43 protein-coding genes (2 of these 43 cut by a window edge) are annotated in these 57,671 nt (G+C 70.2%); 26 read left to right on the top strand and 17 right to left on the bottom strand.

The window, feature by feature from the left end; all coding sequences use genetic code 11:
- Positions 1-789, top strand: partial view of a radical SAM family heme chaperone HemW gene (gene hemW, locus BGM09_RS08415; RefSeq protein ID WP_188280819.1) — the 3' portion only. 444 nt of this gene lie to the left of the window's left edge; 789 of the gene's 1,233 nt are visible here — the last part of the coding sequence; the start codon falls outside the window, past its left edge; the stop codon is at positions 787-789.
- Positions 790-819: 30 nt separating this feature from the next.
- On the opposite strand, the gene BGM09_RS08410 is transcribed toward hemW, so the two are convergent.
- Both BGM09_RS08410 and BGM09_RS08405 read right to left on the bottom strand, forming a co-directional pair.
- Positions 820-1,644 (bottom strand): DUF3097 domain-containing protein, encoded by an 825-nt coding sequence (locus BGM09_RS08410; RefSeq protein WP_188280818.1) that lies wholly within the window; start codon positions 1,642-1,644, stop codon positions 820-822.
- A 23-nt stretch (positions 1,645-1,667) separates the two neighbouring features.
- Entirely contained in the window at positions 1,668-2,420 is a 753-nt protein-coding gene (locus tag BGM09_RS08405; RefSeq protein ID WP_188280817.1) for an MBL fold metallo-hydrolase, read from the bottom strand.
- A 250-nt stretch (positions 2,421-2,670) separates the two neighbouring features.
- On the opposite strand from BGM09_RS08405, the gene hrcA reads away from it, so the two are divergent.
- From hrcA to BGM09_RS08360, 9 genes are all read left to right on the top strand, one after another.
- Positions 2,671-3,690: a heat-inducible transcriptional repressor HrcA gene (gene hrcA, locus BGM09_RS08400; protein ID WP_188280816.1), complete on the top strand. Its 1,020-nt coding sequence runs from the start codon at positions 2,671-2,673 to the stop codon at positions 3,688-3,690.
- A complete protein-coding gene (dnaJ, locus tag BGM09_RS08395; protein ID WP_188280815.1) occupies positions 3,691-4,824 on the top strand; it encodes a molecular chaperone DnaJ in 1,134 nt (377 codons plus the stop codon).
- Positions 4,825-5,037: 213 nt separating this feature from the next.
- A complete protein-coding gene (locus tag BGM09_RS08390) occupies positions 5,038-6,102 on the top strand; it encodes a nitronate monooxygenase (RefSeq protein ID WP_411158277.1) in 1,065 nt (354 codons plus the stop codon).
- Positions 6,099-6,833: a 16S rRNA (uracil(1498)-N(3))-methyltransferase gene (locus BGM09_RS08385; protein ID WP_188280813.1), complete on the top strand. Its 735-nt coding sequence runs from the start codon at positions 6,099-6,101 to the stop codon at positions 6,831-6,833. Before BGM09_RS08390 ends, BGM09_RS08385 begins: the two co-directional genes overlap by 4 nt.
- A 197-nt stretch (positions 6,834-7,030) precedes the next feature.
- On the top strand, positions 7,031-7,375 hold the full coding sequence (locus BGM09_RS08380; RefSeq protein ID WP_188280812.1) for a hypothetical protein: 345 nt from the start codon (positions 7,031-7,033) through the stop codon (positions 7,373-7,375).
- Between the two features lie 36 nt (positions 7,376-7,411).
- Positions 7,412-10,768, top strand: coding sequence for a S41 family peptidase (locus BGM09_RS08375; protein WP_317452593.1), 3,357 nt, complete (start codon positions 7,412-7,414; stop codon positions 10,766-10,768).
- Positions 10,769-11,960: 1,192 nt separating this feature from the next.
- Positions 11,961-12,317, top strand: a complete 357-nt coding sequence (locus tag BGM09_RS08370) for a histidine triad nucleotide-binding protein (RefSeq protein WP_188280811.1) — start codon at positions 11,961-11,963, stop codon at positions 12,315-12,317.
- Between the two features lie 10 nt (positions 12,318-12,327).
- Entirely contained in the window at positions 12,328-13,248 is a 921-nt protein-coding gene (locus tag BGM09_RS08365; protein ID WP_188280810.1) for a ribonuclease Z, read from the top strand.
- 31 nt (positions 13,249-13,279) lie between these two features.
- The gene (locus BGM09_RS08360; protein ID WP_188280809.1) at positions 13,280-14,290 is read left to right on the top strand and encodes an adenosine deaminase; all 1,011 of its coding nucleotides are present in this window, start codon (positions 13,280-13,282) and stop codon (positions 14,288-14,290) included.
- A gap of 15 nt (positions 14,291-14,305) precedes the next feature.
- Here BGM09_RS08360 and BGM09_RS08355 read toward each other — a convergent pair whose 3' ends face one another.
- Together BGM09_RS08355 and BGM09_RS08350 are read right to left on the bottom strand one after the other, a co-directional pair.
- On the bottom strand, positions 14,306-15,115 hold the full coding sequence (locus BGM09_RS08355; protein WP_188280808.1) for an HAD family acid phosphatase: 810 nt from the start codon (positions 15,113-15,115) through the stop codon (positions 14,306-14,308).
- A gap of 212 nt (positions 15,116-15,327) precedes the next feature.
- Positions 15,328-16,641: a 6-phospho-beta-glucosidase gene (locus BGM09_RS08350; protein WP_188280807.1), complete on the bottom strand. Its 1,314-nt coding sequence runs from the start codon at positions 16,639-16,641 to the stop codon at positions 15,328-15,330.
- 176 nt (positions 16,642-16,817) lie between these two features.
- Between BGM09_RS08350 and BGM09_RS08345 the strand changes: the two genes are divergently transcribed.
- From BGM09_RS08345 to BGM09_RS08330, 4 genes are all read left to right on the top strand, one after another.
- Positions 16,818-17,948, top strand: a complete 1,131-nt coding sequence (locus BGM09_RS08345; protein ID WP_188280806.1) for a PfkB family carbohydrate kinase — start codon at positions 16,818-16,820, stop codon at positions 17,946-17,948.
- 248 nt (positions 17,949-18,196) lie between these two features.
- Positions 18,197-19,240, top strand: a complete 1,044-nt coding sequence (locus BGM09_RS08340; RefSeq protein WP_188280805.1) for a PhoH family protein — start codon at positions 18,197-18,199, stop codon at positions 19,238-19,240.
- A gap of 13 nt (positions 19,241-19,253) precedes the next feature.
- On the top strand, positions 19,254-19,748 hold the full coding sequence (gene ybeY / locus BGM09_RS08335) for an rRNA maturation RNase YbeY (RefSeq protein WP_188280837.1): 495 nt from the start codon (positions 19,254-19,256) through the stop codon (positions 19,746-19,748).
- A gap of 19 nt (positions 19,749-19,767) precedes the next feature.
- Positions 19,768-21,060 (top strand): hemolysin family protein, encoded by a 1,293-nt coding sequence (locus tag BGM09_RS08330; RefSeq protein WP_188280804.1) that lies wholly within the window; start codon positions 19,768-19,770, stop codon positions 21,058-21,060.
- A 15-nt stretch (positions 21,061-21,075) separates the two neighbouring features.
- On the opposite strand, the gene BGM09_RS08325 is transcribed toward BGM09_RS08330, so the two are convergent.
- Positions 21,076-21,972 (bottom strand): LysR family transcriptional regulator, encoded by an 897-nt coding sequence (locus BGM09_RS08325; protein ID WP_188280803.1) that lies wholly within the window; start codon positions 21,970-21,972, stop codon positions 21,076-21,078.
- Positions 21,973-22,079: 107 nt separating this feature from the next.
- Between BGM09_RS08325 and BGM09_RS08320 the strand changes: the two genes are divergently transcribed.
- Positions 22,080-22,433, top strand: coding sequence for a YybH family protein (locus BGM09_RS08320; protein ID WP_188280802.1), 354 nt, complete (start codon positions 22,080-22,082; stop codon positions 22,431-22,433).
- A 6-nt stretch (positions 22,434-22,439) separates the two neighbouring features.
- Here BGM09_RS08320 and BGM09_RS08315 read toward each other — a convergent pair whose 3' ends face one another.
- Positions 22,440-22,634, bottom strand: coding sequence for a hypothetical protein (locus BGM09_RS08315; protein WP_188280801.1), 195 nt, complete (start codon positions 22,632-22,634; stop codon positions 22,440-22,442).
- A gap of 141 nt (positions 22,635-22,775) precedes the next feature.
- On the opposite strand from BGM09_RS08315, the gene BGM09_RS08310 reads away from it, so the two are divergent.
- Entirely contained in the window at positions 22,776-23,126 is a 351-nt protein-coding gene (locus tag BGM09_RS08310; protein ID WP_188280800.1) for a cytidine deaminase, read from the top strand.
- A gap of 58 nt (positions 23,127-23,184) precedes the next feature.
- Here the strand turns inward: BGM09_RS08310 and BGM09_RS08305 are convergent, their stop codons facing one another.
- Both BGM09_RS08305 and BGM09_RS08300 read right to left on the bottom strand, forming a co-directional pair.
- The gene (locus tag BGM09_RS08305) at positions 23,185-23,523 is read right to left on the bottom strand and encodes a P-II family nitrogen regulator (RefSeq protein WP_188280799.1); all 339 of its coding nucleotides are present in this window, start codon (positions 23,521-23,523) and stop codon (positions 23,185-23,187) included.
- Complete coding sequence (locus BGM09_RS08300) at positions 23,520-24,845, bottom strand: ammonium transporter (protein ID WP_411158276.1); 1,326 nt, start codon at positions 24,843-24,845, stop codon at positions 23,520-23,522. Before BGM09_RS08300 ends, BGM09_RS08305 begins: the two co-directional genes overlap by 4 nt.
- A 230-nt stretch (positions 24,846-25,075) precedes the next feature.
- On the opposite strand from BGM09_RS08300, the gene era reads away from it, so the two are divergent.
- The gene (gene era, locus BGM09_RS08295; RefSeq protein WP_188280798.1) at positions 25,076-26,017 is read left to right on the top strand and encodes a GTPase Era; all 942 of its coding nucleotides are present in this window, start codon (positions 25,076-25,078) and stop codon (positions 26,015-26,017) included.
- A 381-nt stretch (positions 26,018-26,398) separates the two neighbouring features.
- Here era and BGM09_RS08290 read toward each other — a convergent pair whose 3' ends face one another.
- The gene (locus BGM09_RS08290; RefSeq protein WP_188280797.1) at positions 26,399-27,442 is read right to left on the bottom strand and encodes an Lrp/AsnC family transcriptional regulator; all 1,044 of its coding nucleotides are present in this window, start codon (positions 27,440-27,442) and stop codon (positions 26,399-26,401) included.
- 187 nt (positions 27,443-27,629) lie between these two features.
- Here BGM09_RS08290 and BGM09_RS08285 point away from each other — a divergent pair, with 187 nt between their 5' ends.
- Positions 27,630-29,108: an MFS transporter gene (locus tag BGM09_RS08285; RefSeq protein ID WP_188280796.1), complete on the top strand. Its 1,479-nt coding sequence runs from the start codon at positions 27,630-27,632 to the stop codon at positions 29,106-29,108.
- Between the two features lie 300 nt (positions 29,109-29,408).
- Positions 29,409-30,227, top strand: a complete 819-nt coding sequence (locus BGM09_RS08280; RefSeq protein ID WP_223186497.1) for a transglycosylase SLT domain-containing protein — start codon at positions 29,409-29,411, stop codon at positions 30,225-30,227.
- Between the two features lie 508 nt (positions 30,228-30,735).
- Here BGM09_RS08280 and BGM09_RS08275 read toward each other — a convergent pair.
- Entirely contained in the window at positions 30,736-32,526 is a 1,791-nt protein-coding gene (locus BGM09_RS08275; protein ID WP_188280795.1) for a DNA/RNA helicase domain-containing protein, read from the bottom strand.
- A gap of 367 nt (positions 32,527-32,893) precedes the next feature.
- On the opposite strand from BGM09_RS08275, the gene pglW reads away from it, so the two are divergent.
- Positions 32,894-37,363, top strand: coding sequence for a BREX system serine/threonine kinase PglW (pglW, locus tag BGM09_RS08270; protein ID WP_188280794.1), 4,470 nt, complete (start codon positions 32,894-32,896; stop codon positions 37,361-37,363).
- A gap of 419 nt (positions 37,364-37,782) precedes the next feature.
- Here pglW and BGM09_RS08265 read toward each other — a convergent pair whose 3' ends face one another.
- Entirely contained in the window at positions 37,783-38,904 is a 1,122-nt protein-coding gene (locus BGM09_RS08265; protein ID WP_317452592.1) for an XRE family transcriptional regulator, read from the bottom strand.
- Between the two features lie 163 nt (positions 38,905-39,067).
- Here BGM09_RS08265 and pglX point away from each other — a divergent pair, with 163 nt between their 5' ends.
- On the top strand, positions 39,068-42,790 hold the full coding sequence (gene pglX, locus BGM09_RS08260; protein ID WP_188280834.1) for a BREX-2 system adenine-specific DNA-methyltransferase PglX: 3,723 nt from the start codon (positions 39,068-39,070) through the stop codon (positions 42,788-42,790).
- 47 nt (positions 42,791-42,837) lie between these two features.
- On the opposite strand, the gene BGM09_RS08255 is transcribed toward pglX, so the two are convergent.
- Together BGM09_RS08255 and BGM09_RS08250 are read right to left on the bottom strand one after the other, a co-directional pair.
- Positions 42,838-43,047: a DUF397 domain-containing protein gene (locus BGM09_RS08255; RefSeq protein ID WP_188280793.1), complete on the bottom strand. Its 210-nt coding sequence runs from the start codon at positions 43,045-43,047 to the stop codon at positions 42,838-42,840.
- Positions 43,044-43,898, bottom strand: a complete 855-nt coding sequence (locus BGM09_RS08250) for a helix-turn-helix domain-containing protein (protein WP_223186496.1) — start codon at positions 43,896-43,898, stop codon at positions 43,044-43,046. The genes BGM09_RS08255 and BGM09_RS08250 overlap by 4 nt, the downstream gene beginning before the upstream one ends.
- Before the next feature lie 209 nt (positions 43,899-44,107).
- On the opposite strand from BGM09_RS08250, the gene BGM09_RS08245 reads away from it, so the two are divergent.
- The gene (locus BGM09_RS08245; RefSeq protein ID WP_411158275.1) at positions 44,108-44,503 is read left to right on the top strand and encodes an ATP-binding protein; all 396 of its coding nucleotides are present in this window, start codon (positions 44,108-44,110) and stop codon (positions 44,501-44,503) included.
- Positions 44,504-44,535: 32 nt separating this feature from the next.
- On the opposite strand, the gene BGM09_RS08240 is transcribed toward BGM09_RS08245, so the two are convergent.
- Both BGM09_RS08240 and BGM09_RS08235 read right to left on the bottom strand, forming a co-directional pair.
- Positions 44,536-45,831 carry a 7-cyano-7-deazaguanine synthase gene (locus tag BGM09_RS08240; protein WP_188280792.1) on the bottom strand — a complete coding sequence of 432 codons (1,296 nt, stop codon included), beginning with the start codon at positions 45,829-45,831 and terminating at the stop codon, positions 44,536-44,538.
- Positions 45,828-46,667, bottom strand: a complete 840-nt coding sequence (locus tag BGM09_RS08235) for a hypothetical protein (protein WP_188280791.1) — start codon at positions 46,665-46,667, stop codon at positions 45,828-45,830. The genes BGM09_RS08240 and BGM09_RS08235 overlap by 4 nt, the downstream gene beginning before the upstream one ends.
- 116 nt (positions 46,668-46,783) lie before the next feature.
- On the opposite strand from BGM09_RS08235, the gene BGM09_RS08230 reads away from it, so the two are divergent.
- The 4 genes from BGM09_RS08230 to BGM09_RS08215 are packed head-to-tail and all read left to right on the top strand — an operon-like array spanning position 46,784 to position 56,950.
- A complete protein-coding gene (locus BGM09_RS08230; protein WP_223186495.1) occupies positions 46,784-50,758 on the top strand; it encodes a PglY protein in 3,975 nt (1,324 codons plus the stop codon).
- A complete protein-coding gene (gene pglZ / locus BGM09_RS08225; RefSeq protein WP_188280790.1) occupies positions 50,758-53,493 on the top strand; it encodes a BREX-2 system phosphatase PglZ in 2,736 nt (911 codons plus the stop codon). The genes BGM09_RS08230 and pglZ overlap by 1 nt, the downstream gene beginning before the upstream one ends.
- A complete protein-coding gene (gene brxD / locus BGM09_RS08220; protein ID WP_188280789.1) occupies positions 53,490-54,821 on the top strand; it encodes a BREX system ATP-binding protein BrxD in 1,332 nt (443 codons plus the stop codon). The genes pglZ and brxD overlap by 4 nt, the downstream gene beginning before the upstream one ends.
- Positions 54,818-56,950: a DEAD/DEAH box helicase gene (locus BGM09_RS08215; RefSeq protein WP_188280788.1), complete on the top strand. Its 2,133-nt coding sequence runs from the start codon at positions 54,818-54,820 to the stop codon at positions 56,948-56,950. Before brxD ends, BGM09_RS08215 begins: the two co-directional genes overlap by 4 nt.
- A gap of 14 nt (positions 56,951-56,964) precedes the next feature.
- Here BGM09_RS08215 and BGM09_RS08210 read toward each other — a convergent pair whose 3' ends face one another.
- Complete coding sequence (locus tag BGM09_RS08210; protein WP_188280830.1) at positions 56,965-57,228, bottom strand: protealysin inhibitor emfourin; 264 nt, start codon at positions 57,226-57,228, stop codon at positions 56,965-56,967.
- An 8-nt stretch (positions 57,229-57,236) separates the two neighbouring features.
- Positions 57,237-57,671: the final stretch of a M4 family metallopeptidase gene (locus BGM09_RS08205; protein WP_188280787.1), read on the bottom strand. The gene runs 684 nt beyond the window's last position; only the last 435 of its 1,119 coding nucleotides appear in the window; its start codon lies off the right edge, out of view; it ends in the stop codon at positions 57,237-57,239.

Raw genomic sequence — 57,671 nt, 5'->3', positions numbered from 1 at the left:
GGCTTCAACCGGGTGTCGTTCGGGATGCAGAGCGCGCGGCAGCACGTACTGAAGGTGCTGGACCGCACCCATACCCCCGGGCGGCCCGAGGCATGCGTCGCCGAGGCGCGCGCCGCCGGATTCGAGCACGTCAACCTCGACCTGATCTACGGCACGCCGGGGGAGTCCGACGACGACTGGCGCGCCTCCCTGGACGCCGCCGTCGCCGCGGGTCCCGACCACGTGTCCGCGTACGCGCTGATCGTCGAGGAGGGCACGGGGCTCGCCCGGCGGATCCGGCGCGGCGAGGTGCCCATGACCGACGACGACGTGCACGCCGACCGCTACCTCATCGCGGACGAGCGGCTGGCCGCCGCGGGCTTCAGCTGGTACGAGGTTTCCAACTGGGCCACCACCCCCGCCGGGCGCTGCACCCACAACGAGCTGTACTGGACCGGCGCCGACTGGTGGGGCGCGGGGCCCGGCGCCCACAGCCACGTCGGCGGGGTGCGCTGGTGGAACGTCAAGCACCCCGGCGCCTACGCGCAGGCCCTCGGCGAAGGACGCTCACCCGGCGCGGGACGGGAGATCCTCACCGCGCAGGACCGCCGCGTCGAGCGCGTCCTGCTGGAACTGCGCCTCGCCGACGGCTGCCCCCTCGACCTCCTCGCCGAGGAGGGCGCCCGCGCCGCCGCCCGCGCGGTAACGGACGGCCTCCTGGAGGCCGGTCCTTACGCGGACGGCCGCGCCGTCCTCACCCTGCGCGGCCGGCTGCTGGCCGACGCCGTCGTACGGGACCTGGTGGACTAGAGACTCCTTATACGGCGCCGTCACGAAGTTTTACGGCGCTGTCACGAAGTCGATCAGCTCCTCGACCCTGCCCAGCAATTCCGGCTGGAGGTCCTTGTACGTGTGGACCGACGCCAGGATCCGCTGCCACGCCTCACCCGTGGTCATGTTCCAGCCGAGGCTGCGGCAGATCCCGGTCTTCCAGTCCTCGCCGCGCGGGACGCGCGGCCACTCCCGGATGCCGACGGAGGCCGGCTTCACGGCCTCCCACACGTCGATATAGGGGTGGCCGACGATCAGGACGTTCGCCCCGGTGACCGCCGCCGCGATACGGGACTCCTTGGAGCCCGGCACCAGGTGGTCGACCAGGACGCCCAGGCGGGCGTCGGGACCCGGTGAGAAGGAGTCGACGATGGCCGGGAGGTCGTCCACCCCCTCCAGGTACTCGACCACGACGCCCTCGACGCGCAGGTCGTGCCCCCAGACCCGCTCGACCAGTTCCGCGTCGTGCTTGCCCTCCACGTAGATCCGCCCCGCCCGCGCCACCCGCGCCTTGGCGTCGGTGACCGCGATCGAGCCGGAGGCGGACAGCAGCGGGCCGCGCGGGCCCGGCGCCTGCGGGCGCACCAGGGTGACCTGCTTGCCGTCGATGAGGAAGCCGCGCGGCTCCATCGGGAAGACACGATGTTTGCCGAAGCGGTCCTCCAGAGTGACCGTCAGCCCCTCGGCGGTCTTCTCCACCCGCACCACGGCCCCGCAGAAACCGGTGCCGACCTCCTCCACCACCAGATCCCGCTCGGCGGCCACCTCGGGCGCGGGCGTACTCCGCTTCCATGGCGGAGTGAGATTTGGGTCGTCGTAACTCCTGCTGCGCATGAGGGAGATCGTAGCCAGGGCGGCTACGCGACGGACCCGAAGCGGGCCGCCAGCGCGTCGCGCTGGGCCCGTACGAAGCGGGCGTCGACCACCGCGCCGTGACCGGGCACGTAGCGGGCGGTCTCGCCGCCGAGGGCGAGCAGCGCGTCCAGGGTGCCGGGCCAGCGGTCGGGCGCCGCGTCGTCGTCGGCCTGCGGCTCGCCCGACTCCTCGACCAGGTCGCCGCAGAAGACCACCGCGGGATCGCTCGGGGTGGCGCCCGGCACGACCACCACCAGGTCGTTGCGGGTGTGCCCCGGGCCGGGGTGGACCAGCAGCACCGGACGGTCGCGGCCCAGGTCCAGGGCGTACTCACCGCTGACCTGGTGGCCGGGCAGCACCAGGGCCTCGGCGGCCCGCGCCGCCTCCGCCGGGTCGGTGCCGAAAGCGACCGCCGACTCGCGCAGCGCCTCCCGCTCGCGCCGCAGCAGCGCGGTCAGCGACGTCTGCCCGTACACCTCGGCGCCGGGGAAGGCCGCCGTGCCGAAGACGTGGTCGAAATGGCCGTGGGTGAGCGCGACATGGGTCACGGTCCGGCCGGTCAGCGCCTCGACCTGGGCCCGCAGTTCGGCGCCCTCCCGCAGCGTGGAGCCGGTGTCGACCAGCAGCACACCGTCGTCGCCGACCACCAGTCCGATGGTCACATCCAGATGCGGCAGCCGCCGCCGCGCGACACCGGGAGCCAACTGCTCCCACCCCGTGCCCTCCGCCGGCTCCGCCGGTTCCGCAGATCTCACGTGACCGACGCTATCGCCGCCGCGCCCGCGCCGCCCGTCGTCCCCGCCGCCTCCTCCCGCGCCGCCCTGTCACCCCGGACCGCCGCCCATCCCGCCACACTTCGCCCACCCGTACGGTGCCCTTGCCTCGCCCTCGCTACCTCGCCGTACACTTGCTCCGGGGCGGCTGGCACTCGAAACGCAGGAGTGCCAGGCCAGGGCGGTTTCAAGGACCGGTAGACGGACGAGGCCATACGGCTGGAGGTGCGCGATGCTGAGCGAACGCAGGCTCGAAGTGCTGCGTGCCATCGTCCAGGACTATGTCGGGACCGAGGAGCCGGTCGGCTCCAAGGCGCTCACCGAACGGCACCGGCTGGGCGTCTCGCCCGCCACCGTACGCAACGACATGGCGGTCCTGGAGGACGAGGGGTACATCGCCCAGCCGCACACCAGCGCTGGCCGCATCCCCACCGACAAGGGCTACCGGCTCTTCGTCGACAAGCTCGCGGGCGTCAAACCGCTGTCGTCGGCCGAGCGCCGCGCGATCCAGAACTTCCTGGACGGCGCGGTCGACCTCGACGACGTGGTCGGCCGTACGGTACGGCTGCTCGCGCAGCTCACCCGGCAGGTGGCCGTCGTGCAGTACCCGTCGCTGACCCGCTCGTCGGTCCGGCACGTGGAACTGCTGCCGCTCGCGCCCGCCCGGGTGATGCTCGTGCTGATCACCGACACCGGCCGCGTCGAACAGCGGCTCATCGACTGCTCCGCGCCGATCGGCGAGACCGTGCTCGGCGACCTGCGCGCCCGGCTCAACAGCCGGGTCGTGGGCCGCCGCTTCGCTGACGTGCCCCCCCTGGTCCAGGACCTGTCGGACGGCTTCGACCCGGACGACCGCCCGGCGGTCACCGCCGTGCTCGCCACGCTCCTCGAAACGCTCGTCGAGGAGACCGAGGAGCGGATCATGCTCGGCGGCGCGGCGAATCTCACCCGGTTCAACCACGACTTCCCGCTGACGATCCGGCCGGTGCTCGAAGCCCTGGAGGAGCAGATGGTCCTCCTCAAGCTGCTCGGCGAGGCCAAGGACTCCGGCATGACGACCGTACGGATCGGTCACGAGAATTTTCACGAGGGGCTCAATTCCACTTCGGTGGTGACGGTCGGCTACGGTTCGGGCGACGAGGCAGTCGCCAAACTCGGCGTGGTCGGACCGACCCGCATGGACTACCCCGGAACGATGGGAGCGGTACGCGCAGTGGCACGTTACGTCGGACAGATCCTGGCGGAGTCGTAAGTGGCCACGGACTACTACGCCGTTCTCGGCGTGCGCCGCGACGCAGGCCCGGACGAGATCAAGAAGGCGTTCCGCCGGCTCGCCCGCGAGCTGCACCCGGACGTCAATCCTGACCCCAAGACGCAGGAGCGGTTCAAGGAGATCAACGCCGCCTACGAGGTGCTCTCCGACCCGCAGAAGAAGCAGGTCTACGACCTCGGCGGCGATCCGCTGGCCGCCGGTGGCGGAGGCGGCGCGGGCGGTTTCGGCGCGGGCTTCGGCAACTTCAGCGACATCATGGACGCCTTCTTCGGGCAGTCGCAGCAGCGCGGGCCGCGCTCGCGCACCCGGCGCGGCCAGGACGCGATGATCCGGCTGGAGATCGAGCTGGACGAGGCCGCGTTCGGCACGACCAAGGACATCCAGGTGGACACCGCCGTGACCTGCGGCACCTGCAACGGCGAGGGGGCCGCGCCCGGCACCGCCGCGCAGACCTGCGACATGTGCCGTGGCCGTGGCGAGGTCTCCCAGGTCACCCGGTCCTTCCTCGGCCAGGTCATGACGTCCAGGCCCTGCCCGCAGTGCCAGGGCTTCGGCACCGTGGTGCCCACCCCCTGCCCCGAGTGCGCGGGCGACGGCCGCGTCCGCTCCCGCCGTACGCTCACCGTCAAGATCCCCGCGGGCGTCGACAACGGCACACGTATCCAGCTCGCTGGCGAGGGCGAGGTCGGCCCCGGCGGCGGCCCCGCCGGTGACCTCTACGTCGAGATCCGTGAGGTCCCGCACGCCGTCTTCCAGCGGCGCGGCGACGACCTGCACTGCACGGTCACCATCCCGATGACGGCCGCGTCCCTCGGCACCAAGTGCCCGCTGGAGACGCTGGACGGCCTGGAGGAGATCGACATCAGGCCCGGTACGCAGTCCGGCCAGTCCATCCCGCTCCACCAGCGCGGTGTCACGCACCTGCGCGGCGGCGGGCGCGGCGACCTCGTCGTGCACGTCGAAGTCCTCACCCCCAGCAAGCTCGACGCCGAGCAGGAGAATCTGCTTCGGCAGCTCGCCGTCCTGCGCGGCGAGGAACGGCCCCTGGGGCAGTTCGCGCCGGGCCAGCAGGGCCTCTTCTCCCGTCTGAAGGACGCCTTCAACGGGCGCTAGCGCGCCCGCGCTCCTCCCGGGGGTTCCCCCTTCGGGGGGAGCCGGTCTTTTCAGGGGAGCTGGTTCTTTCAGGGGGGCTGGTTCTTTCAGGGGGGCGGGGGTTCCCCGCGCCACTGAGAAACGAGGCACTGCCTCACGTGAGGCAGACGCGGGGGCCGCGCCCTGCACGGGGTACCGCACCTCGCCGGGAGGCGGCATGGCACGATGAACGGCATGTCCGCGTTGACCGATCTCTCGTCGTTCTCGGCGTATCCGATCATTCAGGCGCCGATGGCCGGAGGCGCGTCGAATCCGCAGCTCGCCGCGGCCGTGGGGGCGGCGGGCGGCCTGGGCTTTCTGGCCGCCGGGTACAAGACGTCCGACGCGATGTACGAGGAGATCCGGCAGGTCCGGCATCTCAGCTCGCACCCGTTCGGGGTGAATCTGTTCATGCCGCAGCCCGCGACGGCGGACCCGTCCGCGGTCGCGGTGTACGCCGAGCAGCTGGCGGGGGAGTCCGCCTGGTACGGGACGCCGCTGGGCGACCCGGACAGCGGGACCGACGACGCGTACGACGCGAAGGTCGCGATCCTGCTGGAGGACCCGGTGCCGATGGTGAGCTTCACCTTCGGGTGCCCGGAGCGCCCGGTGCTCGACGCCTTCGCGAAGGCCGGTACGTACACGGTCGTGACGGTGACCTCGCCGTCCGAGGCGCTGGCCGCGCAGTGGTCGGGGGCGGACGCGGTGTGCGTCCAGGGCGTGGAGGCGGGCGGACACCAGGGCACGCACCGCGACGACCCGCAGCTCGACGGCGCGGGTTTCGGGCTGCTGTCGCTGGTGCCGCAGGTACGCGAGGCCGTGCAGCTGCCGCTGATCGCGGCGGGCGGGCTGATGCGCGGCGGGCAGGTCGCGGCGGTGCTCGCGGCGGGCGCGGACGCGGCGCAGCTCGGCACGGCGTTCCTGGTCTGCCCGGAGTCCGGGGCGAGTCCGCCGCACAAGCGGGCCGTCACCGATCCGGTCTTCGCCCGCACCGAACTGACCCGCGCCTTCTCCGGGCGGCCCGCGCGCGGGCTGCTCAACCGCTTCATCCGCGAGCACGGGCCGTACGCGCCGCCCGGCTACCCGCAGATCCACCACCTCACCTCCGGACTGCGCAAGGCCGCCGCCGCGGCGGGCGATCCGCAGGGCATGGCCCTGTGGGCCGGTCAGGGTCACCGGCTGGCCCGTGACGTCTCCGCCGGACGCCTGGTCGAACTCCTCGTCGAAGAACTCCACGCCGCCCGGGAGGCGCTCGCATGACGGCCCCCGTCTTCCTGGTCGAACCCGCCGCGCTGGACGGCTCCCCGTCCACCGTCACCCTCACCGGGCCCGAGGGGCGGCACGCGGTCTCCGTGCGCCGCCTCACGCCCGGCGAGGCGATCGTCCTCACGGACGGGGGCGGGCGCGGTGCGTACGGGGTCGTCGCCGCCGTCTCCGGCAAGGACGTGCTCGACGTCGAGGTACGGCAGACACGGGTCGAACCCGAGCCCGCCGTGCGCATCACCGTCGTCCAGGCGCTGCCCAAGGGGGACCGCGGGGAGCTGGCCGTCGAGACCATGACGGAGGCCGGGGTCGACGCCGTCGTTCCCTGGGCGGCGGCCCGCTGCGTCACCCAGTGGCGCGGGGACCGGGGCGCCAAGGCGCTGGCGAAGTGGCGGTCCACCGCGCGGGAGGCCGCCAAGCAGGCGCGGCGCCTGCGGTTTCCTTCCGTGGCTGACCTGATGACGACCCGTCAGGTCGCCGGGCTGCTGGCCGGCGCGGAATTCGCCGGGGTCCTCCATGAGGAGGGCTCGGCCGCCCTGGCCTCCGCCGTCCTGCCCGCGTCCGGGTCGGTCGTGCTCGTCGTCGGGCCAGAAGGCGGGGTCTCCGCCGAGGAGATCGCCACGCTCGCCGCCACTGCCTATCGCCTGGGCCCCACCGTCCTGCGCACCTCCACCGCCGGTGTGGCCGCCGCCTCCGTCCTCCTCGCCCGCACCGGCCGCTGGTCCTGACCTCCCCCACCCACCCGCCCTCGCGTCCTCAAGCCCCGGACGGGCCGAACAGGGTTGAGCGCCCGATGAGTTCACACGCCGAGCGGGCGGGGAGGCACCCGTAAGGGGAAGGTCCTGCCTTCGGGGGATTTACGGGAGGGCGGTCGCGGGCGGAGCTTGGGGGGATGGGACGGATGGGGACATGGGGAGCCGGGGGAATGGCCGTAACGGCCGCCCTCGTGGCGATGACGATCAGCGGATGCGACCCGGCGGACGGGCTGGGGGCCAGCGCGGTGTCGGCGACGACCGACCAGTTGGCGACGCGGGCGCTCAAGAAGGACAACATCGACGTGAGTTGGCTGTCGTGCAGCGCGACGACGGGCAAGGCCGAGGACAGGGTCGACTGCCTCGGCCGGACCGACCACGACGAGAAGATCACCGTAAAGGGCACGGTGACCAAGCAGTTGGACGACAAGTGCGTCCAGGGTCACCTGACCGCGGTGGTCGGAAAGAAGACCGTGTTCGATGTACGGGGTCTCGGAAACTGCTCGGCGCAAACATGATCGCCGTCGCTACGGGACAGCCCATAGGCTGGCGCGGTGACCGACCACGACCAGCACGTGACGCGGCAGCCGCGCCCGAGCGCGCCGCAGCCCTCGTACCTCCGACACCCGCACCCGCACGGCGACTTCCTCGCGTTCGCCGCCGAGGACGACGTGTGGGTCGCGCCGTTGGACGGCGGCCGGGCGTGGCGGGTGAGCGCCGACAACATGCCGGTCGGACGGCCCAGGGTCTCGCCCGACGGCGAGTGGGTGGCGTGGACGTCGACCAGGGACGGGGCGCCCGAGGTGCACGCCGCGCCCCTGGAGGGCGGCCAGGCAAGCCGGTTGACGTACTGGGGCAACGTACGGACGGCCGTGCGGACCTGGACGCCGGAGGGCGAACTGGTCGCGATCACGCCGTACGGCGAGGCGTCCTCGCGGCGGACCTGGGCGCGGGCGGTGCCGCTGGACGGCGGACCCGCGCGGACCCTGCCCTACGGCCCGGTCGGCGATCTCGCGTACGGCCCGGACGGCGCGGTGCTGATCCAGTCGCCGACGATGAGCAGGGAAGCCGCCCACTGGAAGCGCTACCGCGGCGGCACGGCGGGCAAGTTGTGGATCGACCGCGCGGGCGACGGCGCCTTCGAGCGGGTGCACCAGGACCTCGACGGCAACATCGAGTGCCCGATGTGGGTCGGCGGCCGTATCGCGTTCCTGTCCGACCACGAGGGCGCCGGAGCCCTCTATTCGAGCCTGCCCGACGGCACCGACCTGCGCCGGCACACCCCCGCCGACGGCATCGACGGCTTCTACGCGCGCCAGGCCGCCACCGACGGCGCCCGCGTGGCGTACACGGCCGGGGGCCGCGTCCATCTGCTGGACGACCTGGCCGACCCCGAGGCGGCGCCGCGCGAGATCGAGGTACGCCTCGGCGGCCAGCGCGCCGACCTGCGGCCGTACCCCGTACGCGCCACCCGGCACCTCGGCGACGCGCGCCCTGACCACACCGGCCGGGGCAGCGCCCTGGAGATCCGCGGCACCACGCACTGGCTGACCCACCGCGGCGGCCCGGCACGGGCGTTGGCGGCCGACCCCGGCGTCCGTACCCGGCTGCCGCGGGTGTTCGGACAGGGCGGCGCCGACGGCGAGCAGCAGGTGGTGTGGGTCACCGACGCGGACGGCGAGGACGCCCTGGAGGTCGCCCCCGCCGTCGGCCTGCCGACCGGCGCCGCGCCGCGCCGGCTCGCCGCGGGCCGCCTGGGCCGGGTGCTGCGCATGGAGGTCTCGCCGGACGGCCACCGCATCGCCGTCGCCTCGCACGACGGCCGGGTGCTGCTGGTCGAGACGCAGACCGGCGAGGTGCGCGAGGTGATCGCCGGTGACTCGGGCGACGCCTCCGGGCTCGCCTTCTCTCCCGACTCGGCCTGGCTCGCCTGGTCGCAGCCGGGCCCCGGCGAGCTGCGGCAGTTGAAGATCGCCGCCACCGCCGACCTGTCGGTGGCCGACGCGACCCCGCTGCGGTTCAACGACTTCTCGCCCGCCTTCACCGCCGACGGCCGCCACCTGGCGTTCCTGTCCGAGCGCGCCTTCGACCCGGTCTACGACGCGCACGTCTTCGACCTGTCCTTCCCCAACGCCTGCCGCCCGCACCTGATCACGCTGTGCGCGACGACGCCCTCGCCGTTCGGCCCGCAGCGCTACGGCCGCCCGTACGACGCCGACGACGCCGACGAGGACGGCCCGGCCGGCTCGTCCGGCCCGTCCAGGGAGGAGCAGGACGGCGCGGGTAAGGAGAGCGGCGGCGAGGGCAAGAAGGACGACCGGCCGCGTACGCCCGTCACCCGCGTCGACCTGGAGGGCCTGGCCGACCGGATCGTGCCCTTCCCCGTCGAGGCCGGGCAGTACTCGGGGCTGCGCGCCGCCAAGGGCGGTGTGCTGTGGCTGCGCCACCCGCTGGTCGGCGCGCTCGGCGCGGCCCTGGCCACCACGGACGCCCAGCCGCCCCACACCGTGCTGGAGCGGTACGACCTGGCGCAGCTCCGTATCGAGGAGATCGCCGACGACGCCGACGCCTTCGCGGTCACCGGCGACGGCGCCAAAGTGCTGCTCACCAACGGCTCGCGGCTGCGGATCACGCCCGCCGACAGCAAGTCCGACGCGGACGACGAGTCCGGCGGCTCCGTCACCGTCGACCTGACCCGAGTCCGGGTCACCGTCCGCCCGCAGGACGAGTGGCGGCAGATGTACGACGAGACGCACCGGCTCATGCGCGACAACTTCTGGCGCGCCGACATGGGCGGTGTCGACTGGGCGGCGGCGGGCGAGCGCTACCGGCCGCTGCTCGACCGGATCGCCACCCACGACGACCTGATCGACCTGCTGTGGGAACTGCACGGCGAACTGGGCACCTCGCACGCCTACGTCATCCCCTCCGGCGGCCACTTCGACCCGCTGCACCGGCAGGGCCTGCTCGGCGCGGACATCTCCCGTACGGAGGACGGCGGTTGGCGGATCGACCGGGTGCTGCCCGGCGAGTCCTCCGACCCGTACGCCCGCTCCCCGCTGGCCGCGCCCGGCGTCGCCGTCCGCGCGGGCGACCTCCTGCTGGCGGTGGACGGCCACCGCGTCGACCCGGTGACGGGACCGGGGCCGCTGCTGGTCGGCACCGCGGGCAAGCCGGTGGAACTGACCGTCGCGCCCGCCGCGGGCGGTCCCGTACGCCATGTCGTGGCCGTACCGCTCGCCGACGAGGACCCGCTGCGCTACCACGACTGGGTCGCCGACCGCCGCGCCCACGTCCACCGCGCGTCCGGCGGGCGGCTGGGCTATCTGCACGTGCCCGACATGGTCGGCAGCGGCTGGGCGCAGCTCCACCGCGACCTGCGCGTCGAGGTCGCCCGCGAGGGCCTGGTCGTGGACGTCCGCGAGAACCGGGGCGGCCATACGTCGCAGCTCGTCGTGGAGAAGCTGGCCCGCCGGGTCGTCGGCTGGGACCTGCCGCGCGACGCGCACCCGGTCAGCTATCCGCAGGATGCCCCGCGGGGGCCGGTCGTGGCCGTCGCCAACGAGTTCTCCGGCTCCGACGGGGACATCGTCAACGCCGCGATCCGGGCTCTCGGCATCGGCCCTGTGGTCGGTACCCGCACCTGGGGCGGTGTCATCGGCATCGACAACCGGTACCACCTGGTCGACGGGACGGCTGTCACGCAGCCGAAGTACGCCTTCTGGCTGGAGGGGTACGGGTGGGGGGTCGAGAACCATGGCGTCGATCCGGACGTCGAGGTCGTTCACGCTCCGCAGGATTCGGTTGCCGGTCGTGATCCGCAACTCGACACTGCCGTTGCCATGGCGCTTGCCGCGCTGGAGGAGGTCCCGGCCAAGAGGCCGCCGGCGCTGCCGGACGTCGCCGGCTGATCCGTCCTACGGTTCGCCGTTCTGTTGTCTTGTTTTTCCCGCCCGCCCACCCGTGCGGGTGTGTTGTTCGTCTGCGGGTGCCGCTTGTGCCTGGTCGGTGCCGGTCCGGGGTACCTCCTCGAAATGCGGCTGCCTGCTCTTTGCTGATTCGGCGCCCTTCCTGTCACCGCATTTCTGCGGGGGCACCCCGGCCCGTCCCCTCTGGGTCCGTCGGCGTCCGCCTGTCCGGTGGGGGTTGCCGGGAGGGGTGTGGGTGGGGGCCGGGCCCTGCGCCACCTGGCCGTCCAGGCGGGCGGGGGGCTTATCGGCGAGCCGCCGCGTGCTTACGTGCACCCTGGGGGCGCGCAAGGCCCGTACTTCACCCACCTGGTGGACGGTCGGGTGACGCCGGGCCTGTACCTTCACCCTCCTGGTCACGCAGGTCCCACAACACCTCACGCACCCGGTTTCGCCCACCCGGCTGGACGTCGCGTGGCGCAAGGCCCGGCCCCACCGACTCCCCTCCCCCTGAGCCCCAGCGGACCGTCAGACGCCGCCGTACCCAAACCCGCCCACCCCGGCAGGTGGACGCCGACGTATCCGAGTCCACCCACCCCGGCAGGTGGACACCGACGTACCCGAGCCCCACCCACCCCCACCGGACCGTTGGGTGCCGCCGTACCCAAACCCGCCCACCCCCTGAGCCACCCCGGCAGGTGGACGCCGCCGTACCCGAGCCCACCCACCCCAGCCCCCACCGGACAGGCGGACGCCGATGTATCCGAGCCCGCCCACCCCAGCCTCCCGCCCACCCCCACCGGCGGGCGGCCGCCGACGTACCCGAGCCCACCCACCCCCCTCCCGCCCACCCCGGCTGGACGGTCAGGTGGCGCAGGGCCCGGCCCCCACCCACCCCCCTCCCCGGCAACCCCCACCGGACAGGCGGACGCCGATGGACCCGGAGGGGACGGGGCGGGGTGCCCCCGCAGAAATACGTTGACAAGAAGGTCACTGGATACGAGGGGCCAGGTGTTACGGATTTCGAGGAGGTATCCCGGGCCGGGACCGACCAGGCACGGGCGGCACCCGCAGACGGAGAAAGCACCCGCACGGGTGGGCGGGTGGGCGGGAAACACAAGCCGCACAGCGGCGAACCGCGAGCGGCGGATAGCATGCACGCGACCCGTATCCGTACGAAAAGGGGGCCGCCACCATGGCGGGAGAGCCGCAGGCGGACTGCCTGTTCTGCAAGATCGTGGCCGGCGAAATCCCCGCGACGATCGTCCGTGAGACCGAGACCACCGTCGCCTTCCGCGACATCAGCCCGCAAGCCCCGACCCACGTCCTGGTGATCCCCCGCGTGCACTACCCGGACGGCGCCGCGCTGGCGGCGGCCGAGCCCCTGGTAGCCGCCGACCTGCTGCGCGAGGCGGGCGAGGTCGCGGCGCAGGAGAAGGTCGACACGACGGGCTACCGGATCGTCTTCAACACCGGCCCCGGCGCCGGACAGACCGTCTTCCACGCGCACGCCCACGTACTGGGCGGGCGCGACCTCCAGCGGCTGGTCTGAGGTCCGGCCTTTGTCGGTACGCGAACTGGTCGTCCTCGGCACCGCCAGCCAGGTGCCGACCCGGCACCGCAATCACAACGGCTACGTCCTGCGCTGGGACGGCGAGGCGATCCTCTTCGACCCCGGCGAGGGCACCCAGCGGCAGATGCTGCACGCGGGCGTCGCGGCGCACGACCTCACCCGGATCTGCGTCACGCACTTCCACGGCGACCACTCGCTGGGCCTGGCGGGTGTGCTCCAGCGGATCAGCCTCGACCGCGTACCGCACCCGGTCACCGCGCACTACCCGGCCGGCGGGCAGCGCTTCTTCGAGCGGCTGCGGTATGCCACCGCGTACCACGAGGCCGCGGACCTGCGCGAGGCGCCGGTCGCGGCCGACGGGGTCCTCGCCACCACCCCCGCGTTCACGCTGGAGGCGCGCAAGCTCTCCCACCCGGTCGAGTCGTACGGCTACCGGCTCGTCGAACCCGACGGCCGCCGGATGCTCCCCGGGCGGCTGGCCGAGCACGGTGTCGCGGGTCCCGACATCGCCCGGCTGCAACGCGACGGCAGCCTCGACCGTGTGACTCTCGACCGTGTCACTCTCGACCAGGTCAGCGAGGTCCGGCGCGGCCAGCGCTTCGCCTTCGTCATGGACACCCGGCTGTGCGAAGGGGTCCACGCCCTCGCCGAGGGCTGCGACCTGCTGGTCATCGAGTCGACCTTCCTGGACGAGGACGCGGGACTGGCCGCCGACTACGGTCATCTGACGGCCGGTCAGGCCGCCGCCGTGGCGCGGGAGGCGGGCGTACGGCACCTCGTCCTCACCCACTTCTCGCAGCGCTACGGCGATCCCGCCGTCTTCGAGCGGCAGGCGAGGACGGCCGGTTACCAGGGCGAGCTGACCGTCGCCCACGACCTGATCCGCGTCCCGGTCCCGCGCCGCCGCTGAGCCCGAACTCCCCTTGAAAGCGAACCCCGCCATGCCCCCCATCCCCAAGGCCGAACTGCACCTGCACATCGAGGGCACCCTGGAGCCCGAGCTGGCCTTCGCGCTCGCCGCGCGCAACCGGGTCGCGCTGCCGTACCCGACGGCCCAGGCGCTGCGGCAGGCGTACTCCTTCACCGACCTCCAGTCCTTCCTCGACCTGTACTACGCGCTGATGGCCGTCCTGCGCACCGAGGAGGACTTCGCCGAGCTGATGGGCGCGTATCTGGCGCGGGCGGCGGAGCAGGGCGTACGGCACGCGGAGGTGTTCTTCGACCCGCAGGCGCACCTCGCGCGCGGGGTGCCGATCGGGACGGTCGTGGAGGGCCTGGCCGGGGCGCTGGAGCGCGAGGGGCGGCGGCACGGGATCAGCGGCGGCCTGATCATGTGCTTCCTGCGGGACGAGTCCGAGCGGTCGGCGCTGGACACCTTCGAGGCGGCGCGCCCGTACTTCGGCTCGGGCGCCGGCCCCGCCGTCATCACCGGCGTGGGCCTGGACTCGGCGGAGGTCGGGCACCCGCCCGCGAAATTCCGCGAGGTGTACGAGCGGGCGGCGGCCGGGCTGCGCCGGGTCGCGCACGCGGGGGAGGAGGGGCCGCCCGCGTACATCGGCGAGGCCCTCGACGTGCTGGGCGTGGAGCGGATCGACCACGGCATCCGCTGTCTTGAGGACCCGGCGCTGGTGGCCAGGCTGGTCCGCGACCAAGTGCCGCTGACGGTCTGCCCGTTGTCCAACGTCCGCCTGCGCTGCGTCGGTTCACTGGCCGCCCACCCGCTGCCGCGCATGCTCGCGGAGGGCCTGCGCGTCACCGTCAACTCCGACGACCCCGCCTACTTCGGCGGCTACGCGGACGACAACTTCGCGGCGGTGCGCGCCGCCCTCGCTCTCACCGAGGAGGACGAGCGCACCCTGGCCCGTAATTCGTTCCTCGCCGCCTTCCTCGACCACGACGAGCCGCGCAGGGCGGCGTGCCTGGCCGAGGTGGAGGCGTACGCGTTCGGCTGACGCCTATTCCGCGTCCTACGGCAGGAAGTACATCGGGTTCGGCAGCTTGAAGGACTTGTCCGCGTAGCCGCCGGTCAGGTCGCTGTACTGGTCGCCGAAGTTGCCGACGATGTTGTAGCCGAGCGACTCGATGTGCTTGCGGGTACCGGACTTGTACTCGATGGTCGTGCACGTCGAGCCGCACGGCAGGTACGACGGCGGGCTGGCCGCGTTCTTCAGGTAGAGGTGCGCGGTGTCGGCGGCCGGCTTGTAGCCGACGGCGGCCAGATTCCGTACGGTGTCGGCGCGTTGGGCCTCCGGGCGGCCGGTGACCCAGAAGACCGTGATGCCCTGGTCCGCCGCCCAGTTGGTCAGCTTCTCCATGCCGAAGACGGCGTCCATGTTCTTGTTCGCGATGTACGCCGAGTTGCTGGCGGGCGTGTAGGCGAAGCCCACCTCCAGCTCGTAGTTGTACGTGTTCAGGCTCGTGTCGTCGACGTCCAGCACGATGGCGGGCTTGGCCGCGTGGCCGTTGTGGCCGCCCTTGCCGCCGTGGCCGACCTCGTGGGCCAGATACTGCTTGGCCTTGGCCTCGATGCCCGCGACCTGCTTGGCGTAGTTGCTGCTCGGCGACGCGAAGTGCTCGCCCGAGGCGTCCACGGTGTCGCCGTAGTACGCCTTGATCTCACTGACCACGTCGGTGAGGTTGGGGATCTGCTTGTCGCTGCGCGGCACGGAATCGTGGGCGCCGGCGACGCCGACTCCGTAGACCGTGGCGCCCAGCGACGCCGCGACCACGGTGACGGCCAAGGTGCGGGTGCGGGCGGAGAGTCGGACTCGGGGCATGACGGTGCTCCTTCAACGCTCGGTTGGTGCCGGTGAACCTAGACCCGTCGATCCTGGCTGGTCAAGGGAGGTCTACGCGCGTGGCGCCGAGTATGGGTACCGCGAACCTGTTTCCCGTGAGTTAACCCGCAGTTCAGAGGCCGTTGCACCGGGCGGGTCGGGACAGGCGGGCGCCGATCCGCGCCGGCCGCCGGTCAGCGCCCGGCGGCCCGTCAGCACCGGCCGTCGTCGGGGAGCGCCGCCGCCAGGATTCGCGCCGCCACCGCAGGGGAGTCCACCAGCGGGTGCAGCGCGAGCGCCCGCAGCGCGGCCCGGCGCGAACCCGTGGCCGCCGCCTCGATCGTCGCCCGCTCCACCGCCTTCAGCTCCAGCATCAGCCCCGCCTGGTGCTCGTCCGGCGCCGCCACCGGCAGCGGCCTCGCCCCGAACGCGCCGACCTCGCACGGCACTTCGACCACGGCCTCCGGGTCGAGGAACGGCACCGCCCCGCCGCCCGGCACATTGAGGATCAGCGTCGTCCGCTCGTCCCGCGCGATGGCCCGCATCAGCGCGAGCGCCACCCGGTCGTAACCGCCGCCGTCCAGATCGTGCGGGTCGCGCTCCCAACCGCCGGACGCGGAGCGGCTGTCCGCCATGTACGTCTCCTCGCGCTCCAGCCGGGTCCGCTCCCACCACTCGTGCGCCCGGCCCGGCTGTTCGTCGGCCGCGGCGAAGAACGCGCCCTGCTGCCGGTCGAGGAACTCGCCGCGCGTGGCGTCCGCGGCGCGCACCGCGGCCAGCGACTCGCGCCGGAAGTAGTAGTAGTGCAGGTACTCGTTGGGCAGCGAGCCCAGCGCCGCCAGCCACTCGGGGCCGAAGAGCCGGCCCTCCTCGAACGTGCCGAGCGCCGCCGGGTCGGCCAGCAGGCCCGGCAGCAGATCCGTCCCGTCGACCGTCAACTTCCGCAGCCAGCCGAGGTGGTTGAGGCCCACGTAGTCGTAGCCGAAGCCCGGTCCTTCCGGGTCCGCGCCCGCCGCCCGCGCCGCCCGCCGCACCAGCCCCACCGGCGAGTCGCAGATCCCGATCACCCGCGGGCCCAGCACCCGGCTCATCGCCTCGGTGACCATCCCGGCCGGATTCGTGAAGTTGATGACCCACGCGTCCGGCGCCACCGCCTTGACGCGTTCCGCCACCGCCGTCGCGACCGGCAGCGTCCGCAGCCCGTACAGCACCCCGCCCGCGCCGACCGTCTCCTGGCCCAGCACGCCCTGCGCCAGCGGCAGCCTCTCGTCCGAGACACGGCCCGCGGTGCCGCCGACGCGGATCGCCGAGAAGACGAACCGCGCTCCGCGCAGGGCGTCGTCCAGGTCCGTCGTCGCCCGTACCGGCGGGCCGCCCGGCATCGTGGCCAGTACCGCCGTGATCACCCGCAGCCGCCGCGGGTCCGTGTCGTACAGCACGACGTCACTGACCGTGGGGTCGTCGAGCAGGGCTCGGTACACGAGGGGGACGCGGAAGCCGCCGCCCCCCAGAATCGTCAGGCGCATGCGCGGTGACCTTCCGTCCTGCCCGGCTGATGTCGTCCCCCGGATCTTCCCCCGACGGGGGCTTGTCGCGCAGTTCCTCCCCCACCGGCGGCGCGGTCCTGCCGTGCGGTTCGCCGACCGACATCAGGTGGCGGTACGTGCAGCCCCGGGCGCGGACGCCGTGGCACAGTGACCGGATGGACGACATGCCCGTTCTCGACCCCCTTGGCACGCTCCGCGCGGCGGGCGACCCGGGGACCGACGTCTATCTGACCGGCACCGTGTTCCTGGACATCATCTTCACGGGACTGGACAGCGCGCCCGTACGGGGCACCGAGTCCTGGGCGCGGGGGATGGGTTCGAGCCCCGGCGGGATCGCGAACATGGCGACGGCGCTGGCGAGGCTGGGGCTGCGGACGACGTTGGCGGCGGCGTTCGGGGACGACGTGTACGGCGACTACTGCTGGGACAGCCTGTCGTCGGGCGAGGGCATCGACCTGGAGCCGTCGCGGCGGATCCCCGGCTGGCACTCGCCGGTGACGGTGTCGATGGCGTACGAGGGCGAGCGGACGATGGTCAGCCACGGGCACGAGGCGCCGCCCGCGCAGGAGTCGGTGCCCGCCTGTCCGCCGCCCGCGCGGGCGGCGGTGGCGTCGCTCGGGCACCACGGCAGGGCGGGCGACCAGGAGCGGGACCAGGAGTGGATCGGGGCCGCCGCCGCCTCGGGGACGAAGGTCTTCGCGGACGTCGGCTGGGACGAGACCGGCCGCTGGGACCCGGCGGACCTGGATGGGCTACGGCACTGCGCCGCGTTTCTGCCGAACGCCGAGGAGGCCATGCGGTACACCCGGACGGCCTGCCCGCGCGAGGCCGCCAGGTCCCTGGCCGAGCGGGTGCCGCTCGCGGTGGTGACCCTCGGCTCCGAGGGCGCCTTCGCCGTGGACTCCGGCAGCGGCGAGACGGCCGAGGTGCCCGCCCTGATCGTGGAGGCCCTGGACCCCACGGGCGCGGGCGACGTCTTCGTCGCCGGATTCGTGACCGGCACGCTCGCCGCCTGGCCGCTGGCCGACCGGCTGGCCTTCGCGTCGCTGTGCGCGGCGCTGTCCGTGCAGGAGTTCGGCGGCTCGCTGTCCGCGCCCGGCTGGGCGGAGATCGCCGCCTGGTGGCAGCAGACGAAGGCGCGGGCGCGGGCCGCCGCCGGCCCTGGCCCCTGCGACCCCGCCTCCCCGCTCGGCCGCTACGCCTTCCTCGACGCCCTGCTGCCCACCGACCCCCGGCCCTGGCCGCTGCGCCGCGCGGTCCCCACCGTCGGCTTCCGCCCCGCCTGAGCCCTGCCTGAGCTCCGCCTGAGCCCTGCCTGAGCCCTGCCTGAGCCCTGCCTGAGCCCTGCCCGAACCCCGCCTGGGCCCCGCCTGAGCCCCGGCCCGACCGGGCGCTCCCCGCGCCCCTTCCGCCGCGGGCACACCGCCAAATCCCCTCGGCGGGCGCGGCGCGGCGTCGTACGCTTGGAACCCCCAGGCCCCTCCGGGCTTGCCGATCAGCAGAAAGCGGGATGAGCAGGCCCTAGCGCCGGCCCATGACTCAGACACCGACCAAGCAGCAGCCGCAGCCGCCGCAGCAGGCGCGCGCCCACTTCGTCGTACCGGCCAAGCACCCCATGGTGACCGTCCTGGGATCGGGAGACGCTCTCCTCCGCGTGATCGAGCAGGCGTTCCCGGCCGTCGACATCCACGTCCGCGGCAACGAGATCAGCGCCGTCGGCGAAGCCCCCGAGGTGGCCCTGGTCCAGCGGCTCTTCGACGAGATGATGCTGGTGCTGCGCACCGGCCAGCCGATGACCGAGGACGGGGTGGAACGCTCCATCGCCATGCTCAGGGCCAACGGCACGGCGGTCGACCCGGACGCGGAGACGCCCGCGCAGGTCCTCACGCAGAACATCCTGTCCAGCCGCGGCCGCACGATCCGCCCCAAGACGCTCAACCAGAAGCGTTACGTGGACGCGATCGACACCCACACCATCGTCTTCGGCATCGGCCCCGCGGGCACCGGCAAGACCTACCTGGCCATGGCCAAGGCCGTCCAGGCCCTCCAGTCCAAGCAGGTCAGCCGGATCATCCTCACCCGCCCCGCGGTCGAGGCGGGCGAACGCCTCGGCTTCCTGCCCGGCACCCTCTACGAGAAGATCGACCCGTACCTGCGCCCGCTCTACGACGCCCTGCACGACATGCTCGACGCCGACTCCATCCCCCGCCTGATGGCGGCGGGCACGATCGAGGTCGCCCCCCTCGCCTACATGCGGGGTAGAACCCTGAATGACGCGTTCATCATTCTCGACGAGGCGCAGAACACCAGCGCCGAGCAGATGAAGATGTTCCTCACCCGGCTCGGCTTCGACTCGAAGATCGTCATCACCGGTGACGTGACGCAGGTCGACCTGCCGAACGGGACGAAGAGCGGGCTGCGGCAGATCCAGGACATCCTCACCGATATCGAGGACATCCACTTCTCCCGGCTGACGAGCACGGACGTGGTGCGCCATAAGCTGGTCGGACGCATCGTGGACGCCTACGAGCGCTACGACGACAGCATCGCCGGCGCGACCGGTGCCAACGGAAAGTAACCACTTCACCATCATGGCGATCGACGTCAACAACGAGTCCGGCTGGGAGATCGACGAGCGGGCGGTCCTGGACGCCGCCCGCTACGCCCTTCAGCGCATGCGAATCCACCCGCTCTCCGAACTGTCGGTGATCGTGGTGGACGCCGACGCCATGGAGCAGCTCCACATGCAGTGGATGGACCTGCCGGGGCCGACGGATGTCATGTCCTTCCCGATGGACGAGCTGCGTCCGGGGAAAGAGGACGAGGAGCCCTCGCAGGGGCTGCTCGGCGACATCGTGCTCTGCCCCGAGGTCGCCAAGAAGCAGGCGGAGGAGGCGCCGACGAAGCACTCCATGGACGAGGAGCTGCAACTGCTCACCGTCCACGGCGTCCTCCACCTGCTCGGGTACGACCACGAGGAAGCCGACGAGAAGGCCGAGATGTTCGGCCTCCAGGCGGCCATTCTGGACGGCTGGCGTGACGAGCAAGGGGCCGAGGGCCCGTCACCCGCGCCCACCACCCACTGACGCCGACGGTGACTTCCGCATGATCGTCTCCGCTGTTGTCCTGGTCGTCGTCGCCTGGCTCGCCGCCTGCGCCGAGACCGCCATCGCCCGGGTGTCCCGGTTCCGCGCCGAGGACGCGCTGCGCTCCGGCCGCAAGGGCGCCGCCAATCTGCTGGCCGTGGCCTCCGACCCGACCCGCTACCTCAATGTCGCCCTGCTGCTGCGGGTCGGCTGCGAGACGGCCGCGGCCGTCCTGATCACCGTCGTGTGCGACCGGCACTTCGACAGCACCTGGGAAGTCCTCGCCGTCGCGATCGGCGTCATGGTGCTCGTGTCGTACGTGGCCGTCGGCGTCTCGCCGCGCACCATCGGCCGCCAGCACCCGATGAACACCGCGACCGCCGCCTCGTACGTCCTGCTGCCGCTGGCCCGCGTCATGGGCCCGGTGCCGGGGCTGCTGATCCTGCTGGGCAACGCGGTGACGCCCGGCAAGGGCTTCAAGCGCGGCCCGTTCGCGAGCGAGGCCGAACTGCGCGCGATGGTGGACCTCGCCGAGTCCGAGTCGCTGATCGAGGACGATGAGCGCCGGATGGTGCACTCGGTCTTCGAGCTGGGCGACACCATCGTCCGCGAGGTGATGGTGCCGCGGCCCGAACTGGTCATGATCGAACGGTTCAAGACGATCCGTCAGGCCATGACGCTGGCGCTGCGCAGCGGCTTCTCCCGTATCCCGGTGACCGGGGAGAGCGAGGACGACGTCGTCGGCTTCGTCTACCTCAAGGACCTGGCGCGCCGGGTGCACATCAACCGCGACTCGGAGTCCGAGCCGGTCTCGACGCTGATCAGGCCCGCGTCCTTCGTGCCCGACACCAAGAACGCCGGGGACCTGCTGCGCGAGATGCAGCAGGAGCGCAACCACGTGGCCGTGGTGATCGACGAGTACGGCGGGACCGCCGGGATCGTCACCATCGAGGACATCCTGGAGGAGATCGTCGGCGAGATCACCGACGAGTACGACCGCGAGACGCCCCCGGTCGAGGAGTTGGGCGACGGCTCGTACCGCGTCACGGCCCGCCTGGACATCGGCGACCTCGGTGACCTGTACGGGGTGGAACTCGACGACGACGACGTCGAGACCGTCGGCGGGCTGCTCGCCAAGTCCCTCGGCCGGGTCCCGATCCCCGGCGCCACCACGGTGGTGCCGCTGCCCGAGGACGGGTCGGGCGACCGCGGTACGGCCGCGCTGCGGCTGACGGCCGAGGCGCCCGCGGGCCGCCGCAACCGTATCCACACCGTCCGGGTCGACCCGGTCGCGGAGGTCCCGGCCCCCTGAGGACGGGTCGGCCCCTCAGGGGCGGCTCCGCTCGGCGAGGAAGCGGCGGGCGTGGGCGAGGAACGCCTTGGCGGCGGGGGACGCGCCCGCGTGCTCCCGCCAGGCCAGCGCCAGCCGGGAGCGGACCGCGGGCCGGGTCAGCGGCAGGACGCGCAGGGCGGGACGTGCGGCGGCGAGACCGGCCGGGAGGAGCGCGACGCCGAGGCCGCGCTCCGCGAGGGCGGCGAGGACTTCCGGGTTGCCCGCCTCGAAGGCGATCCGGGGCGTGAAGCCCGCCGCCGCGCACGCGGTGTCGACGGCGGCCCGCAGTCCGGTACCGGTGGGCAGGACGATCAGGGGCCGCCCGTCGAGCGCCTTGACGGGCATGGTCCGGCGACCGGCCAGCGGGTCGCCGGGCGCGACGGCCGCCACCAGCGCGTCGTCGATGACCGTCTGCGTACCGATGCCCTCGGGCGGTTCCCCGGCGAGCCCGGCGAAGGCCAGGTCGTAGCGCCCGTCGCGCAGCCCGGCCAGCAGCCGGTCCGAGGTGTCCTCGCCGAGCGTGATCTCCACCCCCGGACACGCGTCGTGGAATCCGGCGAGCATCCCCGGCACGTCCATGTCGGCGCCCAGCGAGGTGACGGTGCCGATCGCGACCCGGCCGCGTACCAGCCCGGTCAGCTCCTGCGCCGCCAGCCGCGCCCCGGCGACGGCGTCGAGCGCGGCCCGCGCGTACGGCAGCACCGCGCGCCCGGCCTCGGTGAGCCGCACGGTACGGCCGGAGCGGTCGAACAGCGGCTGCCCCAGCTCCCGTTCGAGCTGTCTGACCTGCGCGCTGATCCCCGGCTGCGCCACGTGCAGCAGGGCCGCCGCCCGGGTGAATCCCGCCTCGTCCGCCACCGTCACGAAGTATTCGAGCTGCCGCAGTTCCATAACCAGAGATGCTAGCTCGCAGAAGATCCAGATCTTGGACTTATGGACGGAGGCCGTCGAGAATGGACAGTGGGGGAACCGAGGAGCACACGAGGGAGCGCCACACCATGACCGAGAACCGCGCTGACGCCACCCACCCGGAGGACATCGCCCGGCTGTTCGTGGAGCGGGTCAACTCCGCTGACCTGGAAGGGATTCTGGAGCTCTTCGAGCCGGACGCGGTGGTCGCCTTCCCGATCGACCGCCCGTCGCAGGGCACGGCGGCGCTGCGCGAGCTGTACGCGGGGCTGCTGGCCGCCGAGCCGGTCTTCGAGGTCGAGGAGCCGCTGCCCACCCTGATCAGCGGTGACCTCGCGCTGACCTCCACCCGCCCGAAGGACGGTACCGGCGGCCGGGTCCAGGTCGCCCGCCGCCAACCGGACGGCCGCTGGCTGCGCGTCCTGGACCGCCCGGAGAGCTGACGTCTTCTACGTACCGAAGGTGCCGATCATCGACACCAGGTTGGCACTGGCCGCCGAGATCGACGTGGCCAGGCTCGTATCCGCCAGATAGAACCCGAAGGCTCCGCAGACCAGGGCGTGTGTCGCCTTCATTGACCCCTTCCGCTTCAGGAAGAAGGCCGCGACGGCGAGCACGATGACGAAGGGCAGGTGCAGCAACATGGGGATCACCTCTAACGAGGACGGACTGCACGACCCACGCTAAGCACGGTTCGCTGTCCGCGCATCTTCGGTCACCTGGAGTGACGGAACCGGGGCGCACCTCCGCGAAGGCGCGTCCGGGGCGACGGATAGGGTCGGCGCATGAGCGATGCGACCGTGGATCCGGAAGACCAGAAACTCATCACGCTGGCCCGGTCGGCCCGCGCCCGTAACGGCGCGTCGGAAGGCGCGGCCGTCAGGGACGAGATGGGCCGGACCTACGTGGCGGGCCCGGTGGCGCTGGAGTCGCTGAATCTGAGCGCGCTCCAGACGGCGGTCGCGATGGCGGTCGCCAGCGGCGCGGCCTCCCTGGAGGCGGCCGTCGTGGTGACGGCCGAGGAGACGGCCGCCGACCGGGACCGGGCCGCCGTCAGGGACCTGGGCGGCCCGGACACCCCGGTGATCCTCGCGGCCCCGGACGGCAAGGTCCGCAGCACGGTCACGGCGGGCTGACGGGCCGGAGGGCTGCTGAAAGGGCCGGAAGCTGCTGACGGGCCGGAGGCTCCGGAGACTACAGCGCGTCGGGTCCGCGCTCCCCTGTCCTGACGCGTACGGCCGTCTCGACCGGCACCGCCCACACCTTGCCGTCACCGATCTTGCCGGTGCGGGCCGCGGCCACGAGCGTCGCGATGACGGTCTCGACGTCGGCGTCCTCGACCAGCACCTCCACGCGGGCCTTGGGGACGAGGTCGACCCGGTACTCGGCGCCGCGGTAGACCTCGGTGTGGCCGCGCTGGCGTCCGTAGCCGCTGGCCTCGGTGACGGTGAGGCCGTGCACGCCCATCTCCTGGAGTGCGGTCTTCACGTCGTCCAGTTTGAACGGCTTGATGACCGCGGTGACCAGCTTCATCCGAGGGTGCTCCTGTCCGTGACGTGAGCAGCGGCCTTGTGCGCGGGGAGCGACGTGCCGTGCGTCAGTACGCCGTGATCGTAGGCGGTCTCGGCGTGCACGGTCAGGTCGAGGCCGGTCCGTTCTTCCTCCTCGCTCGCCCGGAAGCCCATCAGCCGGTCGATCGCCCGCCCGATGCCGTACGTCACGGCGAAGGCATACGTCCCGACCGCCACGATGGCGACGGCCTGCTTGCCGAGCTGGCCGAGGCCGCCGCCGTACAGCAGGCCCTCGGGGCCGCCGGTCATGGTGGCGGTGGCGAGCAGGCCGATGAGCAGGGTGCCGACCACGCCGCCGACGAGGTGGACGCCGACCACGTCGAGCGAATCGTCCACGCCCCAGCGGAACTTCCAGCTCACGGCGTACGAGCAGAGCACCCCGGCGGCGAGCCCGACGACCAGCGCGCCCACCATGTCGACGCTGCCGCAGGACGGGGTGATGGCGACGAGACCGGCGACCGCGCCGGACGCGGCGCCGAGCGTGGTGGCGTGCCCGTCCCTGCGCTTCTCGACCAGCAGCCAGCCGAGCAGCCCGGCGCAGCCCGCCGCCTGGGTGTTGACGAAGGCGGCGGCGGCCAGGCCGTTGGCGCCGAGCGCGGACCCGGCGTTGAAGCCGAACCAGCCGAACCACAGCAGGCCCGCGCCGAGCAGCACCAGCGGCAGATTGTGCGGGCGCATCGCGTCCTTGCGGAAGCCGAGCCGCGGCCCGAGCACGATCGCCAGCGCGAGCCCGGAGGAGCCCGAGCACACCTCCACGACGGTGCCGCCCGCGAAGTCCAGGGCGCCCAGTCTGTCGACGATCCAGCCGCCGGTGCCGAACACCCAGTGCGCGACGGGTACGTATACGGCCAGCGTCCACACCACGACGAACACCGCCCACGCGCCGAACCGCGCGCGGTCGGCGACCGCCCCGCTGATCAGCGCGGCGGTGATGATCGCGAAGGTGAGCTGGAAGGCGGCGAAGAGCAGGGTCGGCACATGGCCGGTGACGGTCGTCGGGGTGATGCCGTGCATCCCGAGGTGGTCCAGGCCGCCGATCAGGCCGAGGCCGCCCGCGTCGGGGCCGAAGGCGAGGGTGTAACCGGCGATCAGCCAGACCACGGTGACCAGCGCGATCGACACGAAGCTCATCATGAACATGTTGAGCACGCTCTTGCTGCGGACCATGCCGCCGTAGAAGAGCGCGAGGCCGGGGGTCATCAGCAGGACCAGCGCGGTGGCGGCCAGCAGCCAGGCGGTGTCGCCCGCGTCGATCGCGGGCCCACCGGCGGACAGGAGCAGCACGGGGGAGTCCCTTCCATGGACGTCTGACGGCTGAGCTGAGGATGAGCGTCACGGGCGCGTATTTCCGGTTGTGGGCATACGTGTTTCCGCCGTGTTTCGTGTTGCGCGAGGGTTTCCGGCCGCTGACCGTGCCGTTACGCGCCGGCCGCCGTCGGTTCCGCGGGCGGGTGTCGGGCGCCGTACGGGCGGGGGCGGGCTCACGCACCCCCGTCTTCGGGGAGAATGGGCGCATGAGCGCTCGTACCCAGCCCGCAGACACCCCGCACCGGTCCGGTTTCGCCTGTTTCGTCGGCCGCCCCAACGCCGGGAAGTCCACCCTCACGAACGCTCTGGTCGGCCAGAAGGTGGCGATCACCTCCAACCGGCCGCAGACCACCCGGCACACCGTGCGCGGCATCGTGCACCGGCCCGACGCCCAGCTCGTGCTGGTCGACACCCCGGGGCTGCACAAGCCGCGCACGCTGCTCGGCGAGCGGCTCAACGACGTGGTGCGCACCACCTGGTCCGAGGTCGACGTGATCGGCTTCTGCCTGCCCGCCGACCAGAAGCTCGGCCCCGGCGACACCTTCATCGCGCGCGAGCTGGCCGGGATCAAGAAGACGCCGAAGGTCGCCATCGTCACCAAGACCGACCTGGTCGACGGGCGGACGCTGCGCGAGCAGCTGCTCGCCGTCGACAAGCTCGGCCACGACATCGGCATCGAGTGGGCCGAGATCGTGCCGGTCTCCGCGACCGGCGGCGACCAGGTCGAGCTGCTGGCCGACCTGCTGGTGCCGCTGCTGCCCGAGGGCCCGCTGCTCTACCCCGAGGGCGACCTCACCGACGAGCCCGAGCAGGTCATGGTCGCCGAGCTGATCCGCGAGGCCGCGCTCGAAGGCGTACGCGACGAACTGCCGCACTCCATCGCGGTCGTCGTCGAGGAGATGATCCCCCGCGAGGGCCGCCCCGAGAACCGGCCGCTGCTCGACATCCACGCCAACCTCTACATCGAGCGGCCCAGCCAGAAGGGCATCATCATCGGCCCCAAGGGCGCCCGCCTGAAGGAGGTCGGCATGAAGTCCCGCACCCAGATCGAGGCCCTGCTGGGCACCCCGGTCTTCCTCGACCTCCACGTGAAGGTCGCCAAGGACTGGCAGCGCGACCCGAAGCAGCTCCGCAAACTCGGGTTCTGACCTGCGGTCGGCTCGGGAATCGGGGCCGGGCCCCGACGAACCGATCCCTTCCGCGCTCCGCCCCGGAGTCCTGACCTGCGGTCGGCTTGCGGGGTGTGACCCTGATGGGCTGGTCGGCTGCGGGCCGGCGCGTGCGCGGGCCCGGCCTGGGCCTCGGCACGGGCACCGTGTGGCCGCAGCCGGTCAGGCGGGTTCGGCGGACGTGCGTCGCCTGTGCCGGGCAGGTGGGGTCCGGCGGCTGTGCGCCCCCCGGGGAGGGGTCAGGCGGGGTTCGGCGGACGTACGTCGCCTGTGACGGGCAGGTGGGGACCGGCGGTCGTGTGCCCCCCCCCGGGAGGGGGCAGGTGCGGGTTGTCGGCTGGGCGCCCCCCCCGGGAGGGGTCAGGTGCGGTCGGCGTCTGCCAGGCGGGTTCGGGCGCTGGGGGCGGGCAGGGGGCTCGCGCCCTTGATCGTGCGGTGCAGGGGGGAGGTCTCGGCGCGGCGGATGCCGGGGAGTTCGGCGACGGGTCCGGTCAGGTAGCGGTAGAGCGCGCTGGCGTCCTGGCAGTTCACGGAGGCGTAGACGTTGGCCGTGCCGGTGGTCGCCGCCGCGAAGGCGATCTCGTGGTGGGCGGCGAGCGCCGCCCCCACCTCGGCCAGATGGGCGGGCTCGACCTCCAGCCACAGCCCCGTCCGCAGCGCGGGCTGGAGCGCGCGGCGGGCGAAGTCCAGGTCGTAGTAGAGGACCCCGGCCGCCCGCAGTTCCGACATGCGCCGCCGTACCGTCGTCTGCGACCAGCCGGTGACCTCGGCCAGTTCGGCGGCGGGCGTCCGGCCGTCCACCGCGAGCGCGTCGAGGAGCGGCTGGTCGTCGGGGGCCAGCGGAAACGGCGCCGTGCTCTCCGGGGCCGGGGCCTGCGCGTCTTCCACGGCCAGCGCCCGCGCCTCGTCCGCGCTCAGCCAGCCCGCCTTGGTCACCGGGCTCAGATCCTGCCCGAAGAAGACATGCAGCATCGCCTGCGCGGTGACCTGCACCACGCGCGGTGTGCGCGGCAGCTTCTGGAGCAGCAGCGAGTCGTCCCCCTGGGAGAGCGCGGCCTGCACCAGGCAGAAGATCTCGGTGCCGCCCGAGATGAGGCTGACCCAGCGGGTGTCGGTACGCCGGGCCAGTGCCTCGCTGACCGAGGCCGCCGCGTCCGGCGTGCAGCGCACCCGTACGAACCACGGCGTCACACCGATCCGGTGCGGGTCGGTCAGGCCCACCACCCGCAGCATTCCGCTGGTGCGGAGCCGGCCGTAGCGGCGGGCCACGGTCTGGTCCGAGACGCCGAGCACCTCGCCGATCCGGCGGAACGGAGCCCGGCCGTCGATCTGGAGGGCGTGCACGACCCGGTGGTCCAGCTCGTCGAGTCCCTCCAGCATGTCCCATGTCGTGTCGGATTCCATCGGTCAAGGCTAGAGGATGTCGGATTCCGCCGCCAAAGCGTCGCTGGCTGTGGCGCGGACCGGCCGTCACGGATCGTGGGAACCGCTGCACCCCACGATCCGCACGATCCGCCGGACCTCGCGGACCCCATGAGGTCCGCGAACCCCACAGGGCCCGCGAGGTCCGCTCCCGAACGGAGTTCCACCCATGCGCAAATGGCTGCCCCTCGTGGCGATCTGCCTGGGCGCCTTCATCCTGCTGGTCGACGTCACCATCGTGAACGTCGCCCTGCCGAGCATGGCGTCCGACCTCGACGCGTCCTTCACCTCCTTGCAGTGGGTGATGGACATCTACGCGCTGGCGCTGGCCGCCCTGCTGATGGTGGCGGGCTCGCTCGCCGACCTCTTCGGACACCGGCGGATCTACGCGGCCGGGCTCGTCGTCTTCGCCCTCGCCTCGCTGGCGGCGGCCCTGTCGCCGAACACCGCCGCGCTGATCACCGCGCGGGCCGTGCAGGGCGTGGGCGGCGCCGCGATGTTCGCCACCTCGGCCGCGCTGGTGTCCGCGACCTACCACGGCCGCGACCGCGGCACCGCCTTCGGCGTCTGGGGCGCGGTCAACGGCGCCGCCGCCGCTGCCGGGCCCATCCTCGGCGGCCTGCTCACCCAGGGCTTCGGCTGGCAGGCGATCTTCCTGGTCAACCTGCCGATCGCGGTCGTCGCCGTCGCGCTCACCCTGAAGGTGCTGCCCGCCGGGCGGCGCGGCGCCGGACGCCTGGACCTGCCGGGCGCCGCCGCCTTCACCCTCGCCGCGGCCTCGCTCACGTACGCGCTGATCCGCGGCGGCGAGCACGGCTGGACCGAGTCGCTGACCCTGACCGCTTTCGCGGTCGCCGCCCTGGCCGTCGTCGGCTTCGTCGCCGCCGAGGCGAGGTCCGCGCACCCCATGCTCGACCTGGCGCTGCTGCGCCGCGCCAGCTTCTCCGGCCTGCTCGGCGGCGCCCTGCTCTACCAGGCGGCGGCCTTCAGCGGCCTGGTCTACCTCTCGCTGTGGCTCCAGAACGTCCTCGGCCTCAGCCCGATCCGCGGCGGTCTGGCCCTGATGCCGCTGGCCGGGGCGTCCTTCCTGGCCGCGGCCGTCGCGGGCCGGCACATGCACCGCCTCGCGCCCCGGCTGCCGATCGCCGGCGGTCTCGTCCTGATCGCGGCGGGCTGCGCGGTGCTGTGGCTGTCCGTGCACGCCTCGTCCGGGCAGTCCGCCCTCTTCGCGGGCCTGGCGATCGTCGGTGTGGGCGCGGGGCTGGCCACCCCGGTCCTGGTCTCGGCCGCCGTGGAGGCCGTGCCCCCGCAGCGCGCGGGCATGGCGGGCGCGGCCGTCAACACCTTCCGCCAGCTCGGCATGACGCTCGGCATCGCGGTCTTCGGCGCCGTCTTCACCTCCCGGCTGCGCGACACGACCTCGGGCGGCGGCTCGCTGCGGGCCGGATACGCCTCGGGCCTGGACCGCATCTCCCTTTACGCGGCGGTCGCCGCTCTGGCCGGAGCCGTGGTCGTCCTGGCCACGCTCCGCCCCGCCGCTGCCGCTCCGGCCGCTGCCGCTCCGGCCGCTGTCGATGGGGCCTCGGCCGGGGCTGAGGGAAAGCCCCAGGTCAGCGCGGCGGAGGAGGCGGCCACCGGCCTGAAATGACAGCCACCGACCGCTTCATCCGATTCACCCGCTTTTGAGTGACCGGCGCCACATATGACGGACACACAATGTGCCCCCTCTTTCACGCACCGCGACAGAGGGGGCACCCCCCTGTGATCCCCTCGATAGGGCGTAGGTCACATACGAAGCCGCTTAGTACGCCGCGGCTGCCGTATTGACGGGAAAACGCCTCCTCCCGACCCCGTCTACGAATGCAATCCGTAGACGGGGTCTTTGACCTGTGAATTGCCCGCCTCTAACAATTCACTGGTCCGCTACGGAGGAAGAGGTAATTCCCGAATGCAGCTCCCCACGATCCCGAAGAAGCTCCCTACGTTCACCGCGTTCAACCGGATGCCGAAGAAGCACAAGTTCACGGCCGCCGGCGCTGTCGCCGCTGCCGCAGTCGTGCTGACCGTCACCGGTCTGGAAGCGACCGCAGGTGCCGGTTCGGCGACCGCGGCGAGCAACCCGACCGGGTTCTCGGTCTCCACCGGTACGCAGGTCAAGGACCTGAACGCGCAGACCGGCCTCGCGTCGCAGAAGTCCATCAGGGACGCCGCGCAGAAGAAGACCGACCAGGCCAACGCGGCGAAGAAGGCCGAGGCCGCCAAGCAGGCCGACGCCGCGAAGAAGAAGGCGAGCGCCGAGGCGGCCAAGAAGAAGGCCGCGGCCGACGCCGCCGACCGCGCGAAGCAGAAGTCCGCCGCGAACCGCTCGACCAAGCGCGCCCCGGTCGCCGCGAAGAAGGCGGCCCCCGCCGCCGCGCCCAAGACGCAGACCGCCGCCAAGTCCTACTCGAACAACCTCGACGGCTGGATCAAGCAGTCGCTGGACATCCTGCACTCCAAGGGAATTCCCGCCAGCTACAACGGAATTCACAAGAACATCATCCGCGAGTCCAGCGGTAACCCGAAGGCCATCAACAACTGGGACATCAACGCCCGGAACGGCATTCCCTCCAAGGGCCTGCTCCAGGTGATCGACCCGACCTTCAAGACCTACCACGTGTCCGGTACTTCGTGGGACATCTACGACCCGGTCGCCAACATCACCGCCGCCTGCAACTACGCGGCCGACCGTTACGGCTCGATGGACAACGTGAATTCCGCGTACTGACCGTCCCCGCGAAACCCCACCCCGGAAGGGCGGCGAGGCCCCACGGCCGCCGCCCTTTCGGCGTTCCTGCATGGCCGCGACGGGAGTTCCGACCGTGAACGGGGCTCAGCTGCGGAGCTTCTGCGGGGCTCCCGGTAGTACTGCGGTCGACGACCAATCCGTTGTCGCGCCATACGAGAATCCGGTCGTAAGATCACGCCGCTGACCACGACCAGCAGAATCCCGCCGACATGGGCGGCGTACTGGTGTGCCTGCTGCCCTTCGAGGAAGACTTCCAACTCCGCTGATCTATCAGCCAGGTCGACCAGGTGAAGGTCAAGGAACCGTCCAGTTGGCGTACGGCGACCGATGCGACGGAGTTGCGAAACAATCGGATATGCGCCAGGTGGCACGAGACGACTCGTGCGAGCGGAGTATCTCCTTAGCGGGAAGCCAGGCAGGTCGCAGTGCCTATGCTGTACGTGCTACGCGGGAGACGGCATCGGCAGGGCTGGTGAGGCAGTCACGCTCACGTCTTGACGATCTTTCGCATCGGCTTGGGCAATGGGTGGTTTATCGTGCTGACAACGAAGCCTCGCAGCGCATCCTGGGTGGCCTTGTTCGTTGCGAACAGGGTCATGCCCATGATCCCTCGGGTCAGCAGGACGTGGTAAGCATTGCGGACGCATCGCTCGACATCAAGGTCGGCGATGCCCTTCTGTCGTAGCTTCGGATCGCACGTCTCAGTCCGCCGCACATTCAGTTGATGTCCGTCCCACACCAGGTCTGGGCCGATGATCACACCGACCCAGTCGAACTCGAACGTCTGCGCCGTGTAGACACACCCGATCTGGCCCGCTCCCCTAGGATCTGTTGCCCACAGGTTCGCCGAAGGGGCATCGGGCACGTGTATGCCGGGCTTTACATTCCACGGCCGCTTCCAACCGCCGATGATGACATCCGTAACCAAGACACCGCCTTCGGGCTTACTCCAGGGCCAGCAGAAGCCCGCGACCATGCGTGTGCGCATGCCCTCCAGCTGGCGAGCCGCGAGGAACTCCTCCATTTCTTCAGGCGAGTCTGCCATTCGGATCTGCATGCGCCCGTCGGGAACCCACGGCTTCGGAGTGCGTGCGTCGAGGCTCAGTAGGTCGAGCACCCACTCGCGGAAGTACGCGCTGCCCTGTGCGCGGAACATCATGCTGCCCAGATTGATGACTGTATGGTGAAGCCCCAATGCCTTCGCCCTGCCGACCAGATATTCGGCTGTGCCGACCTCGTCGGGGCGAAGTGACTGCCAGTCGTCGAGCAGGAAAACCGGCACCCGGGCCGATGCGATGATCTCGTCGGCCTGCGGCAGCGGATTGATCCGTTTCTCGTGCGGGGTGTACTGGCCGTTTGAATCTCGCCGGATCCGGTGCGCCTCGTCGCAGATCACCACGTCGCGACTGTCCGGCGCGAGCTTGGCGAGCTCGATGAAGTACGTGAACAGGCGCCTGGCCGCCCGCTCACGCTTCCCCTTCTCCCGGGGTTTCGGGTCGCGTTCGTACTCGGTACGCAGAGTCGTGGTGAGTGCCTGTGCTCCGGAGGCGTGCACGGCGTCCCATCCGGCGAGCGTGAGGGTGCGCAAGAGTTCTAGCGCGATCGCGCTCTTCCCGCTGCCGGGGCCGCCGCGAACGATGATCACCTCCTTGGTGCCGCTCTTCTGGATACGCCGAATCGCATCGTGTACCTCCTGGTGAGCCATCTCCTGCTCGTCGAGGAGCGGGAAATACTCAGACGCTCGCAGGCGGAGACTGGTGGCGGCATCGACGATTTTGGGGAGCTCGTACTCCTTGGAGTTGAGCAGTGCCTCGGCCGCTTCGCCGCCTGGAGCGGCCGCGAGCCTCGCACGAAGCATCTTCCGAAACGCTTCAAGCCGGTCCAATGTGTAGAGGCGGCCATGAATATTCTCGGGCAGATCGAACAGCCTCTGCACGTCGGCGTCGTGAGCGTTGTGCATGAGCACTGCTCCGACGACGCGCTCCGGGTTTCCGCGCAGGACAGCCTTATACTCCATCAGGTATTCGCAGTACTTCTGGACCTGTCGGACTGGGTGCAGTTTCCATTCGTCGTACCCGAGGTCCACCGCGACCGAGCGCTCCGAGTTGGTGTCGGCTTCGCGCTGCTGCTTCAGTTCGATCAGTACGTACGAGGGTTCGTGGCTGCCCGGGTGCACCCCGGCCAGCAGCACATCCACGTCCGTGTTGTTGTGCGGCAGGCGGAACTCCACGAAGACTTCGACCTGTCCCAGCCCTCCCTCGACCAGCGCGTTGATCACCGGCGGGAGACTGTTCTCCCAAGAGTCGATCAGGGAAGGTCCGGGCTCCTTGTTCTTCTTGTGTCCAAATTTGTACGACTCTATGAGTCGCTTGGTGAGTGGCCGGTGAGTCTTTCCCGGCAGCCACTTGATCTCCTCGGCCAGCGCAGAGGCGGATTCCCGTACTAGGTAGGACGACAAGAGTTTCTCCCACGGCACACGAAATCTCGTGCGGGTGGGGGCATGTCCTCAGACGGAAGCCCGGCGGGCCGCGACAACGCGAGAACGGTATCGCGGCTCGCTGACACGCGACAGTTGGTTCCGGTGGAGGACGACCCGGATAAACCCGGACACCGCCGAAGGTTCGCGCGATAAGGTTCAGCTCGGGATGCTGGGCCGCCGTACCGGCGACGAACACCGCGGAGGTCGGACCGTGACGGCAGTGGGAAGTTCCTCGAGACCGAAGCCCGAGCCGCCGCCGGGGCCAGGGAATCAGTGGAATCAGGAGAGTCCCTCCCCGTACCCATGGGAGCAGGACGCACTCGATCATGTGCGCGCCCTCATGCCGCCCGCCGAACCCTACCGAGCGTGGGCCACCTTCACCTTCACCGCACAGTCCGGCCGGATCAACGAGTGCGACCTGCTCGTCGCTGTGCCCGCGGGTCTCTATCTCGTGGAGATCAAGAGCCATCCCGGTCGGCTGGAGAACCGCGGCGCGACGTGGAACTTCCACGGGCCCGACCGCATGCGGACCATCAAGAACCCACTGCACTTCACCGACGCCAAGTCCAAGGATCTCAAGTCGCAGCTGCAATGGGCCGCCAGACGGCTGCGGATCCGTGGGCCGTTGCCGCGGATCGAGCCTGCGGTCTTCCTGTCGGCGACGGACCTTGACAGTCGGCTCGACGAGGTGCAGCGACTGCGGGTCTTCGGACGGGACGACGGCGCAAGCCGACTGCCCCGGATCTGGCAGGACTTCCTCGGTCTTGCGCCCGAGCGGCCGGAACGCCGGATCACCGCCGAATTCTCCCGGCGTGATCTGCCGCGCATGCTGAAGGAGATCGGCATCCGGCAGTCCACTTCCCACCTTCGGTTCGGCGAGGCGTGGCGCATGCAGCCGCATCCCCTCGACATAGGTCCGTCATGGGAGGACCGCCTGGCCAAACGCGTCGATGGCCTGGTGCAAGAGGAGGGTCGGGTACGGATCTACCTTGTCGGCCAGCAACCCACTGACGCTGCCAAGAAGGCCACCACACGTGCGGCGACGCGCGAGTACCAGGTCTTGCAGGGCATCAATCACCGCGGTATCGCCGCGGCGGTAGAGATCCGCGAGCACCTCGCGGGCCCGGCCATTCTGTTCCGGCACCGTGAGACGGACCTCCGCCTCGATCAGTATCTCGACACGCACGGTGGCCATCTCACGCCTGAGATGCGCCTGGACTTGGTACGCCAGCTCGCCGAGGCCGTGCGCTACGCACACAACCGTTCGCTCTTCCACCGTGCGCTTTCCGCCCGCTCTGTGTACGTCTCGTGCCGTCCTGACGGCTCCCGGCCGGAGCTGCGCATCACCGACTGGCAGACAGCGGCGCGGGACTTCGACACCAACGCCACCCTGCTCAGGTCGCTCGGGAACGAATCACTGGACGGCGGCTTCGTCGAGGACGCCGCGCAGACCTACCTCGCCCCCGAGTACGAACAGCCGCATCCCGATCCGCTCGACCTGGACATCTTCGGCCTCGGAGCCGTCTCGTACCTGATTCTCACCGGCGAGCCGCCGGCCGCGCAGCGCAGTGCCTTGCGTGAGCGTCTCGCGGCGGACTCGGGGTTGCGCCTCATCGCGGTCGCCGACGGCGTCTCGGAGCAGCTGGACCAGTTGGTCTTTCAAGCAACCCAGGCCGACCCCGACCTGCGCCTGACTCCGGTCGACCGCTTCATCGAACTTCTCGACCAGGCGGAGAAGGAGAATACGGCTCCCGAGCCCTCAGCGGTCATCGATGTCGATCCGCTGACGGCACAGCCCGGACAGACTCTGGACGGTGAGTGGCTCGTACGCAGGACGCTGGGCACCGGGGCCACGGCCCGAGCGCTGCTTGTCGAGCGGACGGTGGAGGACGAGGAGGGCGAGACTCATGAGCAGGAGCGCGTCTTCAAGGTCGCCCTCGATGAGGAGAAGGCTGAGCGGCTGCGCGCGGAGGCCCGAGCATTGGACGAGGTGGGCGGCGGGAACATCGTCCAGCTCCGAGGCGGTCCGCTGGAGATCTGCCGTCGTACGTTGCTCGTCCTGGAATACGCGGGCGAACAGACGCTGGGCGCCCGGCTCCGCAGCAAGGGAAAGCTCAGTTATCACGAGTTGGAGCGCTACGGCAATGACCTGTTCACAGCGCTCGACCAGTTGGCAGCCAAGGGTGTCAGACACCGCGACATCAAGCCGGACAATCTCGGTCTGTACCGCAGGGAGGACCGTATCTGGCAGCTCAAGCTGTTCGACTTTTCGCTGGCGGAAGTCTCCGACCAGGACGTGTCCGCGGGTACTCGGGGCTACCTCGACCCCTTCCTCGGTAGTGTGCGGCGTTCACGCTACGACGACTACGCCGAACGCTATGCCGCGGCGGTCACGCTGCACGAGATGGCCTCTGGCGAGAAGCCGCTGTGGGGCGGCGGGCAGACTGACCCGGTCGCCAACGAGGAGGCCGAACTCACCATTGCCGGTGAGCTGTTCGAGCCGGCGCTCACCGACGGCCTGACCGCGTTCTTCCAGCGGGTACTTCACCGTGACACCGAGCAGCGCTTCGACACCCTGCGACAGATGCGCGACGCCTGGTACGAGATCTTCCGCGCGGCGGACGCGCGGCGCCCGGTCACGACCCCCGACACCGTCGACACAGTGGCGGAGTCGGTGGATGCGGCCCGCGATGCCGCGGCCGAGGTCGCGACTCTGGAGACATCCCTTGACGCGGCGGGCCTCAGCCCCCGTGCGGTGTCGGTGGCGGACGGCCTCGGGGCCACCAAGGTGCGCGAACTGATCGACATTCAGCCGTACATCATCAGCAAGGCCAGGGGTGCGGGCGCCCTGGTGCGCAAGGAGTTGAACCGGCGGCGCAAGCAGTGGGCCGCGGGACTGCGCGACCAGCCCGTTCCGGCCGCGGTGCCGCCGGTGGGGGAGGCCGATCTGAAGGCGTCGTCGGGCGGCGGAACCGCGGCCGAGGCCAAGCCCACGTCGATCGACGAAATGGCGGCACGCCTTGCGCCGCCACGTGGCCGTAAGGGCTCGCACCGCTCAGAGGTCGTCCGGCTCACGCTCGGCCTGCCGTCCGAGACGGGCGGTGCCTCGCCGCTCGGGGCCTGGCCGGTACAGAAGCATGTCGCCGACCGGATCGGCATCCAGCAGTCGCAGGTGTCCCGGTATCACCGCGGCGCCATCGCCGATTGGCACGATCTGGACTGGCTCGGCGGGGTCCGGAAGTCGCTGGTGGAGATCGTCGAGGCCAACGGGCGCGTGATGACTGCCCAGGAACTCGCCTTCAAACTGCGGATTCAGTACGGTGCGGACTCCAGCGACGAGCGGTGGGTTCTCGCGCAGGCCCTCGCTGTCGTCAGGGCCGCCGTCGAGGCGGAGGCATGGGAGGCGGAGGCCGAGGACGGTCGGAGCCACGAGCCGCGCCTCGCCTGGCACCGGCGCGAGGAGACAGTGCTGGTCGCTGCGGAATCCCTGCCGGGCACGGACGATCCGAGCACCACGGAACTGGCCAACTACGCGGCGGCGTTGGGCCGGGAAGCGGAACGCCTTGCGCACGACGAGCCGCTGCCAGGCAAGGCCGCGGTGGTGCGCAGGCTGAGAGCGGTGTCCGCTCCGGCCGGGCTTCCGCCGCTCGCCGACACGATCTTGGTGGAGCTGGCCGCCGCGGCGGCCCCCACAGCGGCGGCGAGCCCGCGCCTTGAGCTCTACCCCCGTGACCTTTCGCTGGAGCGCGCGCTCCGGATTTCCCAGATCGCAGTGGGAGTAAGCCACCAGAACGGCATCACCGCCCAGGAACTGAACAATCGTCTACGGGCGCGCTTCCCTGGCCTCGGGCTTCTTGCGCCTGGCTCCGAGCCGACGCATGTGGAGCTGGGCGACGCCCTGCGCGACGCGCGGTCCGCGCTGAGTTACGACCCCGAGCGGAAGAAATTCTTCCCGCCGCCTGTCGAACAGGCCGCAGCCTCGAGGACGTCGACCGCTGCCACCAGCCTCACCCGCCGCTCCGACGTCGCGGCAGGGCCGGGCGATGACCCGTTCGCGGGGACCAAGTCGCAACTCACCGCCTCGATCCGCCGTGGAGGCTTCCTCGCAGTGACCGTACGGGGCGTGCTCCTGCCGGGAGTGGCCGAGGCTCTGGCGGCGAACCACGATGTCGAACCGGTTGACGTCGGCAGCATGTTCCTCGGCGAGTTCCGCCGACTGGCGGAGGAACGGCATCAACCGTGGGAAAAGGTGCTGGGCATCGACGCGCGTTTCACCGCCACCGGCCGTATCTCACAGGGACTCGCCATATACGTCGGTGAGGTGTGGCGCCGGGTCGAGGTGCGCCTCCTCGCCCTGGCCGCGCCGCGCGCCGTGCTGTTCCTCCATGACGCGGGTTTTCTCGCCCGCTATTGGGAGCAGGGAGGCCGTGACCTGCTCATCGGCCTCCAGGCTGCGGCCCGCCGCCCTGCCCAGTCCCCGCATGGCCTCTGGCTGCTGATTCCGGTGGAGACCCGAAGCCAGGCGCCGAATCTCGACGGTCGGACGGTGGAGTGCATCGGCGGAGACGCGGAGCGGATTCATCTGGAGAAGGAGTACGTGAAGGCTCTGCTGGCAGTGGGGCGTTCCGTGGATTGACGGACGGTTGGTACGCCGTCCGGGAGCGATCAGAGCAGGCCGTTCTGGCAGCCGCGTACGACGTCGTGTGGCCCGTCCGCACGGATTCCGCGATGAGGCGGAGTGAGCCCCACACGTCGACTCCGTGGAGTTTGCCGATGCGGCGGGCGTCACCGTCGTCGTTCACTGCGATGGCGTCGTGCAGGTCCGCCCATGCCAGGACCGTGGCCTCGCCGCCGTTGCGGTGGCCAGGGGCAACTCGCTCGGTCCAGGTGACGAGCGTCAGGACTACGGTACGTGCGACTGATTCATCGTCAGCTTCCCCGAGGGCGACGACGTTGAGCCAGCCCAACTCGCCAGTGGGAAGGCTATGGCGTTCCAACTCGCCACGGACGACGCGAGACGCGGGGCGCGCGGGCCGATCGGGCCCGGAGCCCCGGTCATGGAAGAGGCTCCTCCAATTTCCGGCTCGGCAGTTGGTCTTCGGTGATGGCTCCATAGAGCAACTCCACCGTTCGGGCTGCGTTGATGACACCCTCCTCCCAGGCGGCCAAGGTCGCCTGGCGCCACTTTGACCCAGTGGCCCCGACCTCCAGGTCGGGTACTGGGACACTGCCGTGGGCAGCGAGAAAATCTCCCTTTTGCGGCGTGTCTGCCTTCTGGCGTTGAGCTTCCGCGCGATCGAGCAGGTCCAGATCGCGTGACCTGTTGACCACGGCGCTCCAAGAGAGTCGGTAGGTGGCAGCCAACCCGAGCAGAACTGACCTGGGGCTCTCGCCTTCTTCGACACGCACCCAGGCATCGTGTACGACCTGAGAGGGGAGAAGGAACTCCCCCGCGAAGCGGTCGATGCGCTCCTCTCGCTCCTCGCGACTGGCCGACACTCCCGCGTCGCTGTGGTGAGCGTCCTGGAGAAGGTGATGGCCGAGCTCGTGCGCTGCGGTCCAACGTCGTCGGCCGGGGTCGAGTCTGCCGCTGATCACCGCGACGCCGTACCCGTCGCAGAGCAACGAAGCGCCCTCGGCTGCCTCATCAACGACGGTCAGATACAAGCCGAGCCGCTCCACGACATCGGCCAGTGGGCCGAGCGGGTCGGAAGTCTCTCCCAATACCCCGCGGGCCACCTGCGCGAGTGTAAGCGGATCGACCTCCGCCGTGCCGCGCCGCAGTTCGGCGTCGACCGCAGGGGGCGAGAGGTAATTCTGCGCGACGAGCCATGAGGCGGCGCGAGCATGCTCCTCCAGCTGGGCATCTAGGCGATACCTGGACTTGGAAGCGTCGTCGGCCGTCTCCTCCAACGCCGTCCGCCGTGCAACGAGAGCGGCGGGTGGGCGCGAGACCAGATGCGCCAACGGGACACCCAGCGCCTCGGCGAGCCGGAACAGTTCCAGCGCGGTGATCCTGCGCTCGCCCGCCTCCATCCGCACCACGGCCGTACGGTCCAGACCTAGCCGCGATGCCAGCTCTCCCTGGTTCAGGCCCGCAGCCAGACGCGCCTCGGCATACGCTCGCCTACTTCCGCCCAGCTCTCCACGGTCTCCATGTGTGCGATTCCCGCACACATGGAGATGCGCAAGGGGTGCTTCCTGCCGTGACTGGGCCGGATGAAGCCGGCACTCCTTGCCACATCCAGTAGGGGCTCGGGCCGGTCCTCAGACTGGCAGGATGGGGGTCGAAGCCTCCAGGTTTGGTACGCCGTGGGGCACTGGGTGTGCTGCGAGAGGGATGCGCGGAGTGACGACTAGTACGGGTACGGGTACGGACGCGATGGGCGTGAACCGGGTGGGGCTGCTCAAGGACCTGAAGAAGCAGGTCAGGAGCCTGGAGGGCGACCTCAGGGAGCGTAGCGACTCCGTCGAGGAGTTCCGGACCCGGCTGGCCGCCGAGTACGCCCGCGCCCGCGAGGGCAAGCGGACCGCCGCCACGTACGGTGCTTGGCGCGACGAGCGCGTCACCCAGGCGGCAGCCGCCTGGGTCCTCGGCTGCGTCTTCGTCCGCTTCTGCGAGGACAACCGCCTCATCGAGTGGCCCTTCCTCGCCGGGCCGAAGGACCGCCTGCGCGACGCGGAGGAACGTCACGAGGCCTTCTTCCGCGAGAAGCCGCACCTCAACAACCGCGACTGGCTCGAAGCCGCCTTCCACCACCTCGCCGCCGCGAACGAGACCGCCGCCGGGCTCTTCGACGAGGCCCACAACCCGCTGTGGGGCCTCACCCCCAGCTACGAAGCAGCGACTGACCTGCTCACCTTCTGGCGAAGCCGGGACGCGGCCGGGGAGATCCTCTACGACTTCACCGACCCGTCATGGGACACCCGCTTCCTGGGCGACCTCTACCAGGACCTCAGCGAGCACGCCCGCAAGACCTATGCGCTGCTCCAGACGCCGGAGTTCGTGGAGGAGTTCATCCTCGACCTGACGCTTGAGCCCGCCGTCGAGGAGTTCGGGCTGGCGCCGGAGGGCGGGCTGCGGACGATCGACCCGGCCTGCGGGTCCGGCCACTTCTTGCTGGGGATCTTCGCGCGGCTGGTGGAGAAGTGGAGGGCGAAGGAGCCGGGCACGGACGAGTTCGTCATCATCCGCCGCGCCCTGGACTCGGTCCACGGCTGCGACAAGAACCCCTTCGCGGTGAGCATCGCCCGTTTCCGCCTGCTGATCGCGGCGATGCGGGCGGCGGAGGCGAAGACGCTGGCGGGGGCGCCGAGTTTCCCGATCAACGTGGCGGTGGGGGATTCGCTGTTGCACGGGCGCTGGGGCGCGGGCGTTCAGGCTGCGATGGACCTCTTCTCGGAGGAGCGAGAGGAGGACGAGGGGGCTTTCGAGTACGCGACGGAGGACGTCGGCGAGTTTCAGAAGCGGGTGGACCTGCTCGGTCCTGCCACATACCACGTAGTGGTGGGCAACCCGCCCTACATCACGGTGAAAGACAAGGCCGAAAACGCCAGCTATCGCAAGTACGACGCGTGTTCTGGAAAGTACGCACTGACTGTTCCCTTCGCTCAGCGCATGTTCGGCTTGGCGGTGTGGAGTGTGGGTGGCAGTACAGGTGGCGGCGGATACGTCGGCCAGATTACTGCGAACTCGTTCATGAAGCGCGAGTTCGGCAAGAAGCTGATCGAGAACTTCTTCCGGCTTGAAGTTGAGCTGTCCCACGTGATCGATACGTCCGGGGCGTACATTCCGGGGCACGGGACACCGACGGTCATTCTGGTAGGGCGGAATCGGGTGCCGAACCCGGAGCGGACGGTTCGGGCCGTGTTGGGAGTGCGAGGGGAGCCGTCACAGCCGAAGGTGGCTGCGGAAGGCGTTGTCTGGCGGGCGATCGTTGACCAGGTGGGAATGCTGAGCGAGTCCGATTGGGTGTCGGTGGAGGACGCTCCGGCTGACGGACTGGCGGCGCATCCTTGGTCGGTTAGCGGAGGCGGCGCGGGAGAGGTCATGGTAGCTATCAAGCGCGGTGAGGTTACCGTCTTGGCTCGACGGACTGCGTATTCCGGATTCGTCGCCATTACAGCCGAAGACGATGCCTTCTTTGTCTCAGATGTAGCAACTGTCCACCGGTTGATGTTGGAATCTGCGCGCCCCATGGTAACCGGTGACATCGTACGCGATTATGTGTGCGATAGTGCGTTGCTGTCTGCTTGGCCCTACGGTGATGATCTCCTCCCGCGCCCGCTCGTGGAGATGTCAAATTATTGGCGCCATGTGTGGCCTAACCGCAACGTTCTGCAGAGGCGGAAGCGATTCGGTACGCCCATCGAAGATATCCCCTCCTTGGTCTGGCATGAATATGGTGAATTGTATCGCGAGAAACTGCGGACTCCATTGTCGATCACGTTTGCGTTCGTGGCTACGCACAATCATTTTGTGCTCGATCGTGGCGGGAAGGTATTCAAGCAGTCCGCGCCGGTGATCAAGCTGCCGGAGGGGGCCAGTGAGGACGAGCACCTGGAGTTGCTGGGGGTGCTGAACTCCTCGACGGCTTGCTTTTGGTTGAAGCAGGTGAGTCACGACAAGGGTAGCCAGGGGGTGAACGAGGGCTTCAAATCGCAGGAGTGGGAGCGATTTTACGAGTTCACCGGGACGAAGCTCCAAGAGTTCCCCCTTCCCGCCAGGCTGCCGCTCGACCTGGGGCGGGAATTGGATGCACTCGCCCAGAATGCGGCGACCCACGAACCCTCCGTCGTGAGCGAGGGCGTCCCCACACGCGAGGCGCTGGACGTTGCTCGTGACGAGGGCGCGCGCGTGCGGCGGCAGATGGTTGCGCTGCAAGAGGAGTTGGACTGGCGGGTGTATGGGCTGTACGGCCTGCTTACGGAGTTGGAGACGGGTCGAGTCGTTGCGCCTTCGCCTGATGCGGGTAGCGTTCCCGAAGTGAGGCTCGGGGAGCGGGCGTTCGAGATCGTGCTGGCGCGGAAGGTGGAGCGGGGTGAGGCCGAGACCGCGTGGTTCGTGCGGCACGGGTCGACGCCCGTCACGGAGATTCCGGAGCGGTGGCCGGACTGGTACCGGGAGATCGTGCAGGCGCGTATCGACACCATCGAGAGCCGCAAGGACATCGCGCTGATCGAGCGGCCGGAGTGCAAGCGGCGGTGGTCGTCGGAGCCGTGGGAGAAGAAGGAGAAGGCGGCGCTGCGGACGTGGCTGCTGGATCGGGTCGAGCGGCGGGATCTCTGGTACGGGTTGCGGGAGGGGATGGAGCAGCCGAGGACGCAGAGTGTTGGCCAGCTCGCTGACGCGCTGCGGGAAGACGCCGAGTTCAACTCCGTCGCCCAGCTATATGCCGCTGACCACATGGGCAAGCCGGACCTGCCGCTTGCCGCCGTGCTGGCGGACATCGTCGCGGACGAGCACGTTCCGTACCTCGCCGCCCTGCGCTACAAGGACACCGGCCTCCGGAACCGTGAGCAGTGGGAACAGGTCTGGGAGTTGCAGCGCAAGGAGGACCAGACCGGCCAGCGGCTCGATATCGCTGTGCCGCCGAAGTACAAGCCCGCCGACTTCCAGAAGACCTCGTACTGGTCCCACCGGGGGAAGCTGGACGTCCCCAAGGAGCGGTTCATCTCCTACCCTGATGCGAGCCCGGACGGCGACACCAGTCTGCTGCTTGGGTGGGCCGGGTGGGATCACAAGGATCAGGCGCAGGGGCTGTTCGGCGTGATTGATGAGCGGACGAAGCAGGGTGGGTGGGGGACGGAGCGGATTACGCCGTTGCTCGCGGGGGTGTTGGAGGTCATGCCGTGGGTGAAGCAGTGGCATGGGGAGTACGACGCGGAGTGGGAAGGTGTGCCCGCCGACGAGTACCAGGCGTACTTCGAGGAGTTGCGCGGCAAGCACCAGGTGAGTGAGGCGGAACTGCGGGCCTGGCGGCCGGAGAAGAAGACGCGGGGGCGGAAGACGGCGGCGTCAAAGAACGTCGTGGCCGAGCAGGACGCGCTGGACGCGGAGTAGGTGAGCGCCGGTGGCGGCCCCAAGCGGAAGAGGGGCCGCCGCTCCGGTCAGATGCGCTCGGCCGCGTATATGAGGAAGGCCGACCACTCGGCAGGGCCGAACGCGAGCTGCGGGTCCTTGGGGTCCTTGGAGTCGCGCACGCGGACCATGCCGAGGGACGCTGCCACCTCGACGCACTCGGGGCCCTCATTGCTGCTGTAGCTACTCTTGATCCAGTGCGGTCCGGCAGCAGAGTCGGCAGAGGGTTCAGTGATCATGTCTCTCCCAGGACCTTCTCGATGAACGTCAGGGACTCTCGCGGGGTGAGAGCCTGCGCTCGGATAATCCCATACTGTGCTTCCAACGTCCTGATCTCATCTCGGCTGGTGATCACACGGTTGAAGTTCTGTATTTCGACGTGGCCGAACGTTGGGCCGTTCTTGGTGTCGAGTAGGAGGAGTTGGCCACCCATTCCCGCGTGGTCCTCCCGATCCGTCGGCATCACCTGGATCTCGACGTTCCGCAACTGGCCCACCTCCAGAAGCCATTCGAGTTGGCGCCGCATCACCACCCTGCCACCGAGCGGGCGCCGCAGCGTCACTTCTTCCTGGACGAAGCTCAGGATCGGCGCGGGCCAGCTCGTGAGGATCTTCTGACGGGCCATTCGTGCCGTGACGTACCGCTCGATCGTCTCCTCGTCCAGCAGCGGGCGGCGCATGCTGTACAGGGCGCAGGCGTAGTCCTCGGTCTGGAGGAGGCCCTGGATGTTGTGGTTGCTGTATGCGCCCATGGAGACCGCCCTGGCCTCCAGCTTCGCCAGGTCGCGGACCTTCCGTGGGTAGCGCGCTTGCTCCACGTCCTCCTTGAAGGCCGCCAGCAGGCCGTCCGCGCTGAGCACTTCGTCCGCCGCGTCCAGGAAGCCCGGCTTGGGTGCACGGCGGCCCCGCTCGACAGAGGACACCAACTCCTTGCTGTAGCCGATGCACTGGCCCAGCTCCGCCTGCTTCAATCCGGCCCGCTCGCGCCAGAGCTTGACCTGTTTGCCGACCGTCTTGAGGATGTCGCTCGCGCCCTCCTCCCAGTCCTGGTCGTCCATGTCGCCGTCCGTCTGCGCTGACTCCGTCGTCATCGGACCCGCCTCCACCGTTCACGTGCCTGCCGGACGGCGTCCGCCGTCTCTCGGGGTACGCGCCGGACGGACCGGACGTACCGGATCGGCGGCCGGACAGCTCACTCCCCGTACCGGCGCCGCTACTTCTCAGCGTAGATACGAATGAGCACGCTCTGTCACATGACAGTGAAAACGCCACCCAGATCCCTGCCCCGGACCCGGAGTTGGTGCTCCGACTCTCCGCCACCAGGTGCGGTGCGCGGCTCGCCCGACACCTGGCGGTGCGTCAACTCGACGTGTGGGGGCTGCCGTACGGCAGCGCCGTGTCGGACACGGCGGCCACAATCGTGGCCGAGTTGGCCGCCAACGCCGTCACCCACGGCCGCGTTCCCGGTCGGGACTTCGAACTGCGGGTCGCTCTCGGCCCGGAGGCGGTCCGCGTCGAGGTGAGCGACGCGCGTATCGAGCGGAAGCCGCCCGTGCCTGCGGACATCGCGTCGCCCAGTGGGGACGCCGAGGCCGGTCGGGGGCTGGTACTCGTCCAGGCGCTGTCGCAGGCGTGGGGCGTGGCCCCGCGGGAGGTGGGCAAGACGGTCTGGGCGGACATCGCCAGGTGCCCTTGAGGTGTTGGGTGCGGGGGAGAGCGGGGCGGCGGCTACTCCGGTCCCACCAGGTTCCTCAGCTCCGCGCGCCCTGCCCGCACCACCCGCAACCAAGAGGCGATGTCGGTATCTGGCGGCAACGGCTGGTCGGCGATGATGTCGCGGATGCCGTACGGCCGGGCCAGCCAGAGCCGGAGGGCGTGCCAGTCCCGGCGGCGACGGGCGCTGAGTTTCTGGTCCCACGGCTCCTTCTCGTAATCCGTGGCGTCGAAACCGCAGGCAGCCAGGATGCCGGAGCGGCGAACGAGGCAGGGGAAGCAAACTCCGCAGTTGGTGTACTTCCTGCCACGGCGTATGGGCGGATGGCCACAGCTCAGGGTGTCCGCGAGAACGGTGGGGGAGATGCGGGCATCCAGGGCCTTGCGACAGACCTCGCCCTTGGTGAGCCTCGCCAGAGGGTTCGTCACGGTGACGGCGCCGCCGATGTCGCGGATCGCGCTGTTGAGCAGGTGCAGGCTCCATGGGTGCACCGACCTGGTGGACAGCGCGGACGTACGAGCCGCGGTCAGCGGCGGATTGAGCGCGACCTGGCCGTTCTCGGGGATCTGGACAGAGGCTACGCGGCTCGCGGCAGCCGCGCGGACGGCTGTCGCCACGTAGAGGAGACCGCGTGGACGGGAGGAGAGCTCGACTGTCTTTCTGCCGCCTTCACCTCGTGGCATTTGGCTCGGGGTAAGGCGGAGGACTCGGCGACCGGACTCGCGGGCACGGCTCTTCACCGCCTCGTGGACACGTTGCTGGACGTCTCGTGCCTTGGGCTCATGGAATCCGACGAGCAGCAGCGGACCCTGACCCGCGACCGCCGCCCGCTCTGCCGCCCAGCTCAGCGAGTCGAGGCCGCCGGAGAAAAGTGCGATCTCATCCGGGCGCCAGTCGCGCCCGGACGGGAGCGGGGCCTGGGCGGGCTGCGACGGCAGCACACGCGTCAGCAGTTCCCATCTGTCTCCGGTGAGTACACCAAGCAATGATTCGACAACGTCTCCGGCCCCTCCGTCTTCCTGCCAGCGCTCGGGTTCTGAGACCGGCACCGACAGCCGTAGGTTCCGGGTCCAGCGATCGGCCGTCGGCTCCCTGGCGACGAGTTTGTCGGCGAGGAAGGCCGCCCGCGCCACCCGTAGTAGGTCGTCGGCCCAGGCGGGCGCGGGCCCCTCGAGGAAGTGGTGGCCGGTGATACGAACCTCGCGTTCCCGGTAGCTCGCCTCACCGATCGGCCACCAACCAGGGCCTGCGGGAGGTTCGTCGTCGTGCGCTCGCCACCAGAAGGAGGAGCTCTCGTCGGCCGACCTCATGCGGCATCCCCCTCGTCCTGGATGAGCGAGTCGATGCCGAAGCCGAGGATCTTCCCGACCGTGCCGGGGACGAGGCGGCGGGCCATGTCGGACAGTGGTGGGACCTCGACCTCCCCGGACAGGGCATCGGTCGCGGCTTTGGCCGCGCCGGGGTCCTGATCGGCGGCGATCTCCTCACAAGGGTTGGGCACGAGCGAGACAATGCGCTCGGCGATCTTGTCGGCGATCCGGTCCTCCGCGTCCACTATGACCAGGACGGGCAGCGTCAGTTTGATCTTCTCGGCGACCACCGACTGGAGGAATTCGGTGACGAGATCCGCGAAGAACCACTGGTAGAGGAAGCAGAGCAGCTCGCCGAACCAGCCGCGGCCCGCCAGCTCTGGATCGCTGACGGCGTCCCGCACCTCGGGATGGGTCTCCAGCAGTCGCCGTACTGAAGCCCCCATGGCACGGCGTACCGCGGCGTCGGCGATGCTGGTGCCGTCACCGGCCACTTGCCGGGTCAGACCGGTGACGAACGCGTCGGCGTAGTCCTGCCAAGGTTCTGCGGGGTCTGGCCGGATCAGCCCTGCCGGTCCTTCGGTAGCGAGAACGGCCATGGCTCCGGCAAGCCGGTCGCCTGCCGAGCGTGCGGTGTCCCGCAGGCCGAACGCGGTGGGATCTCTGCGGCAGGCGTCCCACAGGTCCTCGATCGCCGCGTCCACGGTGGCGCCGGGGTCGGACCGGTCGGTGTCCCAGCGAGCGAGCCGAGTGCTCAGGCCGCGCCACCGAGGGCCTTGCCACCGCGTGGACGTGCCCATCTGCCGTACCCCCTCGATCCGGCAACCGCTGCTCATTCAGTGCAACATCCGGCGGGGAAGCGGGATAGGGCGCGACTCGGCCATGTCGGCCTGATCGGATAGAGGCGGGGGAACGGGCTATTCCGGGCGGCGCCTCGGCCTGGGCTGACAGAATGATTGCGCGCGTAGTTGTTTTTGCGCGTACTTGCCAGAACGTCTGCCCCGGAGAACGCGAGCTGCCGATGACTACCAGCGAACTCTTCCTGCGCGATGTCATCGACATCAAGGAAGACGTCCATGCCGGCGACTTCAAGGTGGAGCTCTCCGGTGGCTTCACCGAGACAGACCAGCGGGTGGCGGAGTACGTCGTCACCGACCAGTTGCAGACTGCCTTCAGACGAGCCCTGGGCCTGGTCGGAGCCGCGGTCAGGACCGGCACCTCGCACGCGGCGTATCTGCACGGCTCATTCGGCGCCGGTAAGAGCCACTTCCTGACCGTCCTGCACGCCGCGCTGAACAACCATCCCGCCGCGCGGGCGAAGCGACGGTTGCAGGAAGTGATCGCTGAGCACGACGAGTGGCTGCGGCGCAGCAAGTTCCTGATGGTGCCCTACCACCTGGTCGGCTCGGTCGACCTGGACTCCGCCCTGCTCGGTGGATACGTGGCCACCGTACGGAAACTGCACCCCGATAAGCCGACACCTGCGGTGTACCGCGCGGACGCCGCCATCGCGGACGCGCGTCGGCAGCGGACGTTCCTCGCGGACGACACGAAATTCGCACAGTGGCTGAGCAGCGGCGGCGTCGCCGTCACACCGAGCGGTGTCGCGGCTGCCGCCGCGGAAGAGGACGATCTCGACACCACCGGCTTCGCGACGGCTGTTCCCGTTCCCGGCGGGTGGACGACGGCAGACCTGGACCGTGCCTTCGCCGCCCCTAAGGATGACCCGCACCGCGAGGCCCTCGTCTCCGCTCTGCTGTCCGGTCCCATGGCCGCGTACGCCACCGGCGCCCGTGGCGACAAGAACGCGTTCATCCCGCTGGAGAACGGTCTCGCGGTCGTGTCGCGGCACGCGCAGAGCCTCGGCTACGACGGAATCGTGCTCTTCCTGGACGAGCTGATCCTGTGGTTGCAGGCACACATGGGCGAGCAGGACTTCGTCCGCGACCAGGTGCAGCGGCTGGTGAAGCTGATCGAGTCGGGCGACAGCGACCGTCCGGTGCCGATCATCTCGTTCATCTCCCGGCAGCGTGACCTGTCCCAGCTCATCGGGTCCGATGTCGCCGGTGCCGAGGTGCAGAATCTGGAGCAGCAGGTCCAGTACCTGGCCGGCCGTATCGACGTCGTGGACCTCGAGGACAGCAATCTCATCGAGATCATCAAACACCGTGTCCTGGCGCCGAAGCCTGGCATGGAAGCCGCGCGGGCCTCGGCGTTCGCCGCCGTGGAGTCGTCCGCCGACGACGTGCGGCAGGTGCTGCTCGACGCCAGCGGCCGTACCGAAGCGACCTGGGAGGACTTCCGGGATGTCTATCCGCTGTCTCCCGCCTTCCTCAACGTCCTGGTGGAACTGGCCGGTGCACTCCAGCGCGAACGCACCGGGCTCAAACTCGTGGAAGAGACCCTGCGGCGGCGGCGCGACGACCTGAAGATGGGCGAGCTCATCCCGCTTGGCGATCTCTGGGACGTCATTGTCGACGGCACCGGGGAAGCGTTCACAGCGCGGCTCCGGAAGGAGGCCGAGACTGCCAAACGCTTCCACGCGCGGGTGCACAACCACCTGCTCGCCAAGTACGGATCGGCCGACGACGTCCGTTTCAAGGGCGATGAGCGCCTGGTCAAGACACTGCTGCTGGCGGCGCTCGCACCGAACGTGCCCGCGCTGTCCCGACTCACGGGCGACCGGCTGGCCGCTCTCAACCACGGTTCGATCAGAGTCCGGCTGGGAAGCGCCGGATCGCTGGCCGTCAAGCGGCTCAAGGAACTTCAGGCGGAATTCGGCGAGCTGCGCAGCGAGGGCGGCTCCGACCCCGTGTTCCATCTGCACCTGGCGGATCTCGACGTCGAACCGCTGCTCGCCTCCGTGAGCGAGGGCGAGGGAATGGGCCCTTGGCGGGTGTGGGTGAAGGACCGGCTGTGGGACGCCCTCGGTATTCCGGATGCACAGGCGTTCATCAGCGAGCGCGAGATCGTCTGGCGGGGTACGAAGCGCACCGCAGAGTTCGTGTTCGGCAATGTCAGCCGGATCGGCAGCGTCAGCCTGCCCGATGAGCAGTTCGCACCCCAGACCGAGGGCAACATCCGGTTCGTCATTGACTACCCTTTCGCCGAACAGGGCTACCCCAGCGACGATGTGCACCGCGTCGACACGATGAAGCAGGACGGGAAAGCGGCGCCTACCCTCGTATGGCTCCCGCACTTCCTGGCCGAGCAGAAGCGGCATCAGCTCGTCCGCCTGCTGAAGATGGACTATGTGCTGGAGCGCGACCGGCTCACCGAGCTCACGCCGACCAAGTCCGCCGACGAACGTGTGCAGATTCGGCACCAGCTCAAGGCGCAGAGCGAGAACCTGACGTCATCCCTGACCATGGTTCTCCAGCAGATGTACGGTCTGGGGAAGCCGGATTCGGGAAGCCTCGGCGCCGAAGTGCCAGACAACGAGCACGTGCTGTCCCTGGAGCCTGCTTTCGCGCGGCCCAAACCGCAGGCTGGGCTGAGCTTCGAGCAGAATCTGTACGAGCTGGCCGACGGCATGTTCTCCGCGCTGTATCCGAAGCACCCGGACTTCGATCCGACCAGGAGCCGTAAGGCGGTCACGCGCGCCGAGTTGCGGACAGCGATGCACTGGATCACGGAGGCAATGAAGGACGGCTCCCGCCGGGTCGTCGTCGACCGGCACCACCTGCCCGTCGTGAAGAAGATCGTGCACCCCCTGGGGCTCGGCGAGGTGCACGACGGACCGCTGAACCTGCTCAACGACTGGCGGCTTCGTATCAACCAGAAGGCGTCCGAGGCCAAGGCGGGTCCGGAGATCGCCGTCGAGGACATCAGGCGCTGGATCGTCGAACTGGGTTACACAGGCTTGGACCGCACCATCTCCAACCTGATCATCGCTACGTACGCCCTGCTCGACGACCGCACATGGATTCACGAGACGGCCCCCGTACCACCGCCCGAACTGGAGCACATCGGGCGTGGATACGGTCTGAGGGCCGTGCAACTGCCCTCGGAGGACGACTTCGGCACGGCACGGACCAGGGCCGCGACGATCTTGGGCGTGAGCGTGCAGCCCGTGCGCTTCGCCCGCAACGTCGGGGCACTGGAATCCAAGATCCGCGACGAGATCGAGAAGTACCGGACCGCGGTGGACGGAGTCCGCCGGTCGCTGGACAAGCACGCCGCGGAGCTCGGCATCGCCGGTTCCGACGCCGACCGGATGCGGTCCGTGCGTGCGGCCGCCGATCTGCTCGCCCGCCTGACCAGGGCGAAGGACGCCACCTCGATGGTGAAGGAACTCGCCGCCGCCACCTACGACGTGACCGACCAGGAACTGGCCGCTGCCATCAAACAGGCGCCGGAGGTGCTGGCCGCCCTCGACGCGGTGAACTGGCCGTTGCTGAAGAGCGTACTGAGCTTCGTGGACCGCGAGGATGGCGTGGGAGACCGGGCCGAGCGGCTTATCGCCTCGGTACGCGACGCCGCCAACGCCCACGAGCAGGCCAATTCGCTCGTGCCGGCCCTCAGCCGACTGGCTGACCAGTCCGTCGCCCTGGTCACCGACGCCGCCCGACTGGCAACCGTCGCGCAGCCTGTTACCCCGTCGGCGCCGCCCAACGCGGAGGACGTCAGCCTGACCCGCCACGGCACGCCGGTCGTCCCCTCGGGCGCGCCGGAGCAGATCGGCTTCGACGCACCGCAGACAGCCCCGGCCGCTCGACCGTCAGCGGGGCCCAGCGCGCCCCATGTCCTGGACACCCGGCGACCCAGCGCCTTGGAAACAGTTCTCGCGGCGGCTGTCGACGATGTGCAGGATGAGATCCGCAGATACCTGGCCGACCACCCGGGCATCCCGATCGAGATCGTGTGGCGTCCGTTGGACGGTGGCGACGCGCACATTTCACCCGATGACAGCGCAGGTCAGCAGTGATGCCGACGGTTCCACCGCCGGTCAATCGGCTCACCATCGAGGCACTTCTGGAAACGTACGCGACCAAGCTGCGCGACCACCGGCTGATGCTGGTACACGGCCACTACCAGGATCGGGCCGCGGTGTCGTTCACTGTCAAAATCGGTGACAACGTCCGGCGCGTGCACGTGAGCAACCAGTCGTCCGTCCTCGGCATCGTCGACGCCTGGCAGCGGCATCGCGCCGACGCCTCCCGCGTCGGTGAGCTCCTGGTCGTCACGAGCGACATCGACGACACGCATCTCGGCTGGGACGTCAGAGGCCAGGCCGTCAAGCACCGCATGCTCACCGTGCAGCGCCCGGAAATCGTCAAGCAGCGCTTCGGGGCGAGGGAACTCGACCCGCGGATATACCGGGCGGGATGGCTTCTTGAAGCGCTTCTCGAAGCGGAGCCCACCGGTGGATGGCAGCGGTCGGGTTCCGTTCTGACCTACGACGCGGCCGTGCGGTCGCTGCTCGTCGCACGGCTCGGCCTGGGAACTCCTGGGGAGGCGCCCGCCGGGATTGCCGTCGACGCCGACGCGTTGCTGACGTGGTCGCGTACATCGGCTGGGCCAGCACGTTTCCTGAACCTCCGCGTGGAGGAGAGGGCCGAACTGACCAAGTGGCTCATTGAGACGGCTGGACCGGCTGTACCCGTCCTGATGTCTCTGGTGGAGACCGGACGCGGCGACGACGCCATGGCCCGCGGACTGCTTGGTGCGGCCATGGCCGCACCGGAGTCCAGCCCCGACACGGTCCTCGCCGTCGGCGGACTCCTCGGCCAGGTACGCAGAGCTGACGTCCTGGCCTTCAGCGACGCCGTCGCAGGCACTCTCACCCGCTGGATCGGAGAGGCGGCGCACAATGACGCGGCCCGCCGACGGGTGCTCCAGGTCATCGAACGGGCCGACCTCCTCGCCGAAGATGCCGGGCTCACCGACGCGCTGCGCACCAGCCGATTCCTGCTGTCCAGCTTCGACGCACAACTTCGCTCCGTGGCCGATGGACTGGCGCGCTCGCACGTGGAGGCCGAGTCCGCGCTCGGCGAACTGGAAGGACACGCGCTCGCCGGGCTGTTCCGGCAGCGGATCGACATTGCGACGATGGCGGTCAGGATCCGCCGCTGGATCGAGGGGCCGCAGCCGGCTGCCACATCGGTCGCCCACGGGGTACACGCCCACCTGAACGGGTGGGGCTGGGCGGATCGGGCGCTCCATGCGCTGTGGTCGGGCGACCCGGCCCGTGACCCAGCGGTGGCGGCGACGTACCGCACTCTCTACGACACCGCCAGAGCGCGCAGGGATCTGGTGGACGAGCAGTTCGCGAACCGGCTGGCAGGCTGGACCCGCACCGCGGAGGACCGTAATCCCGGCAATTGCCTCCTGGTGGAGCACGTCCTCGCGGAAGCCGCCGAGCCTCTGTGCCAGAAGAAGTCGGCACCGCTGATTCTGCTGTTGGACGGCATGAGCAGCGCCGTCGCTGTACAGCTCGGAGAGGAGGCCGAACGCGAGGGCTGGATCGAGGCCGCGCCGGTTCCGCGGTCCGGTGCACTCACCGGACGGCTCGCGGCGGTATCCATGCTCCCGTCCGTCACACGAATCAGCCGAGCTTCCCTTCTGTCCGGCAAAGCGCTCATGGGCGGTCAGTCCGTGGAGACAGCCGGATTCACGACCTTCTGGAAGCAGCGGCGGCGAACCGGCCTGCTCTTCCACAAGTCCTCGATACAGGGGCCGTCAGGACACCGGCTCAGCGAGGAACTCGCCGCCGCTCTCGCCTCCGACGCCGTGGTCGGCGCCGTACTCAACACGATCGACGACGCCCTCGACCATGGGCAGCAGGGCGAGCGCGCGGGGTGGCGCATCGGCGACATCAGCTTTCTGCGAGAGTTGCTCACTTCGGCCAAGGCATACGGCCGTCCGGTGCTCCTCGTCGCCGACCACGGCCACGTCCTGGAGCATGGAACCGACGCACCTCGGCTTGCCGCCGGTGCGGAGTCCTCCCGATGGCGCACAGGTAGTGCCGGCGACGGTGAGATCGAGCTGAGCGGGCCGCGCGTGCTCGAAGGCGACGGGACCATTGTCGTGCCCTGGCGCGAGGACATCCGGTATACACCGCGCAAAGCCGGGTACCACGGCGGGGCGTCGCTCGCCGAGGTGACCGTTCCGCTGCTCGTACTTCTACCGGAGCCGAGCGCCCTGCCCGAAGGCTGGCAGGTACTGCCGAGGGAAGCGGTCACGCCGGGTTGGTGGTCCGCGTCCACCGGACCGGCGGACGGACACCCTGCAACGATCGGCCCCAACGTGCCGGTGCGGCAACCGCGAAAGCGGACCTCCTCGGGGGGGACGGCGGAACTCTTCGCAGAAACGGACGTGCCAGTTGCCGCGGTGCCTCTTCTCGGCTCTCTCGTCGTGGCCAGCAGCGTGTACAAGGCGCAGCGGGAGTATGTGCGGCTTCCCCCTGAGGACTCGCTGGTGGCCGCGGTGATCGACGCGCTGGCCGACGCGGGCGAGCACATGTCCCCGGCCGCGCTCGCCGCCGCGATCTCCGCCACCAGCCGTGTCAAGCGCAACATCGACGGCTTCATCGCCACGCTTCAACGGCTGCTAAACGTCGAGGGTTATCCCGTGCTGGCCATTATCGATTCCGGGCATACGGTGAAACTCGACGTCAAACTACTGCGTACCCAGTTCCAGCTGGAAGGGCCCCGAAAGTGACGGCTACCCCGCCCCAGGTGAGTCCGGCCCGGCGGCGTGAAGTCGTTGACGCGCTGCGACGCGGTACCGTCCCACAGGCCGGACTCGACCTCTTCGCGGTCGGACTGGCACGTTTCGAGGCGGCTCTTGACGACGACATCGCCATCGTTGCCGGAGGCGGCGCGGCATTCCACGCCGTGCGCGGTGAATACGGCTCGGGCAAGACGTTCTTCGCCCGTTGGCTTGCTGAGCGGGCGAAACGTGCTGGGCTGGCCACCGCGGAGGTGCAGATCTCCGAGACCGAGACCCCGTTGCACAAACTGGAGACCGTCTACCGACGGTTGACCGAGCGGTTGACCACTGCCACCCACCAGCCCAGTGCCCTGCGCGCCGTTGTCGATTCGTGGTTCTACGCGCTGGAGGAAGAAGTCCTCGGAGCCGGTGGGGTCGATGAGGACGATGAGGAAGCGGCAGCCAAGGCCGTGGACGAACTCATGGAACGGAGACTTGCCGACGTGTCGCGAACGACACCGGCATTCTCCGCGGCACTGCGCGGTTACCGGCACGCGGTCGCAGCAGGAGACAGCGCGACCGCGGAGGCTCTGATCGCCTGGCTCGGCGGCCAGAAGTCCGTGGCAGCCGCGGCGCGGCGTACCGCGGGAGTCCGCGGCGACCTGGACCACTTCGCCGCTCTCGGCTTCCTCCAGGGGCTGCTCACGGTCCTGCGCGACTGCGGTCATCCCGGTCTGCTCCTTGTCCTGGATGAGATCGAAACGCTGCAGAGGGTCCGCGGTGACGTCAGGGAGAAAGCACTCAACGCGCTGCGGCAACTCTTGGACGAGATCGACGCGGGTCGTTTTCCCGGATTGTTCCTTGTCATCACGGGCACGCCCGCCTTCTACGACGGTCAGCAGGGTGCCCAGCGGCTTCCTCCGCTCGCCCAGCGGCTGGCCACCGACTTCACGACCGACGCGCGCTTCGACTCACCTCGCGCCGTCCAATTGCGCCTGCCGGGCTTCGATCTGACCCAGCTCGGTGAACTGGGACGGAACGTACGGGATCTGTACGCGGGCGCCGCGCACCATCCGTCGCGGATCGCCGAGCGAGTGGACAACGCCTATCTTGCGGAGCTGGCGACCGCTGTCACCGGCGGCCTCGGCGGCAAGGTCGGAGTGGCACCGCGCCTTTTCCTCCGTAAACTCGTCGCCGATGTCCTGGACCGGGTAGACGAGCACGACGAATTTGATCCCCGCCTGCATTACGCGCTGACCGTATCCCGCACGGAACTGAACGATATCGAACGCAATGCCGCGGCCGGTGCCGACGATATCGAGCTGGATCTTCCATGAGCGGCTCCGACGACCTCGATCCCGTCCTTCTGCATCACATCGTCAATACGCTGGGGTGGCCGGGGCTGCGTCCCTTGCAAGAGGCGGCGATCGAGCCGTTGCTCGCGGGGGACGACGCCCTGCTGCTCGCTCCCACGGCGGGTGGCAAGACCGAAGCGGCGGTCTTCCCGTTGCTGACGCGTATGGCGCAGGACGGCTGGTCCGGTACCTCGGTGCTCTACGTGTGTCCCTTGAAGGCGCTGCTGAACAACCTGCTGCCGAGGCTGGAGGCGTACACCGCATGGGTCGGCCGCGGCGCCGCCCTGTGGCACGGAGACGTCGGGGCCACCGGGCGGAAGAAGATCCTCACCGGCCGCCCCGACGTGCTGCTGACCACGCCAGAGTCGCTGGAGGCGATGCTGGTCAGCGCCAATGTCGACCATCGGGCGTTCTTCGCGGGACTGCACACGATCGTGGTGGACGAGGTGCACGCCTTCGCGGGCGACGACCGTGGATGGCACCTGCTGGCCGTCCTGGAACGACTGCAACGCGTGGTCGGGCGGTCACTGCAACGCGTCGGGCTGTCCGCGACGGTCGGAAATCCCGAGGAGCTGCTGGACTGGCTCCAGGGCTCGGGCGCAGGGAAACGACCGGGACGGGTGGTCGCCCCGCATCTCCTCGACGTCCAGGCGTCCTCGCCCGGTGACGGGCCTCCGCCGGGTGACATCCAACTGGACTACGTCGGTTCCGTCGACAACGCGGCAACGGTGATCGCGAGCCTGCATCGCGGCGAGAAGCGGCTGGTGTTCTGCGAATCCCGCAGACTTGTGGAGGAACTCGGCGAGAAGCTTCGGGCCAAGGGCGTGACCACGTTCCTGTCGCATGCGTCACTGTCCGTCGACGAGAGACGCAGGGCTGAAGAGGCCTTCGCCGAAGCGCGCGACTGCGTCATCGTGTCCACCAGCACATTGGAACTCGGCATCGATGTCGGCGATCTCGACCGCGTCATTCAGATCGACGCCCCCGCCACGGTCGCGTCCTTTCTGCAACGCTTCGGCCGCACCGGCCGACGCGCGGGCACGGCGCGCAACTGCCTTTTCCTGGCCCTGGACGAAGCAGGTCTTCTCAGCACGGCGGCGATGCTCCACCAGTGGTCGCGGGGCTGGGTGGAGCCTGTCGTGGCCCCCCCCGAGCCTCGGCACATCGTCGCCCAGCAGATCCTGGCGCTGTGCCTGCAGGAGCACCAAGTCGGCGACCGGCTGTGGCAGGAGTGGTGGGCCGGCTTCGGCCCCTTCGGCCAGCCCGCGGAGCCGATCGTCAGGCACCTGGTGGACGAGGGCTTTCTCGACCGGGATGGCGGGATGCTCTTCATCGGGCCCGAGGCCGAACGGCACTTCGGGCACCGGCACTTCATGAATCTCACCGCGGTCTTCACCGCTGCCCCCGAATTCACCGTCCTGAACGGTCTCGCCGAGATCGGGAGGACCGATCCGACCCTGCTGACCGAAGAGATCCCGGGCCCACGGCGCCTGCTGCTGGCCGGTCGCAGTTGGCAGGTGACCTACATCGACTGGAAGCGGCGCCGCTGTTTCGTCGAGCCGGTCGACGGCGGTGGAAGGGCGAAGTGGAGCGGCGTGGGGCTTTCCCTCACCTCCTACGCCCTGACCCGCGCGGCCCGCGAAGTCGTGCTCGGCGCGGACCCTCAGGTGCGGTTCACCGGACGGGCGACGGCCTGTCTCGCCGAGGCACGTGAGCGCTTCGCGGAGTACGTGCACCCGGACGGCACCCTCATCGTGCGCCACTCGGACGGAGACGTCCGCTGGTGGACCTGGGCGGGACATCGCGCCAACGCCACCCTGACCGCGACCCTCGCGGGCTTGGCCGACCCGGCTCAGCGCCCCAACGCGTGCTGGGTACGGCTGAGTCCGGACCTCACGCCACAGGTGTGGACCCGCGCCACCGCCGATGCGGCAGATCGGCTCTGCCTACCCGCCGTTCACGAACAGGCGCTCAAGGGACTGAAGTTCAGCACCGCGCTGCCGCCACGGCTGGCCGAGGCGACCCTGGCCGCCCGCCTGGCCGACCTCGACGGCGCCGCGGCGGTGCTGAGCGGCCGGGTCCGGTTCGTCGGGTCGCAGTCCGGTCATTGAGTGCGCAGCCCGGCCTACGCGCCCTCGCCGAGGACCGTTTGGATGAGTTCGCGCTGGGCGGGGGTGAGGTGGGGGTCGGCGCAGCGGGCGGTGCGGCCGTCGGCGGTGATGGCGTAGGTGAAGCCGTCGGGGACCGGGGGGCCGGAGGGCGGGGGAGCGGCCAAGGCGGCCTCGGCCAGGGAGGTGAGGCGGGCCGCGTCGGGGCGGCCCGCCGTGTCGAGGGTGGCGTGGCGGGGGATTCCCGCGAAGCCGCCGGAGCGGACCACCTCGATGCGCATCGGCTGCGTCACGCCTCCTGCGGCTGGCCTGGCTGCTGGCGGGGGACCTCGGCCGCGGGGGCGGGGGCCGCGGTGACGCCCACCTGGGACCAGGACGAGAGCACCGCCCGGTGCTGCTCGCCCTCACCGTAGCGGGCCCTGGCCGCCGCGGCGGTGGCCGCGGCGAAGTCCGTGAACTGGGCGTGCGGCGACAGCGAGCCGCCGGTGAGGGTGTCGTACCAGATCTGCCCGGCCTGCTCCCAGGCGTTGCCGCCCAGTTCGGCCGCCAGCAGGTAGAAGGCGTGGTTGGGGATGCCCGAGTTGATGTGCACGCCGCCGTTGTCGCGCGAGGTGGAGACGTAGCCGTCCATCGTGCCGGGCTGCGGGTCCTTGCCGAGCCGCGGGTCGTCGTAGGCGGTGCCGGGCTCCTTCATGGAGCGCAGCGCGTGGCCGTCGACGCCCGG

It is taken from the genome of Streptomyces sp. CBMA29, assembly GCF_014596445.1.
Classification (GTDB): domain Bacteria; phylum Actinomycetota; class Actinomycetes; order Streptomycetales; family Streptomycetaceae; genus Actinacidiphila.
The sequence above is the reverse complement of the archived record's forward strand: the minus strand, read 5'-3'. Positions and strand labels throughout refer to the sequence as shown.

Bases quoted from the DNA above. Each gene is read 5' to 3' on its own strand.
- BGM09_RS08410 (WP_188280818.1), bottom strand. From the start codon at position 1,644: ATGCGCAGCAGGAGTTACGACGACCCAAATCTCACTCCGCCATGGAAG.
- hrcA (WP_188280816.1), top strand. From the start codon at position 2,671: ATGCTGAGCGAACGCAGGCTCGAAGTGCTGCGTGCCATCGTCCAGGAC.
- BGM09_RS08390 (WP_411158277.1), top strand. From the start codon at position 5,038: ATGTCCGCGTTGACCGATCTCTCGTCGTTCTCGGCGTATCCGATCATT.
- BGM09_RS08385 (WP_188280813.1), top strand. From the start codon at position 6,099: ATGACGGCCCCCGTCTTCCTGGTCGAACCCGCCGCGCTGGACGGCTCC.
- BGM09_RS08380 (WP_188280812.1), top strand. From the start codon at position 7,031: ATGGCCGTAACGGCCGCCCTCGTGGCGATGACGATCAGCGGATGCGAC.
- BGM09_RS08370 (WP_188280811.1), top strand. From the start codon at position 11,961: ATGGCGGGAGAGCCGCAGGCGGACTGCCTGTTCTGCAAGATCGTGGCC.
- BGM09_RS08360 (WP_188280809.1), top strand. From the start codon at position 13,280: ATGCCCCCCATCCCCAAGGCCGAACTGCACCTGCACATCGAGGGCACC.
- BGM09_RS08355 (WP_188280808.1), bottom strand. From the start codon at position 15,115: ATGCCCCGAGTCCGACTCTCCGCCCGCACCCGCACCTTGGCCGTCACC.
- BGM09_RS08350 (WP_188280807.1), bottom strand. From the start codon at position 16,641: ATGCGCCTGACGATTCTGGGGGGCGGCGGCTTCCGCGTCCCCCTCGTG.
- BGM09_RS08345 (WP_188280806.1), top strand. From the start codon at position 16,818: ATGGACGACATGCCCGTTCTCGACCCCCTTGGCACGCTCCGCGCGGCG.
- BGM09_RS08340 (WP_188280805.1), top strand. From the start codon at position 18,197: ATGACTCAGACACCGACCAAGCAGCAGCCGCAGCCGCCGCAGCAGGCG.
- ybeY (WP_188280837.1), top strand. From the start codon at position 19,254: ATGGCGATCGACGTCAACAACGAGTCCGGCTGGGAGATCGACGAGCGG.
- BGM09_RS08330 (WP_188280804.1), top strand. From the start codon at position 19,768: ATGATCGTCTCCGCTGTTGTCCTGGTCGTCGTCGCCTGGCTCGCCGCC.
- BGM09_RS08325 (WP_188280803.1), bottom strand. From the start codon at position 21,972: ATGGAACTGCGGCAGCTCGAATACTTCGTGACGGTGGCGGACGAGGCG.
- BGM09_RS08320 (WP_188280802.1), top strand. From the start codon at position 22,080: ATGACCGAGAACCGCGCTGACGCCACCCACCCGGAGGACATCGCCCGG.
- BGM09_RS08315 (WP_188280801.1), bottom strand. From the start codon at position 22,634: ATGTTGCTGCACCTGCCCTTCGTCATCGTGCTCGCCGTCGCGGCCTTC.
- BGM09_RS08310 (WP_188280800.1), top strand. From the start codon at position 22,776: ATGAGCGATGCGACCGTGGATCCGGAAGACCAGAAACTCATCACGCTG.
- BGM09_RS08305 (WP_188280799.1), bottom strand. From the start codon at position 23,523: ATGAAGCTGGTCACCGCGGTCATCAAGCCGTTCAAACTGGACGACGTG.
- era (WP_188280798.1), top strand. From the start codon at position 25,076: ATGAGCGCTCGTACCCAGCCCGCAGACACCCCGCACCGGTCCGGTTTC.
- BGM09_RS08290 (WP_188280797.1), bottom strand. From the start codon at position 27,442: ATGGAATCCGACACGACATGGGACATGCTGGAGGGACTCGACGAGCTG.
- BGM09_RS08285 (WP_188280796.1), top strand. From the start codon at position 27,630: ATGCGCAAATGGCTGCCCCTCGTGGCGATCTGCCTGGGCGCCTTCATC.
- BGM09_RS08280 (WP_223186497.1), top strand. From the start codon at position 29,409: ATGCAGCTCCCCACGATCCCGAAGAAGCTCCCTACGTTCACCGCGTTC.
- pglW (WP_188280794.1), top strand. From the start codon at position 32,894: ATGCTGGGCCGCCGTACCGGCGACGAACACCGCGGAGGTCGGACCGTG.
- pglX (WP_188280834.1), top strand. From the start codon at position 39,068: ATGCGCGGAGTGACGACTAGTACGGGTACGGGTACGGACGCGATGGGC.
- BGM09_RS08255 (WP_188280793.1), bottom strand. From the start codon at position 43,047: ATGATCACTGAACCCTCTGCCGACTCTGCTGCCGGACCGCACTGGATC.
- BGM09_RS08250 (WP_223186496.1), bottom strand. From the start codon at position 43,898: ATGACGACGGAGTCAGCGCAGACGGACGGCGACATGGACGACCAGGAC.
- BGM09_RS08240 (WP_188280792.1), bottom strand. From the start codon at position 45,831: ATGAGGTCGGCCGACGAGAGCTCCTCCTTCTGGTGGCGAGCGCACGAC.
- BGM09_RS08235 (WP_188280791.1), bottom strand. From the start codon at position 46,667: ATGAGCAGCGGTTGCCGGATCGAGGGGGTACGGCAGATGGGCACGTCC.
- BGM09_RS08230 (WP_223186495.1), top strand. From the start codon at position 46,784: ATGATTGCGCGCGTAGTTGTTTTTGCGCGTACTTGCCAGAACGTCTGC.
- pglZ (WP_188280790.1), top strand. From the start codon at position 50,758: ATGCCGACGGTTCCACCGCCGGTCAATCGGCTCACCATCGAGGCACTT.
- BGM09_RS08215 (WP_188280788.1), top strand. From the start codon at position 54,818: ATGAGCGGCTCCGACGACCTCGATCCCGTCCTTCTGCATCACATCGTC.
- BGM09_RS08210 (WP_188280830.1), bottom strand. From the start codon at position 57,228: ATGCGCATCGAGGTGGTCCGCTCCGGCGGCTTCGCGGGAATCCCCCGC.